59 protein-coding genes, 1 tRNA gene, 1 rRNA gene and 1 other annotated feature are annotated in these 57,671 nt (G+C 37.8%); of the genes, 1 reads left to right on the top strand and 60 read right to left on the bottom strand.

All coding sequences use genetic code 11. From position 1 onward, the window contains the following. Positions 1–15: 15 nt before the first annotated feature. The 49 genes from GKP30_RS19945 to GKP30_RS19705 form a co-directional block, all read right to left on the bottom strand. Positions 16–219, bottom strand: coding sequence for a helix-turn-helix domain-containing protein (locus tag GKP30_RS19945; protein ID WP_216831224.1), 204 nt, complete (start codon positions 217–219; stop codon positions 16–18). Beyond that, complete coding sequence (folK, locus tag GKP30_RS19940; RefSeq protein ID WP_216831223.1) at positions 171–698, bottom strand: 2-amino-4-hydroxy-6-hydroxymethyldihydropteridine diphosphokinase; 528 nt, start codon at positions 696–698, stop codon at positions 171–173. Before folK ends, GKP30_RS19945 begins: the two co-directional genes overlap by 49 nt. Then, entirely contained in the window at positions 691–1,059 is a 369-nt protein-coding gene (gene folB, locus GKP30_RS19935; RefSeq protein ID WP_216831222.1) for a dihydroneopterin aldolase, read from the bottom strand. The genes folK and folB overlap by 8 nt, the downstream gene beginning before the upstream one ends. A 1-nt stretch (position 1,060) precedes the next feature. After that, on the bottom strand, positions 1,061–1,888 hold the full coding sequence (folP, locus tag GKP30_RS19930) for a dihydropteroate synthase (RefSeq protein ID WP_216831221.1): 828 nt from the start codon (positions 1,886–1,888) through the stop codon (positions 1,061–1,063). 1 nt (position 1,889) lies between these two features. Then, complete coding sequence (pabC, locus tag GKP30_RS19925) at positions 1,890–2,762, bottom strand: aminodeoxychorismate lyase (RefSeq protein WP_216831220.1); 873 nt, start codon at positions 2,760–2,762, stop codon at positions 1,890–1,892. Next, entirely contained in the window at positions 2,747–3,343 is a 597-nt protein-coding gene (pabA, locus tag GKP30_RS19920; RefSeq protein WP_216831219.1) for an aminodeoxychorismate/anthranilate synthase component II, read from the bottom strand. The genes pabC and pabA overlap by 16 nt, the downstream gene beginning before the upstream one ends. 18 nt (positions 3,344–3,361) lie before the next feature. Next, positions 3,362–4,801 carry an anthranilate synthase component I family protein gene (locus tag GKP30_RS19915; protein WP_328703189.1) on the bottom strand — a complete coding sequence of 480 codons (1,440 nt, stop codon included), beginning with the start codon at positions 4,799–4,801 and terminating at the stop codon, positions 3,362–3,364. A gap of 175 nt (positions 4,802–4,976) precedes the next feature. Then, positions 4,977–5,900 (bottom strand): cysteine synthase A, encoded by a 924-nt coding sequence (gene cysK, locus GKP30_RS19910; RefSeq protein ID WP_216831217.1) that lies wholly within the window; start codon positions 5,898–5,900, stop codon positions 4,977–4,979. 110 nt (positions 5,901–6,010) lie between these two features. Next, complete coding sequence (gene hslO / locus GKP30_RS19905; protein ID WP_216831216.1) at positions 6,011–6,895, bottom strand: Hsp33 family molecular chaperone HslO; 885 nt, start codon at positions 6,893–6,895, stop codon at positions 6,011–6,013. Next, positions 6,888–7,673, bottom strand: coding sequence for a type III pantothenate kinase (locus GKP30_RS19900; RefSeq protein ID WP_216831215.1), 786 nt, complete (start codon positions 7,671–7,673; stop codon positions 6,888–6,890). The genes hslO and GKP30_RS19900 overlap by 8 nt, the downstream gene beginning before the upstream one ends. Before the next feature lie 104 nt (positions 7,674–7,777). Then, positions 7,778–9,802, bottom strand: coding sequence for an ATP-dependent zinc metalloprotease FtsH (ftsH, locus tag GKP30_RS19895; protein WP_216831214.1), 2,025 nt, complete (start codon positions 9,800–9,802; stop codon positions 7,778–7,780). 69 nt (positions 9,803–9,871) lie between these two features. Continuing rightward, a complete protein-coding gene (gene hpt / locus GKP30_RS19890) occupies positions 9,872–10,411 on the bottom strand; it encodes a hypoxanthine phosphoribosyltransferase (protein ID WP_236035242.1) in 540 nt (179 codons plus the stop codon). Positions 10,412–10,450: 39 nt separating this feature from the next. Then, entirely contained in the window at positions 10,451–11,857 is a 1,407-nt protein-coding gene (gene tilS / locus GKP30_RS19885; protein WP_216831213.1) for a tRNA lysidine(34) synthetase TilS, read from the bottom strand. Then, entirely contained in the window at positions 11,841–12,287 is a 447-nt protein-coding gene (locus GKP30_RS19880; RefSeq protein WP_216831212.1) for a threonine/serine exporter family protein, read from the bottom strand. Before GKP30_RS19880 ends, tilS begins: the two co-directional genes overlap by 17 nt. A gap of 15 nt (positions 12,288–12,302) precedes the next feature. Then, positions 12,303–13,061: a threonine/serine exporter family protein gene (locus tag GKP30_RS19875; protein WP_216831211.1), complete on the bottom strand. Its 759-nt coding sequence runs from the start codon at positions 13,059–13,061 to the stop codon at positions 12,303–12,305. Between the two features lie 194 nt (positions 13,062–13,255). Next, positions 13,256–14,218, bottom strand: coding sequence for a protein kinase domain-containing protein (locus GKP30_RS19870; RefSeq protein WP_216831230.1), 963 nt, complete (start codon positions 14,216–14,218; stop codon positions 13,256–13,258). Then, a complete protein-coding gene (locus GKP30_RS19865; RefSeq protein ID WP_216831210.1) occupies positions 14,190–14,930 on the bottom strand; it encodes a VWA domain-containing protein in 741 nt (246 codons plus the stop codon). The genes GKP30_RS19870 and GKP30_RS19865 overlap by 29 nt, the downstream gene beginning before the upstream one ends. Before the next feature lie 86 nt (positions 14,931–15,016). Next, positions 15,017–17,509, bottom strand: coding sequence for a stage II sporulation protein E (spoIIE, locus tag GKP30_RS19860; protein ID WP_216831209.1), 2,493 nt, complete (start codon positions 17,507–17,509; stop codon positions 15,017–15,019). A 539-nt stretch (positions 17,510–18,048) separates the two neighbouring features. Then, positions 18,049–18,125, bottom strand: a tRNA-Met gene (locus GKP30_RS19855). 136 nt (positions 18,126–18,261) lie between these two features. Beyond that, the gene (locus GKP30_RS19850; protein WP_216831208.1) at positions 18,262–18,729 is read right to left on the bottom strand and encodes a S1 domain-containing RNA-binding protein; all 468 of its coding nucleotides are present in this window, start codon (positions 18,727–18,729) and stop codon (positions 18,262–18,264) included. 134 nt (positions 18,730–18,863) lie between these two features. Continuing rightward, a complete protein-coding gene (locus GKP30_RS19845; RefSeq protein ID WP_216831207.1) occupies positions 18,864–19,244 on the bottom strand; it encodes an FtsB family cell division protein in 381 nt (126 codons plus the stop codon). After that, positions 19,244–19,846, bottom strand: coding sequence for a spore cortex biosynthesis protein YabQ (gene yabQ, locus GKP30_RS19840; protein ID WP_216831206.1), 603 nt, complete (start codon positions 19,844–19,846; stop codon positions 19,244–19,246). The genes GKP30_RS19845 and yabQ overlap by 1 nt, the downstream gene beginning before the upstream one ends. Then, the gene (yabP, locus tag GKP30_RS19835; protein ID WP_216831205.1) at positions 19,843–20,154 is read right to left on the bottom strand and encodes a sporulation protein YabP; all 312 of its coding nucleotides are present in this window, start codon (positions 20,152–20,154) and stop codon (positions 19,843–19,845) included. The genes yabQ and yabP overlap by 4 nt, the downstream gene beginning before the upstream one ends. Before the next feature lie 80 nt (positions 20,155–20,234). Continuing rightward, positions 20,235–20,501, bottom strand: a complete 267-nt coding sequence (locus tag GKP30_RS19830) for an RNA-binding S4 domain-containing protein (RefSeq protein ID WP_216831204.1) — start codon at positions 20,499–20,501, stop codon at positions 20,235–20,237. Between the two features lie 15 nt (positions 20,502–20,516). Continuing rightward, a complete protein-coding gene (gene yabN, locus GKP30_RS19825) occupies positions 20,517–21,980 on the bottom strand; it encodes a bifunctional methyltransferase/pyrophosphohydrolase YabN (protein WP_407928646.1) in 1,464 nt (487 codons plus the stop codon). After that, on the bottom strand, positions 21,977–23,575 hold the full coding sequence (locus tag GKP30_RS19820) for a putative polysaccharide biosynthesis protein (protein WP_216831203.1): 1,599 nt from the start codon (positions 23,573–23,575) through the stop codon (positions 21,977–21,979). Before GKP30_RS19820 ends, yabN begins: the two co-directional genes overlap by 4 nt. Positions 23,576–23,843: 268 nt before the next feature. Continuing rightward, entirely contained in the window at positions 23,844–24,383 is a 540-nt protein-coding gene (spoVT, locus tag GKP30_RS19815; protein ID WP_216831202.1) for a stage V sporulation protein T, read from the bottom strand. 211 nt (positions 24,384–24,594) lie between these two features. After that, positions 24,595–28,110 carry a transcription-repair coupling factor gene (gene mfd / locus GKP30_RS19810; RefSeq protein WP_216831201.1) on the bottom strand — a complete coding sequence of 1,172 codons (3,516 nt, stop codon included), beginning with the start codon at positions 28,108–28,110 and terminating at the stop codon, positions 24,595–24,597. Between the two features lie 251 nt (positions 28,111–28,361). Next, positions 28,362–28,592 (bottom strand): anti-sigma-F factor Fin family protein, encoded by a 231-nt coding sequence (locus tag GKP30_RS19805; protein WP_216831200.1) that lies wholly within the window; start codon positions 28,590–28,592, stop codon positions 28,362–28,364. A gap of 127 nt (positions 28,593–28,719) precedes the next feature. Next, positions 28,720–29,277 (bottom strand): aminoacyl-tRNA hydrolase, encoded by a 558-nt coding sequence (pth, locus tag GKP30_RS19800; protein ID WP_216831199.1) that lies wholly within the window; start codon positions 29,275–29,277, stop codon positions 28,720–28,722. Positions 29,278–29,352: 75 nt separating this feature from the next. Then, entirely contained in the window at positions 29,353–29,991 is a 639-nt protein-coding gene (locus GKP30_RS19795; RefSeq protein ID WP_216831198.1) for a 50S ribosomal protein L25/general stress protein Ctc, read from the bottom strand. A 110-nt stretch (positions 29,992–30,101) separates the two neighbouring features. Further along, positions 30,102–31,052: a ribose-phosphate diphosphokinase gene (locus tag GKP30_RS19790; RefSeq protein WP_236035241.1), complete on the bottom strand. Its 951-nt coding sequence runs from the start codon at positions 31,050–31,052 to the stop codon at positions 30,102–30,104. Positions 31,053–31,073: 21 nt separating this feature from the next. Further along, positions 31,074–32,456 (bottom strand): bifunctional UDP-N-acetylglucosamine diphosphorylase/glucosamine-1-phosphate N-acetyltransferase GlmU, encoded by a 1,383-nt coding sequence (gene glmU / locus GKP30_RS19785; protein WP_216831197.1) that lies wholly within the window; start codon positions 32,454–32,456, stop codon positions 31,074–31,076. Between the two features lie 327 nt (positions 32,457–32,783). Then, positions 32,784–33,074 carry a septation regulator SpoVG gene (spoVG, locus tag GKP30_RS19780; RefSeq protein WP_075388474.1) on the bottom strand — a complete coding sequence of 97 codons (291 nt, stop codon included), beginning with the start codon at positions 33,072–33,074 and terminating at the stop codon, positions 32,784–32,786. Positions 33,075–33,246: 172 nt separating this feature from the next. Further along, on the bottom strand, positions 33,247–34,128 hold the full coding sequence (locus tag GKP30_RS19775; protein ID WP_216831196.1) for an ABC transporter permease subunit: 882 nt from the start codon (positions 34,126–34,128) through the stop codon (positions 33,247–33,249). After that, a complete protein-coding gene (locus tag GKP30_RS19770; RefSeq protein ID WP_216831195.1) occupies positions 34,121–35,086 on the bottom strand; it encodes an ABC transporter permease subunit in 966 nt (321 codons plus the stop codon). The genes GKP30_RS19775 and GKP30_RS19770 overlap by 8 nt, the downstream gene beginning before the upstream one ends. 168 nt (positions 35,087–35,254) lie before the next feature. Continuing rightward, on the bottom strand, positions 35,255–35,629 hold the full coding sequence (locus GKP30_RS19765) for a RidA family protein (RefSeq protein WP_216831194.1): 375 nt from the start codon (positions 35,627–35,629) through the stop codon (positions 35,255–35,257). Then, entirely contained in the window at positions 35,626–36,477 is an 852-nt protein-coding gene (gene purR / locus GKP30_RS19760) for a pur operon repressor (RefSeq protein WP_216831193.1), read from the bottom strand. Before purR ends, GKP30_RS19765 begins: the two co-directional genes overlap by 4 nt. 40 nt (positions 36,478–36,517) lie before the next feature. Beyond that, a complete protein-coding gene (ispE, locus tag GKP30_RS19755) occupies positions 36,518–37,408 on the bottom strand; it encodes a 4-(cytidine 5'-diphospho)-2-C-methyl-D-erythritol kinase (protein ID WP_216831192.1) in 891 nt (296 codons plus the stop codon). 311 nt (positions 37,409–37,719) lie between these two features. Next, positions 37,720–37,902: a small, acid-soluble spore protein, alpha/beta type gene (locus GKP30_RS19750; RefSeq protein ID WP_216831191.1), complete on the bottom strand. Its 183-nt coding sequence runs from the start codon at positions 37,900–37,902 to the stop codon at positions 37,720–37,722. A 167-nt stretch (positions 37,903–38,069) separates the two neighbouring features. Then, positions 38,070–38,336, bottom strand: coding sequence for a biofilm formation stimulator Veg (gene veg, locus GKP30_RS19745; protein ID WP_216831190.1), 267 nt, complete (start codon positions 38,334–38,336; stop codon positions 38,070–38,072). 294 nt (positions 38,337–38,630) lie between these two features. Then, a complete protein-coding gene (yabG, locus tag GKP30_RS19740; protein ID WP_216831189.1) occupies positions 38,631–39,500 on the bottom strand; it encodes a sporulation peptidase YabG in 870 nt (289 codons plus the stop codon). A gap of 50 nt (positions 39,501–39,550) precedes the next feature. After that, entirely contained in the window at positions 39,551–40,426 is an 876-nt protein-coding gene (gene rsmA, locus GKP30_RS19735) for a 16S rRNA (adenine(1518)-N(6)/adenine(1519)-N(6))-dimethyltransferase RsmA (RefSeq protein WP_216831188.1), read from the bottom strand. Continuing rightward, positions 40,419–40,979: a ribonuclease M5 gene (rnmV, locus tag GKP30_RS19730; RefSeq protein WP_216831187.1), complete on the bottom strand. Its 561-nt coding sequence runs from the start codon at positions 40,977–40,979 to the stop codon at positions 40,419–40,421. The genes rsmA and rnmV overlap by 8 nt, the downstream gene beginning before the upstream one ends. A gap of 554 nt (positions 40,980–41,533) precedes the next feature. Then, positions 41,534–42,790: a G5 and 3D domain-containing protein gene (locus GKP30_RS19725; RefSeq protein ID WP_216831186.1), complete on the bottom strand. Its 1,257-nt coding sequence runs from the start codon at positions 42,788–42,790 to the stop codon at positions 41,534–41,536. A 231-nt stretch (positions 42,791–43,021) separates the two neighbouring features. Next, positions 43,022–43,789, bottom strand: a complete 768-nt coding sequence (locus tag GKP30_RS19720; protein ID WP_216831185.1) for a TatD family hydrolase — start codon at positions 43,787–43,789, stop codon at positions 43,022–43,024. Positions 43,790–43,919: 130 nt separating this feature from the next. Then, on the bottom strand, positions 43,920–45,908 hold the full coding sequence (gene metG / locus GKP30_RS19715; protein WP_216831184.1) for a methionine--tRNA ligase: 1,989 nt from the start codon (positions 45,906–45,908) through the stop codon (positions 43,920–43,922). A gap of 176 nt (positions 45,909–46,084) precedes the next feature. Next, positions 46,085–46,343 (bottom strand) — a binding site (T-box leader). Between the two features lie 84 nt (positions 46,344–46,427). Then, a complete protein-coding gene (locus GKP30_RS19710; protein WP_216831183.1) occupies positions 46,428–48,260 on the bottom strand; it encodes an ATP-binding protein in 1,833 nt (610 codons plus the stop codon). A 100-nt stretch (positions 48,261–48,360) separates the two neighbouring features. Then, on the bottom strand, positions 48,361–49,335 hold the full coding sequence (locus tag GKP30_RS19705) for a DNA double-strand break repair nuclease NurA (protein ID WP_216831182.1): 975 nt from the start codon (positions 49,333–49,335) through the stop codon (positions 48,361–48,363). A gap of 210 nt (positions 49,336–49,545) precedes the next feature. Here GKP30_RS19705 and GKP30_RS19700 point away from each other — a divergent pair, with 210 nt between their 5' ends. Beyond that, entirely contained in the window at positions 49,546–49,833 is a 288-nt protein-coding gene (locus GKP30_RS19700) for an AbrB/MazE/SpoVT family DNA-binding domain-containing protein (protein WP_216831181.1), read from the top strand. Positions 49,834–49,879: 46 nt separating this feature from the next. Here GKP30_RS19700 and rsmI read toward each other — a convergent pair whose 3' ends face one another. The 11 genes from rsmI to rrf all read right to left on the bottom strand — a co-directional run. Then, on the bottom strand, positions 49,880–50,746 hold the full coding sequence (gene rsmI / locus GKP30_RS19695) for a 16S rRNA (cytidine(1402)-2'-O)-methyltransferase (protein ID WP_216831180.1): 867 nt from the start codon (positions 50,744–50,746) through the stop codon (positions 49,880–49,882). Next, positions 50,724–51,002: a GIY-YIG nuclease family protein gene (locus GKP30_RS19690; protein ID WP_216831179.1), complete on the bottom strand. Its 279-nt coding sequence runs from the start codon at positions 51,000–51,002 to the stop codon at positions 50,724–50,726. Before GKP30_RS19690 ends, rsmI begins: the two co-directional genes overlap by 23 nt. After that, complete coding sequence (locus GKP30_RS19685) at positions 50,995–51,732, bottom strand: tRNA1(Val) (adenine(37)-N6)-methyltransferase (RefSeq protein WP_216831178.1); 738 nt, start codon at positions 51,730–51,732, stop codon at positions 50,995–50,997. Before GKP30_RS19685 ends, GKP30_RS19690 begins: the two co-directional genes overlap by 8 nt. Positions 51,733–51,929: 197 nt before the next feature. Then, positions 51,930–52,268 (bottom strand): DNA replication initiation control protein YabA, encoded by a 339-nt coding sequence (gene yabA, locus GKP30_RS19680; protein WP_216831177.1) that lies wholly within the window; start codon positions 52,266–52,268, stop codon positions 51,930–51,932. A gap of 12 nt (positions 52,269–52,280) precedes the next feature. Further along, positions 52,281–53,105: a PSP1 domain-containing protein gene (locus tag GKP30_RS19675; RefSeq protein ID WP_216831227.1), complete on the bottom strand. Its 825-nt coding sequence runs from the start codon at positions 53,103–53,105 to the stop codon at positions 52,281–52,283. 6 nt (positions 53,106–53,111) lie between these two features. After that, on the bottom strand, positions 53,112–54,098 hold the full coding sequence (gene holB / locus GKP30_RS19670; RefSeq protein WP_216831176.1) for a DNA polymerase III subunit delta': 987 nt from the start codon (positions 54,096–54,098) through the stop codon (positions 53,112–53,114). 21 nt (positions 54,099–54,119) lie between these two features. Further along, positions 54,120–54,449: a cyclic-di-AMP receptor gene (locus tag GKP30_RS19665; protein WP_216831175.1), complete on the bottom strand. Its 330-nt coding sequence runs from the start codon at positions 54,447–54,449 to the stop codon at positions 54,120–54,122. A gap of 12 nt (positions 54,450–54,461) precedes the next feature. Further along, on the bottom strand, positions 54,462–55,106 hold the full coding sequence (gene tmk / locus GKP30_RS19660; protein WP_216831174.1) for a dTMP kinase: 645 nt from the start codon (positions 55,104–55,106) through the stop codon (positions 54,462–54,464). Continuing rightward, positions 55,103–56,560, bottom strand: coding sequence for an aminotransferase class I/II-fold pyridoxal phosphate-dependent enzyme (locus tag GKP30_RS19655; RefSeq protein ID WP_216831173.1), 1,458 nt, complete (start codon positions 56,558–56,560; stop codon positions 55,103–55,105). Before GKP30_RS19655 ends, tmk begins: the two co-directional genes overlap by 4 nt. 208 nt (positions 56,561–56,768) lie before the next feature. Continuing rightward, positions 56,769–56,978: a sigma factor G inhibitor Gin gene (locus GKP30_RS19650; protein WP_328703188.1), complete on the bottom strand. Its 210-nt coding sequence runs from the start codon at positions 56,976–56,978 to the stop codon at positions 56,769–56,771. A gap of 621 nt (positions 56,979–57,599) precedes the next feature. Next, positions 57,600–57,671 (bottom strand): 5S ribosomal RNA (gene rrf / locus GKP30_RS24100); the annotation flags it as partial.

Raw genomic sequence — 57,671 nt, 5'->3', positions numbered from 1 at the left:
ATCATTTTAAATTATCTATTTTGCAATCAATTCATCTATACTAATTTGTAAAGCATCAGCAACTTTTTCTAGTAATTCTTCCGTTGGTACCCTCGTTCCTCTTTCGACTTCCCCTAATACTGAAATTGAAACGCCTATAGCGTGGGCAAATGATTCTTGGGTGTAACCTTTCAACTTTCGAAAAGCCCGTATTCTCCTACCCCATTGTTCGTTTTCCATAATCTAACACCTTCTTTATCTGTTAACCTTCTATAGATCTCCGAAACTGTTTCCTGCTCGTGAGGCAGCATCAATTGAGGGTTTAACTCCATTAACGGAATGATGACAAAACTTCTCTCACTCATTCTTGGGTGAGGAATAAGTAAATCATCCATCTTAATATTTTCTTGATTATAGAGTAAAATGTCAAGGTCTAAAGTTCTCGGACCCCAACGAACAGGGGTATTTTTTTTTGCCTTACTTTCTATTTTTTGGGTGATTTCTAATAGTTGTTCAGGCTTATATGTGGTTGAAACTTCAACAACCATATTAAGAAAATCCTGCTGATCTAAATATCCAACTGGGTCAGTTTCATATATGGAGGAAACACTCTTTATTTCGATTCCATTTTCATTGTTCAATGCTTTAAGGCCTAATAGAAGGTAATCTTCTCGAATACCCATGTTGGAACCTAATCCAATATATGCAATATTACTCACTACTTCGACTCCTTGTAATTTCTACTGCTACTGAATGATAATGACCATTAATTGGTGGGTCTGGCTTTATGACTTTTATCGTACATGACTCAACAATGGGGAAAGAATTAAGAATTTCCGAACAAATTCTTTCCGCGATCGTTTCAACTAATTTGTACGTTTGTTCTTCAACAATCTTTTTTGTGATTTTATACACTTCTGCATAATTAACAGTTTGAGTTAGATCATCCTTCATCCCTGCATTTTTTAAGTCCAACAGTAAAGTTGCATCAACCTTAAACCTTTGGCCTAGTTTGTTTTCTTCTGCGTATACACCATGATATCCATAAAATTGCATCTGATCGATAATAATTTTATCCATTTTATACACCTTTCCCTAACATCGCATCCATCATTTTTACCATTCGACTCATTTCTAAAACATCATGAACTCTAACAATTTGGCACCCTTTTGCAACACCGAGGCAAACTGTAGCCCCGGTTCCTTCTACACGCTCATCGACAGGGAGGTCTAAAGCCTTTGCAATAAAAGATTTTCGTGACGTTCCTAAGAGAACAGGGTAACCAAGATCTACAATTTCATCTAATCTTCTCATAACCTCAAGGTTGTTCTCGTATGTTTTAGCAAAGCCAATACCCGGATCTAAGATGATTTGATCGTCACTAACTCCAGCGCGATGGCATATATTGATACTTTCCTCTAGATCCCTCTTCATATCTTCTAGTAGGTTGGTGTAGTTTTTATTGGTACGATTATGCATAAGGATAATCGGTACATCATAAGACGCTGCAACTTCAGCCATCATAGGATCAGCCTTCGCTCCCCATACATCGTTAATTATCGAAGCCCCAGCTTCTATAGCTTGTCTAGCCACTTCACTTTTGTACGTATCAATGGAAATCGGAACATCGACCTCTTCAGCAATAGCAGAAATGATTGGAAGTACTCTTTTCAGTTCTTCACCTTGCTCAACCTTTTCTGCACCTGGTCTTGTTGACTCTCCACCAATATCAATAATTTTAGCCCCATCCTTTATCATTTCTTTTGCATGGTATAAAGCAGTTTCAACTTCATTAAACTGCCCGCCATCAGAAAATGAATCAGGGGTCGCATTTAAAATTCCCATTACAACAGTTTCATTTAAAAATTGAGAAGCCTTAACTTTAGTTGGTTTTATTTGAACTGACATATCAACTTAACTCCTTTTTATATAATTCGTTCCGACTGTTAAGTTGTTTTCTTAATATAGAATAATGTTTTTGTAACTTAGCACTTAAAGACGTAAGGCTATTGTAATTAGTCTTACCATCAACTTCAGAAAGGGATACGACTTCCTGGATTGAATTAGTGACAAAAGCTTCATCTGCCTTATACAGCTCCACACTTTCGTAATACCCTTCCTTACATTCAATCCCTAGTTGATGTAATAACGCCATAATAAACTGCCTGGTTACTCCATTTAGTATTCCCGTTTTAACCGTAGGTGTATAAACAATATTATCCTTTACCCAGAAAAGATTAGAGACAATTCCTTCTGCAAGAAAACCTTCTTTTGTCAGGAAAATTCCTTCTACATTTGGATCAGAGCCAATTTCCTTTTTGCCAATAATGTTATTTAAGTAATGGTGTGATTTTAGTCTTTCATTTCCTTCAGGGGTATTCCGTTCCGTTTTTAAAATAACACCACGTTTAACAGTCGACATCGATTCTGGTATTGGCTTTACATAGACGATCGTTGAAGGCTTTTCATAAGGGTCAATCTGTAGTCCTAATGGACCGACACCTGCAGAAACATTCCACCTAACATACGCATTCTGTAAATTGTTTTTTTCTATTAACGTGTTCAAAACACCTAGTATATCGTCCTTATTCCAATTCCATTGAACAGACAATTGTTCCAAACTTCTACTTAAGCGATGAAAATGGTCATCCACCAAGAATGGATGACCGTCATAAATACGAAACGTTTCAAAAACACCTAACCCATACATAAAGCCATGATCAAAAATAGAAATTTGTGCATCTTCTGGCTTCACATATTCACCATTTACATAGATGTACATGTTGAAGATCGTCCCTTATAACATTCAATAAAATTACGGAGTAGAAGTTTCCCTGCTTCAGTCATAATTGATTCTGGATGAAATTGAACACCCTCAATTGGAAGAGTTTTATGACGAAGGGCCATAATTTCTCCCTCACTCGTTTCTGCAGTAATTTCTAAACACTCTGGGAACGTTTCCCTCTCAACGATTAATGAATGGTATCTTGTCGCTGTAAACGGTGATTCTACTCCTTTGAAAATCGTCTTTTCATTATGAGTGATTTGTGACGTCTTTCCATGCATTAACCGTTCCGCTCGAATCACTTTTCCACCAAATACTTGCCCAATCGATTGATGACCTAAACAAACTCCAAAAATTGGTATTTTACCAGCAAAATATTCAATTGCTTCTAAACTAATTCCCGCTTCATTAGGACTACATGGTCCTGGGGAAATCATTAAGTAATCTGGATTCAGTTCCTCGATTTCTGCAAGGGTAATTTCATCGTTTCGTCTAACGACTAGTTCTTCGCCCATTTCCCCTAAATACTGCACTAAATTGTACGTAAATGAATCGTAGTTATCAATCATTAAAATCATTACTATTCCTCCTCAGCTCTACTTCACTTTTTCTTTACTAACCTCTTCTTCACTCAACTCTTTCGCACGCCATAGTGCGGTTGCTTTCTTTAATGATTCTTTATACTCATGTTGTGGATTTGAGTCAATAACAATTCCTGCTCCAGCCTGTACATAGGCCATTCTGTCTTTTGAAAGCAGTGTACGAATGACAATATTGAGTTCCATATCTCCATTATAACCGATCCATCCAATTGAACCGGTATAAATTCCTCTTCTCACAGGTTCTAACTCTTCAATGATCTCCATCGTTCTTACTTTAGGTGCCCCTGTAATCGTACCACCTGGGAACGTTGCGCGAATAATGTCATAAGCGTCTTTTCCTTTAGTAAGCTTTCCTTTCACATTAGAAACGATATGCATCACATGGGAGTACTTTTCAATGACCATTAATTCATCTACTTCAACTGTACCGAACTCACATACTCTTCCTAGATCATTTCGCTCTAGGTCGACAAGCATTATATGCTCGGCGCGTTCTTTCTCGTTTTCAATGAGCATTTTAGCATTTCTTTCGTCTTCTTCTTCTGTCTTTCCTCTCGATCTCGTTCCTGCAATCGGTCGTGTACTCACCTCATCACCTGCTTTTTTTACTAAAAGCTCTGGTGAACCACTAGTTAATTGAAAGTCAGGGGTATGAAAATAAGACATATAAGGAGAAGGATTTACTTCACGTAATTTTTCATATATATGGAGCGGCTCTGTCAATAAAGGTTTAGCCTGACGAACAGACAGGTTCACTTGAAAAACATCACCAGCCGCAATATACTCTTGAATTCTTTCAACAGCCTCTGCAAACTCTATTTCGGATAAAGAGGCACTCCACTGCTCTCCACCCTTTTCCTTTTTAGACTGCCATTTCCATTCATCGATCGGCTGTATCCATGCTGTTTTATAGTGTTCTATACGCTGTAAAGCATTTTCTCGCTCATTTTTAGTGCAATGCACGATTATTGTGAGTTCCTCGTTCTCGATGTCATAAACAAAAACATCGTCAAAAACTAAGAAGTACAGTTCTTCCATTCCTAAATCATCTTCTGCATCATTAGGAAGCTTCTCAATTTGCCTTACGAGATCATAGCTAATATATCCAATCGCACCACCCTGAAATGGAGTACCATCATGGCAATATGCGCGATGCTGCTTCTCCATCCATGCTCTCATATTTGTAAGGAGATCACCTGTTTGGGTAACCGTTTGTCCATTATGTTCAATAATTAATTCTTGACCTTTTCCTTTCAAAATGGCTATCGGATTTAATCCAATAATGTGGTATCGACCAGCTCTACCACTCTCTAATAAGACATGATATGGCTCCTCTTTTGAAAGCTGCTTATACTGATGAAACCAAACGCTTTCACTTAATGGGATTTTCGCTGTCAACACTTGCTGGTTGTTTATCGAATTGTCTTGAAGCAATACACTCACTCTCCTCATTAATGGCGAATGATTTCAAACCATTTTTCTTAACGTTTATTCTACAACAATTTCTAGTATACGAAAAGCCGAAGTCCTTACTTACAAACGTATGCAAATGTGAACTAGAAAAAAAGAGGCTGACTTATAGATGTCAGCCTCTAGCTCATACTCTGGTTTATTCATCAAATTGATATAGTGGTGTTGAAAGGTAACGCTCACCATTACTTGGAATAATAGCAACAACCTTTTTACCTGCACCTAATTTTTCTGCAACTTGTAGAGCTGCATAAATCGCTGCCCCAGAAGAAATACCACCTAAAATCCCTTCTTCACGGCCGGCGCGGCGTGCATATTCAAATGCTTGATCATTTGACACTTGAATAACCTCATCATAAACATTTGTGTTTAGAATAGAAGGTACAAACCCAGCACCAATTCCTTGGATTTTGTGAGGTCCTGGCTTACCTCCAGATAAAACTGGAGAGTCTGCTGGCTCGACTGCATAAATTTTAAGTTCAGGGAAGTTTTCTTTTAGCAACCCACCTGCACCTGTAATCGTTCCGCCTGTTCCGATACCTGAAATAAATGCATCAACACTACCTTCTACTTGCTCTAAAAGCTCACGGCCCGTAGTTTCACGATGGATTTCAGGGTTCGCTTCATTTTCGAATTGTTGTGGCATAAAGTGACCGTCTTCTTTTGATAGCTCTGTTGCTTTACGAATAGCACCACCCATTCCTTCTGGTCCAGGAGTAAGCACTAATTCTGCACCGTAAGCTCTTAAAAGGTTACGACGCTCCATACTCATCGTTTCTGGCATAACTAGCTTTGTTCTATAACCTTTAGCAGCTGCAACCATCGCCAACCCGATTCCTGTGTTTCCACTAGTCGGCTCAACAATGATATCATCTTTCTTTAATCGACCATCTCTCTCAGCAGCTTCAATCATCGCTAAAGCAATACGATCTTTTACACTGCTTCCAGGATTAAAGTATTCAAGCTTTAAATAAATATCTGCAGACCCTTCAGGTACGATTCTGTTTAATTTCACTAATGGCGTTTGACCAATTAATTCTGTAATTGAATTTGCTACACGCATATTTAACTTCCCCTTTCGTTAATACCGAGTAAATTCATTGGTTTTGTTAAGATTATAGTAGCAAATGATTTCCATTTAGTCAACGAATTTTTTTGATAATTTTAACTCTCTTACCGCTTGCCTGTTTCCTCTAATAATTTCTCTAATTCTTCCTTTGTGAATAGATATGTTTCATTACAGAAATTACAGCGTGTTTCGGCTTGGCCTTCTTCCTCAATCATTCCTTTAATCTCCTCTGCACCTAAGCTAATGATCGCAGTTTCAAATCTTTCCTTTGAACAAGTACAGGAGAATTTAACGTCCATATGATCAAGAATTTTTAAGTTATCTTTTCCGAGCAGTTCCTCTAAAATTTCTTCAGGACTTTTTCCCGCTTCAATTAATTTAGAAATTGGGGGAATTTCACTTAAGCGATTTTCAATAAAATTGATAACGTCATCTCCAGCTCCTGGCATCATTTGCAGAATAAATCCACCTGAAGCTAATATAGAATGGTCAGGGTTTACGAGCACCCCTACACCAACAGCTGACGGAATTTGTTCAGAGGTTACAAAATAATAAGTAAAATCCTCGCCTAATTCCCCAGAAATAAGCGGAATGCTACCTGTAAAATAATCTCTAAGTCCTAAATCCTTTACGACCGAAAGTTGGCCATTCGTTCCTACTGCCCGTGCAACATCTAATTTTCCTTGTTGATTTAAATCAAAGTGTACGTGAGGATTTTTTACGTAGCCTCTTGTTTCACCTTGAGCATTTGTATCGACGATGATATAGCCAATAGGACCGTCACCTTCGATTTTCACAGTAATTTTTGCATCACCTTTTAACATCGCACCCATCATTGTTGCTGCTGTCATTGCTCTTCCTAATGCAGCAGATGCAGTAGGCCAGGTGTCTTGTCTTTTAGCTGCTTCATCAATCATTGCGGTCGTTCGTGTCGCATAGGCTCTAACCTTTCCATCAAAGGCCAATGCGCGAACAAGATAATCACTCATACTCTTCTTCCTTCCTAGCGTTTTTCAAATAAATCATCTGTAAACCTTTTAGAGTTAAAAATGGATCTACAATATCTATCGTTCTAGATTCTTTACCTATAAGAGGTGCTAATCCACCTGTAGCAATTACTTTAGGTTCTACTGACGATTGCTCTTTCATTCTTCTTACGATTTCATCAACTTGTCCAATATATCCATAATATATTCCTGCTTGCATCGCATTTACTGTATTCTTTCCAACCACTGAAGGAGGCTTTGAGATTTCAATACGTGGAAGCTTAGAGGCTCTTGTATAAAGGGCTTCTGTCGATATACCGACTCCTGGCGCAATGGCACCACCCATATACTGTTTTTCCTCATTTATGTAGCAAAATGTTGTTGCTGTACCAAAATCAACGATAATTAAAGGGCTTCCATATAAATGAATAGCGGAAACTGCGTTGACGATTCGGTCAGCACCGACTTCACGAGGATTTTCATATTTAATATTAAGACCTGTTTTAATGCCTGGTCCAATAACAATAGGATCTAGCTCAAAATATTTCTTACACATTTTCTCTAATGCAAACATAATGGGTGGGACAACAGAGGAAATGATAATTCCATCAATTTCAGTTAAGCTAAGGTTTCTGTCCTGAAATAAACTTTTCACAAGCATGCCATACTCATCTTCCGTCTTATCACGACTTGTAGCAATACGCCAATGATGAATTAACTCATCACCGTCATACACTCCAAGAACAATATTCGTATTACCCACATCTACAACAAATATCATAATTGTTTCACCACATTTCACTTTAGTTTATGTATGTTTACTTTACCTCAATTTTATCATTTTAAAAAGAAAATAGGATGTCTAAAGACATCCTATTTTTCCTATTACTTATCGGTTTTATTTTCATCCTCTGATTTAGGCTTTTCTGACTGTTCGCTAGAAGGCTTTGTTTCATTATCCTCTCTCGCTTCAGGCTCACCTTTTTTAGAGGAGATATTTACTTTTACGTCACCATCTTGAGTTGTTTCAGATTTAATTTCTTGTTTGCGATACGCATCTGTATGATGGTTATCCGGAAGTTTCCCTTCGTTAACGAGCGATTTGATTTGCTCTGCGTCTAATGTTTCAAGCTCCATTAACGTTTCCGCTACAAGATCTAGCTTATCTTTATTATCAAGAAGGATCTGCTTACAACGCTCATAACATTCTTTAATAAAGCGTTGAACTTCGAGATCAATTTCATAAGCGATTTGGTCACTATAATTTTGTTCATTTTGAATATCGCGACCTAAGAACACTTGCCCACCAGAACTTTGCCCAAACTGCATCGGCCCAAGCTTTTCACTCATACCATATTCAGTTACCATCTTACGAGCAATACCTGTTGCACGTTGGAAGTCATTATGAGCTCCAGTACTCACTTCACCAAAAGTGATTTCCTCGGCAACACGTCCTCCAAGTAAGCCCATAATCTTATCTAGCAATTCTGGCTTCGTCATAAAGTAGCGATCTTCTTTAGGAAGCATTACGGCATAGCCACCTGCTTGACCACGAGGAACGATCGTTACTTTGTGAACCATATCTGCATTTTCAAGTTTCACACCAACGACTGTATGACCTGCTTCATGCCATGCCACAATCTTCTTCTCTTTTGCAGAGATTACACGGCTCTTCTTAGCTGGACCAGCAATTACACGGTCAATGGCCTCTTCGATATGGATCATATTTACTTTCTTCTTATCTTGACGCGCTGCAACAAGAGCCGCTTCATTCAGAAGGTTTTCTAAATCAGCACCCGAAAAACCAGGTGTACGAGCAGCAATTGCTTTTAGATCAACATCATCAGCAAGAGGTTTGTTACGCGCATGTACTTTTAATACTTCTTCACGTCCTTTAACGTCTGGGCGGCCGACTAGAATTTGTCGGTCAAAACGTCCTGGACGTAATAACGCAGGGTCTAAAATATCGGCACGGTTTGTCGCGGCGATAATGATAATACCTTCATTTGCACTGAAGCCGTCCATTTCAACGAGTAATTGGTTTAACGTTTGCTCACGCTCATCGTGACCGCCTCCAAGTCCCGCTCCACGCTGACGACCAACTGCATCAATCTCATCGATAAAAATGATACAAGGTGCATTTTTCTTAGCATTTTCAAATAGGTCACGTACACGTGATGCACCGACCCCAACAAACATTTCAACAAAGTCAGAACCACTGATTGAGAAGAATGGAACTCCCGCTTCACCAGCAACTGCTCGAGCAAGTAACGTTTTACCTGTACCTGGTGGTCCAACTAACAGAACCCCTTTAGGAATACGGGCCCCAATAGCAGAGAACTTACGAGGGTCTTTTAAGAATTCAACAACTTCTACAAGCTCTTGTTTTTCTTCATCTGCCCCAGCAACATCTTTAAATTTCGCTTTCTTCTTATCATCTTGAACCATCTTCGCCTTACTCTTACCAAAGTTCATGACACGGCTTCCGCCACCTTGAGCTTGGCTTAGTAAAAAGAAGAATAGGATAAAAATAATGATAAATGGAATAATTGACGTAAAAAAGGTAACCCAACCACTTGTCTCATCAGCAGGCTCCATCGTGAACGTTGGTCCAGCTACTCCACCTTCTTGAGCAGCAAACAGTCTCTCAACCGCCAGTTCAGCCCTAGGAATATATGTTTCGAAGAACTCTCCTTCTGCCATACCTGTAAGCTGTCCACGGACTAAATACACTTGGCGCTCAGGCTTCAAAGAAAGATTGGTAACCTCGCCATTTTGTAGATACTGATAAAACTCATCTACTGTCATTGGCTCCGTCTCGACTTGATCACCGCTAAAGACACTAACGATCCCAACGATGACTAAAAATATTAATAAATAGAATATCGTGTTACGAAAAATCCGATTCATTCCTGACCTCCTCCCACGTACAATCAAGCTTAAATTATAGTATCATATTTACCAACTTTTTCACAATCTTTACGTCCCATAAATTTTAGGCTTTAGTACGCCAATATACGGGAGGTTTCGATAACGCTCAGCAAAGTCTAAACCATAACCGACAACAAACGCATCGGGAACTGTAAATCCAGCAAGATCTGGCACCAAATCAACCTTCCTTCCGTCAGGTTTATCTAAAAGCGTCACAATCTTAACTGATTTTGCTTTTCGATAATGGAACAGCTTCACTAAATAACTTAACGTTAGTCCGCTATCTATAATATCTTCTACAATAAGAACGTCACGACCTTCTACTGAAGTATTTAAATCCTTAACAATTTTAACTTCACCAGAAGTAACCGTTCCAGCGCCGTAGCTTGATACATCCATAAAATCTAGCTCAATATGGGTATCGATTCTTTTCGTAAGATCTGCCATAAAAGGTAGTGCACCTTTTAATACACCGACAACAAGGGGAAACCTTCCTTCATATTCTTTAGTAAGTGCATCACCTAGCTCACGTACCTTCTTTTGTATTTCTTCTTCAGATATTAATACCTCTTGGATTTCATCTTTCATTATTCTGTTATACCCTCCTGTAACTGCTGCTGAAAAGAATTATACCCAGCCTTCACCATGAAATTCAAATGAAAGCACTAAATATTTTTGCGAAATTTCTGTGACAGCACCTTTTTTAGAATGTCCTAATACGGGAATCCATATCACTTCATTATTACCATCAATAACGAGTGGCCAAATCTTTCGTTTCGATTGCTCGATTTTATGATCAATAAAAATTCGACTAACTTTCTTGGATCCTTCCATCCCAACTAATTGGATACGGTCCCCATCCATTTTTGTTCTAACGGTAAGTGGGTAGGTAACTTGTTGGGCATCACATATGTACGTATATGGGCTTCGTTCTTCCCAAGCGAGGTTTGATACGAATTTTGCACTTATCATTCCCAACTTTGTGGATATACATCCTGGAACTTGCAACTTATATGAAAAAGTATAAGAATCAAGCTCAAGCTTATGAAAACTAAACCGACAGAGATTATAAATTCTTTCAATAGATAATCCTTGTGGAAAGTCTAATCGGCCAGATGGATGGTCGGAATTGATAAGTAGTTGAACCTGTTCGATATGTATGAATGATAGAAATGGGTAATTTTCCCCGTAAAGATATTTTAATATTAGATGAATCGCTCTTCTTTGTAAAGGGACGCGCAGACGTTTGAAACCTTCGACGGAAATCGTTATTTCACCTTCTGTTCTTTTCTCTATTACCTCTTCTAAATGTGTACGAGTTAATTCATCAAGATAGACCTGATCATCGTCTATTAATTCACTCATACGCTGAAAATGAACATGTGCTTTTGGATTTTCACTTTTAATAAAAGGTAAAACCTCTTTACGGAACCGATTTCGAACATACTTATCCGAAAAATTGCTTTCATCTATTCTTGGCTGTAACTTCTCCTCATTACAGTATTGTACGATTTCTGCTTTTGTTATTCCTAAAAATGGCCGAATTAACACTCCTGTTGCAAAACGTCTCGTTACAGGGATCCCAGACAGCCCTTCTGCGGTTGTCCCACGCACTTGATTCATTAGTATTGTTTCTATTTGATCATCACCGTGATGAGCTAAAGCAAGGTAGTCCGCACGATATTTATTCATTACCTGTTTAAAAACATCATATCGACATTTTCTTGCTGCCATTTGTACACTCATACCGAACCTTCTTTGAACTGCTTTCACATCTACACGATGACCTTCAAAGGAAATGTTACGTTCTAAACAAAATTGTTTAACGAACTTATAATCCAAAGCAGAAGTAACTTCTCTTAATTGATGATCTATGTGACAGGCAATGATCTTATAACCTTCTTTTTCACTTTCATCCCATAAATAATGTAACAAAGCCAGAGAATCAGGCCCTCCAGAAACACCTACAACAATCGTCGTATTCGGTTGTAGCAACTGATGTCGTTTAATAAACTGCTTAACGTCCTGTTTCATAACGTTGCCCAATTCCACCTTTCTTAAAAGAGAAAATCGCTAACGCAAAAACAAGTCCGCCTGCAATAGCACCTGCCTGAAGCATCGTACTAATTCCAAGCTCTAGCCCTAGTAAATAATCACTTTCAACAAAAGCCAACATTGTAAAATATGCTTTACTGCCAGGAACTAATGGAATAATTGCAGGAATACTAAAAGTTGTTGCTGGTATTCGAAACTTCTTGGCGAGAACTTGTGCAATAGTTGCACTCGTAAACGAAGCCAAGGCAGTAGCTAAAATAATAGAAATTCCGTATTCAGGAAGTGTACGGTATATAAACCATGAAAGACACCCGATTAAAGCTCCTATAAACAAAGCTCTTGTTGGAACGTTAAATAGAATTCCAAAACATATCGTTGCTGCATAAACAAAAAGTAATTCCAACCACATGATTAAATCCCCCAGTTATGTTAAAAATAAACCAATGGCTAGTGCCACTCCCGTTGCAATAGATAGTGCCGTCAAAACAGCCTCTGCTCCTCTACTTACCCCTGCAACGTAATCACCTGAAATTAAATCTCGCACCGAATTGGTCAGGGGGACCCCAGGTACAAGGGGCATTAATATTCCTATTATAATTTGGTCTAAGTTTGCACCAACCCCGAAATACACAAGGCCAATGGCAACACTACCTCCAATAAAAGCGGATAGGAACTCTGCAAAAAATTTTACCTTTAAATACTCCTGCAATTTAAACACACAAACACTCACAATAAACCCAGCAATAAAGGCAGGCAACATATCACGTAAACTGCCCCCAAATAAGTAAGAAAAACCAGCCCCAGCTACTCCTGAAGCAATATGTACGAGCCAAATTGGGTAGTTCATTGGCGCTTTAGCAATTTCGTTCAACTTTTCATAAGCTGTTTCTTCATCTATTTCACCTGTGACAAACTCTCTAGAAACTTGGTTCACTAATGAAACTTTATTTAAATCGTAAATACGATCATCGACCCTTATCATTTGCATTGTATCTCCTCTACCAATTTCATCAAAGGAGAGAAAAATGCCAGTCGTTGTAACAAAGCTATGGACATTAACAAACCCTGCTGCTTTCGCCATTCGTTCTAACGTTTCTTCGACTCGATACGTTTCTGCACCGTACGTTAGCATGATTTCTCCTGCTAACAAACACACATCCATCATACGATCTGCTCTAGACATGGGCACCCTCCACAACATACCTAAAATCCATCTTCTAGTACGTGTTCAAAAAGGAGGACAAAAAGAGCCGAGAAGTTCGAGGAAATACCCTCTTTCGACCGCCACTACAAATTATTAACTTCGACGTATTCACTAGTATAGCCGGAGTTCTATTTCGGACAGCTATTTTCTCGGACTTTTTGAATATCCTTCTTCTACATTAATTGTCCAAATAAGTATAGGATATATGCCAATATAATGAAAGAGATAACAAGAAAGATTTCTATCCAATAAGAAGGCTTCGTTGATTTTTTTTTGACTTTCCTCTGGGTTCTAGGTGGATGTGACGGCTTACTCTTTTGGTAATGTGTTGATTTTTTTTGAATAGCTGTCATTACGTCTTTTTTCATCATCTGGGCATCACCATACTTCCCTTGAAGTCCTTTTACCATCACATCACGATACGGTTTTAGCCCAGGTTTCATCTCAATCGCTTGTTTCAGTTGTTGTAATGATTGTTCTCCCTTTTTATCAAAGCGTTTAGGGTACGAACAATTAATCATGATCATAACAAGAGAGAATAAATCATAGCTAGGCTCTGCGACTCTAGAACCTAGTCCCCAATAACCCCGATCAAAAAACTCTGTATATTCTTTAATTGACCTTCCAAGTAATGTCGTTCCACCAACATCAAGCCAGCGAATTCGTGGAGTTGGACCCACAACGATCAAATTATCAGGTTTTAAGTCACCAAACGCCCATCCTGCCCGGTGGAGGCGATCTAAATCACCTAATAATTGAACCATTAAAATACCAATCCATTCTTCTCCTCGTTTAGACGTAAAAGTAATTAACTGTTCTCCCTTTAAATACTCCATTACATAAAATGGAAGCACTCCTTGGTTTGTTACTAGATCATCTACATCTAACAAAGAAGGTCCAAGTACCTGACCTTGGACCTTCGAAAAATGTTTTAAGACATTAACCTCAGATGTGATGGCCATGCTATCCACACCTATTTTTAAAGCAACTTCACCTTCTACGCATCTTGCTAAATAAACAGATCCAGTTGCACCAGACCCTAGTAATTTAACAATTTGGTATTTCTTTTTATGCCACTTTCCAATAACGGTTGTCCCTGGATTTAAGTTACATGCCTGAGTCTTCGAGTAATTCATCCTCGCCACTAGAGATCAAACTCCTTCTCGAGTTAGTTTTCTCAAACCTTTGTAGTGCAACTTGTAAAGCAGGCCCAGTTGGAGTAATACCACCTGATGACAACTTATGAAAAATACCAGTTAGAGAATCTAGTTTAGGCGTCCAGTCTAATAGACGGTCGATATCCTTTCTTTTCCCTGGGAACGAATAGAGCGAAAAGCGATTATCTCCCATACGAGAAGTAAGGCTTATAGATAAATCTGTTAACGCATCCTGTACCATTGGCAATTTGTTTTTCATACTAGCACTTGTATCTACTAGAATTAAGACATTTAAATCTATCGTTTCTCCTAACTCATCGACAACTTCCATGACTTGACCCCGTTTCTCTGGAGACAAGTCTTCCATTTCTTGTTCTTTTCCTAATATTTGTTGAAGCTCACGATTAACCACACCGTATAATGTTTGAGTCATCGCCTTTCGCGTTACCATTTGTACGGTCTTGGCTAATTGTTGTGCATATACGATTTGACTAACACCACCGCCTGCCATGGCAATGGACTCTATTTCTTGAACGCCTTGTTCATTCATTGGACTATTATCAACAACACCTATGACATTTACAGTGATACCTTGTTCTTTTGCTAAAGCAGCAATTGCGACAGGGTCTTCACCTTGGTTTGAACAACCATCTGTAATGAGCAAAATTTGGCGTAATGAACCTTTACCCAAGCATATCCCCTCCAATTTTCTGAATGTTACCATCATTCACCATTTGGAGGGGCTTTATACATGATAATATACGACTTACTCTAGGACTATTGAGCTCTTTTTTTCTCAATTTTTTTAGGTTTATATAATGGGATCGCTGCCCATTTCGGCATATTTCTCTTAACCTTAGCCACTACAATTGTCATATCATCCTCTATACTACCTTCATTACGAATAACTCTCTCTAAAATTATATCAGCTACTTCTTGAGGATCTTCAGATGATATTTCAGTAATGATTCGCTTCATCCACATTTCTTTATTTTCTACATGTTTCGGTGCGTCAAAAATTCCATCGCTCATCATAATTAATAAGTCTCCAGGTTTTAATTGCTCACTCACAACATCAACATCAAATTCTTGTATAATGCCCATTGGCAAGTTACTCGCTTCAATTTTTGTGACACTAGTTCCTCTTTTAATAAAACTAGGGATTGAACCAATCTTTAAAAACTTGACGTTTGCATCTTGTAAATCTATCATCGCTAGATCCAGCGTAGAAAAAATCTCATCCGTAGTTCGTAAAGATAAAACAGAATTCACTGATTTTATCGCAACGGTCTCCTCAATACCAGACTGTAAAACTTTCTGAAGTAGCTGTAGAGTTTCATTACTTTCTAAGTGAGCACGTTCTCCATTCCCCATACCATCACTAATGGCAATCGCATACTTTCCAGATCCTAATTCAATCGTAGAATAACTATCTCCAGAAACATAGGCACCACCTTTAGCTACCGTAGCGACCCCTGTCTCAACGACATATTTCTTGGCAGACCCAAACGAAACATGACTATAGCCATTTGGGTAAAAGCTTCGTTCTTCTTTTTTAATAATAATGGTCTCTCCTAAAATATCTGATAGCATTGGCGCAACAATCTTTTCACACTCACCATGCCCATTATCATTAGCAATACTCATTTCTATCTCAACATTTCCTTGTTCCAAATGAAAAATATCGATATGTCCAACTTCTAAACCTACACTTCTTAGCGCTTCAAGAATTTGCTCTTCTTGAATGTAATGCGCTTCTTTCTCTCTTTGAATCTCTTTAGCAAAGTCATTCATTACTCTAGAAACCCCGAGTAATTGGTCTGCTACTAACCTGCGACTTTCTAACACTTGCTTTTTCAGTTTTTGATTGGCGTGAAATTGGCCTAGCTCATGTTGAACCACTTGGGCAACTTTCTCATGTTTAACACAATACTTTTTCCAATCGGCTTTAAAAATTGGGTCTCTAATTTCCCCATTTTTTTCGATTTCGTTCATAATTTTATTCATAGACTCATATGTTTTATTAAAGTTATTCACCCAGCAACGATCTTTTTTGAAACAAGCCTGACAAGTTTTTTCGGTAACATTGCTTAGGAAATAATCAACCTCTTTTTCCACATCACCAACATCAACCGCTGTAGATGTAGACGAAAAGCTATTCGATAACGTTTGGAATAAATGAGAGAATTGTTCAACTCTACCAGCTGTAACGTCTCTAATTTTACGTAAATACTGCTGTTGTTCTTTAGAATGCTCGACTGTTCCTGGAATATAGCGCGCCAACTTGCTAATGAACGTCCTTGGCGTAAGAAGGAAAACAGCAATCGCTACCCCTGATTCCATCACAGTGATTAAAACCTGGTCAGAACCCTCACCATACAAGCCAATAAGTAAAGTACCAATTAATAAACCAATACTTACACCTATTTTTTTACCTTCTTTCAACAAACCACCTAAAAGCCCAGCAAATGCAAGTAAACTCATCTGGTAAAGACTCGCAACACTAGCCAAGCTTAGAATTAACCCTGTTACAACACCGACAGTTGAGCCAATTGCCGCTCCAGCAACAAAAGCAAACACTAATACTAAATAACGAGCTAATATATGTTCAACTGTTAAATCATAAATCATCCAACCGATCGTTCCCGTCATCACTGAAGCTAGTAAAATTATCAAACAAACAATCTCTTCATTCTTTAATGGTTGTTGACTTCGCTTCGCCGTTATAAGTGGTACACTTTGAAGAAAAATCATCGTTAGAATGAAGCTAAGACTGGCCTCTACTCCAGCTATCATCCAATCGTAGCTGGTTACACTGCCTTGCATAAAAAACGTCAGCGTGATACGGGCAGAAACACTCGCAAAAAACACAGTAAAAGGTAAGACCTTTGTTTTATTGTCATTAAATTTTTCGGCTACTTTTTGATAGACTAAAAATAATAACAGTGAGGTTAATACAAACCAACTGCTTTCAATTATATGTGTCATCGCTCCAGCAAAAACTGCAAGTGCTGCAATCCCTAGCTTGTCCCGTTTCAATACATAGATAGCAGCAACAAAAGGTAATACAAATGGTGTAATCTCCGACAGGATCATAGCACGTCCAAGTAGAAACCCAACGATAAAAATTAATAGTCCCCATTGATAGAAAAGTATATTCGTTCCCCTTTTGGCTTTCTCTGTTGCTGATGTAGTTAACGCCATTGCTTTGTCAGGAAACGCCCAACCACGAACGGGCTCAATAACTCCTTTTGTAACTCTACGTAACATTCGCAACACCCCACGGTTTATTTTCGTGGTTTCATTATAAACATATACTGGATTCAGTTTTTGTCAGAATAACAAGTCGAATGAAAAAAAGTCTTCGACTCCTTTCGTGTAAATGATTGCTCGATTTCCACTCTTACCCATAACTAAGAATAGATTGACAGCAAACTTAGCAAAAATTGCAAAAACAGTGACTTATGAACGATAGTTATGACGAAAGCTTTTTAGTATATACTCCTTTTTAAAAGGCGGATTTCTTAATCTTTGTTTCTATTGGACCTTTTTTTCACATAGCTTTGTTAACTTTGCGCTCATCGTTTGAAAATGTGAATTTAACACGCCTTTAAGCTCCTGCCAAAATCAACAATGACAATATGGTTGGTTAGCAGTCCATAATAACAAACTTCAACAACCTTTTTGAAACCCTTTCTAAAAGATTGCTACTACTGAACATTTTTTTAGAATATTTATAAGCTAAGAATTTACCATTTGAATCAAAAAAACTGCACCCAATAATGGATACAGTTTTATTTTAATATGTATGGTAGCGGCGGAGGGAGTCGAACCCACGACCTCACGGGTATGAACCGTACGCTCTAGCCAGCTGAGCTACACCGCCATATCAAATACCGCTATCTAGCGACAAAATTTATTATACATAAACAAAAGACGCTCGTCAACACTGTTTTTAAAATATATAAAGGCAAGCGAAATTACGCTTGCCTTTATATTTTTATTAAAAGCGGCAGCAAGACTTACCCACGTCTAGCGCCTCGACCACCTCGCTTCGACTCTGTTTGGCGTTTTAGCGTGGAGAGACGTTCTTCACTATCTTTTAAAAATCTGTTCATCTTATCTTCAAAGGACATTGTAGGACGCTGATTTCGCGCACCACTGTTTCCACCTTTACCGTAGTTTCCTCCAGATCGTGCTGGACGTGGTGGGCGGGATGGACGAGGAGCCCGATTGGTCATCTCCTCTTTAGGACGTTCCTGAGCTTTTCTAATAGAAAGACCGATCTTTCCATCTTGCTCAACATTAACAACCTTAACTAGAACCTCATCGCCTACTTTTAAGACTTCTTTAATGTCTTTTACATAATTGTCAGCGACCTCACTAATATGAACCAGACCAGTAGTACCTCCTGGCAGCTCCACAAATGCCCCAAAATGGGTAATACCCGTTACCTTACCTTGCAACTTGCTGCCTACTTCGATTGACATGTTAAAAATTGCTCCTCCTTAAAAAACAAATAAAATAATGTTTTAAGAGATGGTTCAAAAGGGTTTGACATTCAAAATGCCAGGCTTTCGAACACACTTATATTATAAATTATACTTGATGCGGAAAAAGAGTGTCAATCCGTTGATAATTTAGGTAATTTAAACAAAATTTCCCCGTCTTTTGATAAAAAGTAATCGCGCCTTGCAATTTCCGCAATATAATCGAGATCATTGTAATTTTCTATTTCTGTTTCTAGATGAATCTGTTCAAGTTGTAAAGCTTCTAGCTTTGCTTCTAGAGCTTTTTTCTCTTCCGTTTTTTCATCTAATAACTGCGCTTGTGTATGAATAGTCATAAAAGCAATAACACTAAGGGTGACTACAACAACAGCGAATGCTGTTAAACGACGAAATAGACCTCTTCGCTTACGAAGTCGCTCTTCCGAAACTTGTTCTTGCGCTCGGTTAAAGCTGGCATCCAATTCTCTGATTTTTCGTTTTCGTTCCGTAACCATTAATCATCCCCCTTGTTGCCTCGTGTACGTATATACTTCCATAAGGCAACCGCTTTTTTCACCCATTTACTCTTTTTTATACTATTCACAAGTCGATCTAATCTCGAAAGCTTGTATACTATTTTCCCTAGCCAACTAATTGGCTTAAAAATGATCTTCCCTACAAATGTTAAAATGGTTAATACTAGTGATATTACCATGATAACCAAGGAATATAAGAGTTTCAATAGCCATTTAATAGGATTGATAAAGATTGTAACGATAAGTGCACGGACAAAACGAAAAATAGCAATAGAAGAACGGATGCAAGTTTCTAAGAGTCTTAGATATAAGCGTTGGAAAACTGCTTGATAGGCAGCATAGCCACATAATAATGCGAGAAAGATGTAAAACCTCATCTCACCTTCGTTTACTTTAAGAAGAACATAAAAGATAAAAAGACCTTGGATTAACCAGAATAGAAAGTCATTTAAGACGGTTACCCATGACAATTTCGGCCGAGGCTGTCTAGCAAATCTTCTATAGGTATCAATAGAAGCCCCAAGCCAAGTGCCTGCAGCCACCATTGATAGCATTGTATAAAATTGAATCGTTAAGCTCACTTGAACAACTTCCCGAATAAGCCTTTTGATTTCCCACTCTGACTTTCATCAAGATACACAAGGTCAAAAATTTTACCTTCAATAGAGACCAAGCCTTGCTCGACATTAAGATTTTTCATGTGTAGATTTTGACCACGGATCGAAAGGAAGCCCATTTCTGTTTCTAACAAAAACTCTTCATTGTCAAAACTCTCAACCTGTCTTACCCCAGTGATATCTAGTTTTTTTCGACCACGTAGTGTTATATCATGTTCCTTCGTTTTTCTTGCATGCCCCATCGGTGTACCAAACTCATAATTTTGTTCCATAGTTACTCCTCCTCAACACCTCAATTTATTACAAATTTATGTTTAGAGGGTAAAGAATAGAACAAGCTGTTTACTTTTCCTTATTCAGCAGTTTCAACTTGTTGCTCTTTAGTGACTGTGTACATAGTACCCGCTTCTTCTTTTCTCGTTGTATCTTTAATCGCATCCACCTTAACGGTTACAAGCTTTTGTCCAAACCGAATGACTAACTCGTCACCTACACTAACATTTGTACCTGCTTTAGCGACTTGTCCATTTACAGTAATTCTTCCTTGGTCACACACTTCTTTAGCTAAAGTGCGGCGCTTAATCAATCTTGATACCTTTAAGAACTTATCCAACCTCATATGAAATTCCTCCTTTTATTGGTACTTTTCTTTACTTTTTTCCCAAATTTCATCCATCTTTTCTAACGTTACATCCGCAAATGTTAAACCTTCTTTTGTTAATTGTTCTTCAATCGCTTGGAATCGACTTGAAAACTTTTGATTCGTCATATGCAGTGCTTCTTCTGGGTTAATTTTATAATAACGTGCCAAATTAATCACAACAAAAAGAATGTCTCCAAACTCTTTCTTCATCTTTTCTTTGTTGTCAGTTTTTAGCTCTGAGAAAAATTCTCCTATTTCCTCTTGAAGCTTCATCCACATTGGTGCAGCATCATCCCAATCAAAGCCAACTTTTGCAGCTTTCTTCTGAATTTCAAATGCTTTCATTAAAGCTGGCATACTCTTAGGGATCCCATCTAATACAGACTTTTGTTGATCAGCCTTTTTTTCTTTCCGCTTAATCTCTTCCCAATTGGCTACGACCTCATCTGCATCTTTTGCTTTTTGGTTAGAGAAGACATGGGGATGCCTGCGGATCATCTTTTCTGTAATGGAATGAATTACATCATCGATGGAAAACCAACCATCATCTTCACCAATCTGTGCATGTAACATCACTTGAAGTAGGACATCGCCAAGTTCCTCAGCTAAATGATCATCATCTTCTTCATCGATTGCTTCTAACACTTCATAAGCTTCCTCAAGTAAAAAAGGTTTTAAAGATTGATGAGTTTGCTCTTGGTCCCAAGGACATCCTTCAGGTCCTCTCAAAGTAGCAATCACACCTCTTAATTTTTGAAAGTCTTTGTAAAGAATTTCGTCTTTTTCAACAGGGGGAACATAAACAGCTGTTAAGTTATTGAGCTCTGTGACATGATCGAGTTCATATAAAGGACAGGTAACTATTTTTTCCATTGATGTTCCTACTGCAGTTGCCACTTTCACCTCATAATCATCTGGGAGTAATTCCATTAATGTTAATTTAACTTCCGAGGCAATAAACGCATCATAAACTTGGCATATAATAATATGCTGGCGAATTTGCAAGTCCTCACGCTTCAGCTGTGTTCCATCTACAATTTGGCACCCATTAATAGGATCTATTTCCAATGCATTGAACATCGGATCTAAAAAGCTTTGCCCCCCTTGGATATCAACATGGATCCCACGCTCTCTTCCTTCTTTCAATAAAAGTTGAACCGTTTCTTCAGCAACTAATGGATGTCCAGGAACAGCATATGTAATTTCACTTTGTGAGCTTAATTCGGTAAACAGTAAATCTACAATCGAATGATACACATCCTCAAAGCGTTCGTGCTTCTCATATTCATCATCAAATGACTTAAACGTTAAGCCTTCACTCTTTAATTCTTCAACAACAGGGTGTCGCTCTGTTCTCAAAAAAAGCGGATCAGCTGTTTTGAGAACTTTATAGGTGCCTAGTGATAATTGTGCAAGTTCACCAGCTCCTAAGCCTATAACCGTAATTTTCTTCACGATAGATCTCTCCTTTGATTAATTACATTGTATAGTTTAGCAAAAAATGGTATTGCAGATACTTCTTTTTCTGAAAACACATTAAGCTTTATGATTAAATATAGTGCAGTGACAGCTCCTACAGACACACTCGATAACGCGATGACGCCGTCAACTGTTCGCGACAGCTCACCAGCAAATATCATATACTCTAACAGCATTCGCCACATGAGGGTTACTGCCCCCATAATAATTACTGTCATTATTACCCCTAGCAATTGCCGAACTTGCATAGGTACAGCACCATCCATTTTATAAATCATTATTATATTTAGACATGCAATGACCGCCAAGCAAAGCGTTGTCGAAATTGCCGCCCCTAACGTTCCAAGCGTAGGAATGAGTAGCACATTACCAATCCCTTTAGTTAACAGACCAATGAGTATATGCCTAGCTGCAACATGTCCTTTATCATAGCCTTGAAGTACAGCCGCTGTTGTCATAACGAGGGCTCCAAATAAAATCGCAAACGCCAGAACAAAGAGGACATCTGAACCTTCTCTATTTGTAAACAATAAGTGATTTGTCGGTGCAATGATGATCGCTAAACCGACGGATGCTAATATTCCAAATACTAAAGTTAAACGAAGGGTTAGTTCAGTTTTACGTTTTGCTTCTATGTTATCTTTTAGCTGCTTCGCTCTTGAAATCATTGGGACGATCGTCAATGCAAAAGAAGTCGCAATAATGGTTCCTAGCTGAATTAAAGGTTGCCCGCGATCAAAAATACCTTTTGAAGCTTTTGCAACCTCTGCATACACTCCACTTTCAATTAATAGGCGTAGAACTGTTAAACTGTCAATGAGTTGAATAAATACAATAACTAAGATGGTCAGCGAAAATAAAACACTGTTTTTTATGAACGGAAAGATATAGTTCTTTTTCACTTTCCCTAGTCGAAAAGAAATCCGTTTTCCTTTATTGTTTTTCCAGAAATAAAGTAGTAAACACATTGCACCCGCTAATGCTCCTAATACTGAACCGATAGCTGCTCCTAACCCAGCTCCATATGGTCCGTAGCCACCAATGATCATAACGTATGCTAAAACAAGAATGAACACGACGCGAACGCTTTGATCTGTCAGCTGCGAAACCGCAGTGGGCGTCATCCACCCCTGACCTTGGAAGTATCCTCGAAATACCGAAAGTATAGGGACGACAAAGTAAGTCAATGCCGTCACTCGTAAAGGACCCGTAAGTAACGGGTCACCCATCCACCTTGCAAGCGGCTCGGCTAAAATAAACAAAAACAAGCCAACTACTGTCGATATTAAGCTAAGTGAATAAAAGTATGTCGATAAAAGCTCCTGATCATTGTTTTTTTCTCGATTTGATAATTCTTTTGAGATAATGACTGGAAATCCATAAATGGCTAAAGTGAATGCAATCGCGTAAAAAGGATACACCTGTTGATACACATAAAAACCTATATCCCCTGCAATATTTTGATAAGGGATTCGATATACTGCACTCAAAACTTTTGTAATTAACGCTGCAAAAGTTAATATAAGTGCTCCTTGCCAAATCCTTTTTGTTTGGTCACGATTTGAGGACACAAACCTTCTCCTCCAGATTATAAAATTTTTTGGTTAAACCCATATGTATGTATTTCATTAATGGTCAATAAAACTAATCGCTATTATATCACAGTACATCAATAGCTGGTATTTGTCTCCATAACTAGGTTACAGCTCATCAGGGTTAATTTAGCGTATAAAAAAAGAAGAGGGAAAATCTCCCCCTTCTTTTTAAGCTTACGTTATTAAATAATTTTATTTCTTAATTACTTAGATGGCGTAAGCTTCCTGTCAGAGTTATTCATTCTTATTGTTCCATCTGTCTTGCTAAAAACCCAGCAGCCGTCTCTGCCAGCTTTTGCTCAACTTCACCTGAAAAAGTTTCTTCTTTATTAAACATGACCACTGCTCCAATTGGGTCGCCGTTCGCAATAATAGGTGCAACGACTAAGCCTTTCACATCTTCCTTGTGGTCACCTACAATGTTGAACTCTCCTGCAGAAGCTTCTACTCTAGATTTTCTTTCATCCATTGTGGCTTCTACAATTTCACCAATGCTTTTACTGTAGTATTCTTTCTTAGAACCTCCCGATACAGCTATATATGTATCACGGTCCGCGATAAGTACAGTATGACTTAAGCTGTCATAAAGAGCTTCTGCATACTCTTTTGCAAAGTCACCTAACTCTGAAATAGGTGAATATTTCTTTAAGATAACCTCACCGTCTCGATCAACGAAGATTTCCAACGGATCCCCTTCACGAATTCTCAACGTACGTCGGATTTCCTTTGGGATGACAACACGACCTAGATCATCAATGCGACGAACAATTCCAGTAGCTTTCATACCTAGATGCCTCACTTTCTAATGATGTAGTAGCATAGGAAATGGTTGTTAAAAAACCTCATTAATTTTTTTAACCTTTGAAAAACCATCCACTAATGTTGAATTCGTCTTGTCTTTATTATCTATTGCTTGGAAAAGAACTATTCACCAATTTTTCATATTTCTTGTCAATTTGCTATTTCCAATTTTTGGGAAAACTTAGAAGTACTAGTTATTTCTTTACAAGGTGTAGTTCACTAAGAAGTCTTTCACAAGTTGAAAGTAAATCCTTACTTGTCATTCCTCTTGTTTTAATAACGACTTTAATCTTATCACCAGAAGTACCTAATGAGACTGCTCTTCCAAGTTGATTTACTAACTCGAACAGCTTCGCACCATTAATTCGCTTACTTTCTTCCTCTGTCATCATTAGGGTACAACTATCTTTCGTTTGTGTGATTTCACTAACTTTCTCTTGCTTCGCATATAGCTTTATTTTCGTAATGCTCAATAGGTCAGCAACTTCTTCAGGGTAATCACCAAAACGGTCGATGAGCTCATCTTGTAAATCTGACAGGTCTTCCATATTTTCAACGGCTCGGAATTTTTTATACATTTCAATTTTCTGTTTTGAATCTTGAATGTATGTTTCGGGAATATAGGCATCAACCATCATATTAATTTCTACTGTAAATGGAGGTTCTTTCGGTTTGTCTCCCTTCCGTTCTTCAATGGCTTCTTTAAGCATTTGCGAATAGAGATCAAAACCGACGGATTCGATAAATCCGTGTTGCTGAGCACCTAATAAATTTCCAGCACCACGAATTGATAAATCACGCATGGCAATTTTAAATCCTGAACCAAGTTCTGTAAATTCTTTTATAGCCTGTAAACGTTTTTCGGCAACTTCAGTAAGTACTTTGTCACGTTGATACGTAAAATAAGCATAGGCCACTCGATTGGAACGACCGACACGGCCTCGGATTTGGTAAAGCTGTGACAAGCCCATTTTATCGGCATCATAAATAATTAATGTATTCACATTTGGAATGTCTACACCTGTTTCGATAATTGTTGTCGTAACTAAGACATCACTGTTTCCTTCAAGGAAGTCAATCATAATTGACTCTAGTTCCCGTTCATTCATTTGGCCATGCGCAAATGATACTTTTGCATCAGGTACAAGCATTGAAATTTGATCTGCCATTTTCGTTATATTTTCAACTCTATTGTACAAAAAGTAAACCTGTCCGCCTCTCGTTAACTCACGTTCAATTGCTTCCTTCACGAGAGAAGCGTTGTATTCAACAACATAGGTTTGAACTGGAAAACGGTTTTCTGGCGGTGTCTCAATTACCGATAAATCACGCACACCTAACATTGACATATGAAGCGTTCTCGGAATTGGCGTTGCTGTTAACGTTAAAACATCAACGTTCGATTTTAGTTGTTTAATCTTTTCTTTATGTGTTACTCCAAATCGTTGCTCTTCATCGACGATGAGTAACCCTAAATCTTTATACACAACATCCTTTGAAAGTAGTCGATGTGTACCAACCACTATATCAACTGTACCTGCTTTTAATCCTTTGATTGTTTCATTCTGCTCTTTTCTCGACCGGAAACGGCTTAAAACACCAATACCAATCGGAAACTCTGAGAAGCGCTCTCTAATCGTCTCATAGTGCTGTTGAGCTAAAATAGTGGTAGGCACAAGGACAGCTACTTGCTTTCCGTCCATAATGGCTTTAAATGCAGCACGTATCGCAACCTCTGTTTTACCGTAACCTACATCCCCACAAAGCAGTCGGTCCATCGGTCTTTGCCTTTCCATATCCTGTTTAATTTCTTCAATTGCACGAAGCTGATCTTCTGTTTCTTGATATGGAAATGAATTTTCGAACTCTTGTTGTTCGATCCCATCTCTTGTGAAAGGATGGCCAACACTTGCCTCTCGTTCTGCATAGAGTTTAATGAGATCATCTGCAATATCTTCTACTGAAGACTGTACTTTTCGTTTTACCTTTTTCCAGTCACTACCACCTAAAGCGTAAATTTTCGGTTCTTTTTCTTCACTGCCTACATATTTCTGGACTTGATCAATTTGTTCGACGGGAACATACAGCTTATCATTTCCCTTATACCTTAAGTGCAAGTAATCTTTATGTGTTCCATTGATCTCTAAAGTTTCAATCCCTAAATATTTACCAATACCATGGTTAGAGTGAACGACAAGGTCGCCAACTTGTAATTCAGAGTAGCTTTTAATACGTTCTGCGTTAGAAATTTTCTGTTTTCTTTGCGTCCGTTTTATTTTTTTCGTAAACACTTCTTCTTCGGTAATGACAACGAGTTTTTGCAGAGGTAGCTCAAAACCGCTATTTAAAGTCCCAGTTAAGATTTGTACCCTGCCCTGTAGTAGTGGACTTTTTTCCTCAACTAATTCAGCTTCAATTTTATAATCATCAAGAACGTGTTGAAGTCGCTTCGCACGATCTTTAGTTGCTGCGAGAAATAGGACCGTCCATTTTGACTTAAGCCAACGATCGCTTTCTGTTTTAAGTAAATGTAATTGTCCATGGAAGTTTTGCATTGCTTTACAATTAATATTAACGATATTTTTTGGGTTCGTTGAAGGAACGTGTTTTAAAAATAGAGATAAATAAATTAGTGGAAACTTACTCGTACTTAATAAGCCCTCAAACGATTTAGACATTTCTAAATCAGAAATGACCTCTCCTTGTTCTAAAAGAGCGGTTAACCATTCTGCTTCCTCTTTTTCTAAATTCATAGCCATTTCTTGTACACGACTAATTTCATCTATGATAATGACGCTATTTTTACTCGCATAATCGAGTATCGTAGCTTTTTCATCGTAGTACAAAGACATGTATTTGTTCATACTTTGAAAAGCAATCTTCTGCCTTAACTGACTCACTTCATACGATATATGTTGAGTAATTTTTTCTTTGACGGTCTTGTTTTTTATTTTCTTTAACGTTTGTGACAGACCTTCTTCAAGACGTTCTGCCCCTTTTATATAGTGCTCTTCATCAAGTATTAGTTCATTGGCAGGACCGATGGTGATTTCGTCAACCTGTCCTTGGGATCGTTGATCTTCAACACTAAAATAACGAAGCGAGTCTATTTCTGTATCAAAAAATTCAATACGAATAGGCTGCTCTTCAGTTAGGGGATAAATATCGACAATACCTCCACGAATGGAGAATTCCCCTGGTGAAGCAACCATATCTGTACGAGCATAACCAATCTTTATTAGTTTATGTAGCAGCTTTTCTAAATCAATATCTGTGCCAACCTTTAGCTGACATTGACTGTCTTTCCATAGTTGTGCTGGCGGTAACAAACGTCTAAACCCTGCCATCGGTACAATAACAATTCCATCGTAGCCATTAACTAGCTGATTTAATACTTCAATACGCTGTGCCCTCATTTCAGGGCTGGCAATGGCAATTTCAGAAGAAATCAATTCATTGACAGGATAAAGAAACACTTTGCTACTATTAACAAGTGCTGAAAGATCCTCGTATAATTTTTGCGCTTGAAACAAGTTATGAGTGATAACCAATTGCGGACTTTTAATATCCTGATAAAGTGCAGATAAGAATAGCGTTCGGGCAGAGCCTGTCAATCCTGTGATCAGTTGCTCTGACAGTCCTGCTTCAACACTCGTTGAAACCGCTTTAATCTCATCACTTTCTAAAATATATTGTTGTAAGCCAAACATGGATGTTCCCCCTATTACTTACGACCATCTATTAATAACATACTTATGTTATGGTTGTACCTATTCTTCAGTTCTTTTGTATTTTCTATGTAGGAATTGTATTTCCCTTTTTTATTTTACGTTTTCTTTTACTCTTTCTAAATTTAAACAGCTTATAGAACGCCGCGTGGACTTCCTTTGTTCTAGCAATAGAAAAATGCTTTGGCTTTACAACCAAAGCTGTAGAACATTGTTTGATTCCACGTTGATTATTATTGAATGAATGATTCTAATTGATGTAAATCTGGATTTCGATCTAAAGCTTCTTGGCAATCCTCACAGATCACTTTTACATGAACATTCCCATTACCGTCATAATTGATCATTTCTTTTCGTTCAAGATCATTTAAGTGGTCAAACCCTAATTGTGTTGATGATAGTGTTGTTGCTTCTATCTTACCTAAATTTAATTGACAATGTCGACATTGGTAATGAATAGCCATAGATTTTCCTCCTTGATGTATAACAATCTTATCCCCAGTTTGAAAGTAAGTAACCCCTACTTTTAAACACAGTCTTATTGCTAGTCTCTCCATATTGAGGTAATCTATTCAACACTATATATTACAACTAGTTATACTGATTCATTACATTAGGAAATTCATTTTTTAACCAATAGCGACAAGCCTCTGAAGCCTTTTTAATAGCTTGTTCGAGTGGTTCTTTCTCTTCTGGTCTAAATGTACCAAGCACATGATTAACTACGCTTACTCCTGGCTCTGGGCGTTCAACACCTATACGGATCCGCTTAAACTCACTCGTTCCTAAATGCGCATTTAATGATTTTATCCCATTATGACCTCCATGGCCACCTTTTTGCCTTAATCGAATTTGTCCTACTGGAAGATCCATGTCATCAAAAATGATGAGCACATCTTCAATGGCAATTTTATAATAATCCATGAGTGGACGTACACTTTCTCCTGATAAATTCATATATGTAAGTGGCTTAAGCAAAAATACTTTTTCACCATCAACTATGCCAGATCCATAAACACCTTTAAATTTGGATTCCTTAAGCTCAATTCCCATTAGCTCCGCACATTCATCTATTACCATAAAACCTGCATTATGCCTCGTTTGTTCATACTTTGCACCTGGGTTACCTAAACCAACAATTAGCTTCATTTCTCCAACTCCTCAACTTACTTTATATTAAGTTAGAAAAAGGTATAACCTCTACGCAGGCTATACCTTTTACTCTTACGCTTCTTCATTTCCTTCTGTTTGTGCTTCTTCACCTTCAACAAGTTCAGGCTCGCCTTCTTCTTCAACCTGTCCTGGCTCCTGTTCAGCCGCCTGAACAAGGACGGTTATTATCGTTTCTTCAGGGTCATTCGTAATCTCTACAGATTGTTGGCTTACAATATCTTTAACCTGAATTGAGTCACCAATATTTAAGTTAGAAATATCGACTGAAATCTCTGATGGAATTTCAGATGGTAAAGCCCGGATAGATAATTGATGAACTAAGTGGGATACCATACCTCCATCACTTACTCCAGGTGCTTCACCTACGAGTTGAACCCTTACTTCTGTATCGACTTCTGAACTCATATCGACCGCACAAAAATCGACATGGACAAGTTCATTTTTAAGTGGATCTACCTGCATATCATACACCATTACTTCATGCTTGTTCCCATTAACATCAAGTGAAATAATAGAATTGCGTCCCTCGTCTCTCACTAACTTGATAAAGTTAATTTGATCAACTGCAATTGGTTGGCTTTCTACCTTTTTCCCATATAGAATACCAGGTACTTGCCCGTCTTCTCTAAATTTTCTCGTTGTTGATTTTTTTAAGTCTGGACGTGTTTTCGCTTGAAGTGCTACTGCCATTCTAATCACCTCTACTTGTTTTTCATTACTATAAAAGTACTTCTATAAAAAGGTTTTCCCTTTTTGTAGTAATTCAAACAAATAAAGTGAAAGTAACCGTCTTTTACTTATTAATCAAACAATGTACTAACTGAAGTATTTTCGTGAACGCGAATAATTGCTTCTGCCATTAGTGGAGCAACAGACAATTCTGTAACTTTTTCAATTTTCTTTTCTTCCCCTAAAGGAATAGTGTTCGTTACAACTAGCTCGCAAATTTTTGAGTTTTGAATTCGCTCGATTGCAGGACCTGAAAGTACAGGGTGCGTACAGCACGCATACACATTTTTTGCCCCATGCTCAACAAGTGCATTTGCTGCTAATGTAATCGTACCTGCCGTATCAATAATATCATCGATAATAATGGCGGTTTTACCCTCAATATTACCAACAATATTCATTACTTCAGCAACGTTTGGCTTTGGTCTACGCTTATCAATAATCGCAATTGGTGCCTTTAAACGATCAGCTAGCTTACGTGCACGAATAACACCGCCATGGTCTGGTGATACAACAACAACGTCTTCTAACTCTTTACCTTTAAAATAATCTGATAAAATTGGCACACCCATTAATTGATCGACTGGAATATCAAAAAATCCTTGGATTTGCGTTGCATGCAAGTCAAGTGTTAACACTCTTGAAGCTCCTGCTGTTTCTAAAAGATTAGCGACAAGCTTTGCTGTAATTGGCTCACGTGAACGAGCTTTACGGTCTTGACGTGCATATCCGTAGTACGGTAGTACCACATTAATTGATTTCGCTGATGCACGTTTACAAGCATCAATCATAATAAGAAGTTCCATCATATGCTCGTTAGCTGGAGCACTTGTGGATTGAATTAAGAAAACATCTCCACCACGGATGCTTTCTTCTATGTTAATTTGTACTTCACCATCACTAAAACGAGTTACAGAGCTTTTCCCCATCGGAATACCTATATGCTCGACAATTTGATGAGCTAATTCTGGATTTGCATTTAGAGTAAATACCTTTAAACTTGGATCACCATATTTGGGCATTATTGTTTTACCTCCAACCACTTAGTCGTTCTTTTTTTTCTCTTTAATTTTTGTTACATAACCTTCTTTATTCACTTGCTTTGCACGAGCTATAGAAAGTGATTCACCTGGAACATCGTCTGTTATAGTTGAACCTGCAGCTACATAAGCATTTTTCCCTACAGTAACTGGGGCAATTAAGTTACTATTACAGCCGATAAAAGCACCATCTTCTACCTTAGTTAAATATTTGTTGACACCATCGTAATTTACAGTAATAGATCCACAACCTAAGTTAACGTCCGCTCCTATTTCTGCATCACCAATATAACTTAAATGAGAAGCTTTACTTCTTAGTCCCATCGTTGTTTTCTTTATCTCAACAAAGTTTCCTACTCTAACTTCATCTTGGATAGAAGATAATGGTCTAATATGAGCAAAAGGGCCAATTGATACATCATTGCCAATTGAACTTTGATGAACAACTGATTGCTTAACCGTTGTTCTATCACCTATTTCACTATCGACAATTTCTGATTGTGGTCCAATAACACAGTCGTTACCAATAGTCGTTTTTCCCATGATCATTGTTCCTGGGTATATAACTGTATCTTGCCCAATTTCAGCATCTGCAGAAATATAAGTATTCGAAGGGTCTACAATCGTAACTCCTTCTCTCATCCACTTTTTATTAATCCGTTCTTTCATTATTCTCTCTGATTCCGCTAATGCTACACGATCATTTACACCTAGCGTTTCTTCAAAGGAAGCTGTTTGATAAGCAGCAATATTTTCTCCTGCGTCTTTTAGGATCTCAATAACATCTGGAAGATAATATTCGCCTTGAACATTTTGATTTCCAACGTTTTGAAGCGCTTTAAATAACGCTTGGTTATCGAAACAGTACGTCCCTGTATTAATTTCTTGAATTGCTTTTACTTCATCAGAAGCATCTTTATGCTCAACAATTCGTTCCACAAGCCCATTTTGATTACGTACGATTCGTCCATATCCCGTCGGGTCATCTGCATGAGCGGTTAATACAGTTGCCATTGCATTTTCTTGTTCATGATAAGAAAGCAATGCTTCTATCGTCTCTGCTGTTACTAGAGGTGTGTCTCCACATAAAACAACAGTCACTCCTTCTTTTGTTGCTAATAGCTCTTCAGCTTGCAACACCGCGTGACCTGTTCCTAACTGTTCTGCCTGTATTGCGTAGGTAATATCATCACCTAATTGTGTTTTTACCTGCTCAGCACCATGGCCAACGATGACGACGATGTCGGAGAAATTAAGATGCTTGACTTGATCTACAACATGCTGTACCATTGGTTTTCCGCAAACAGGATGTAGAACTTTGTACAGCTTTGACTTCATTCGTGTTCCTTGTCCTGCGGCTAAAATGACCGCAAATCGATTGCTCATGTTTACCCTCCACAGTTTTATTCCATTAAGAATATATCTTAAATACGGTCTTATTTCAAGATAAACTAAGTGAATTAAAGTAAGTGAAGATATAGAGAAGGAAGGGTAAATACCAGTAATCGGTTCGTTTCGGACCACCTCAGTTGATCCATTAAATTTCACAGATTTGTCACTTATTCTCCTTCAAACTTAATGACTAGAATCAAAAGAGGCTGACCAACAAATGCGTCAACTCCACTAGCACAATACCTTTTAGCTATTTAGCTCAAAAGTATTGGCTTACAGTTGCTTGACATCTGAATAGTCAACCTCTATCTAAACCTATGTTTAGGCACCAGCTTCTTCGAATTCGACTCCCTCAGTTTCACCTGCTCGCTCATATTCAGCAAGAACAGCAGATTGAATTTTTTCGCGAGTTTGTGAAGAAATTGGATGAGCAATGTCTCGGAACTCACCATCTGGAGTTCTTTTACTTGGCATTGCAACAAATAGTCCATTATTGCCGTCAATTACACGAATATCGTGTACAACGAATTCGTTATCAATCGTAATTGAAGCAATTGCTCTCATACGTCCCTCCGTGTTGACACGGCGTAGTCTCACATCTGTCACTTCCATGAATGTCACCACCTTTTTTCAATGTAAATCAACATCTATTCATTTCGCCATTTCCTCTTGATTTCCTTTTTTTTTGTAAGAAAATTATAATATTTTTTGTATCTTACACATTTGTTCACAAAATGTTCAAATTTACATATGTGTTTTCAGTTTAAAACCCATGAGCTAAAGCTTACTTCTTTTCAAACCGTGAACGTAACCCTTCACCGAATAATTGAAGAGTAAAAATAGTAATTGTAATCATAAAAGCAGGCGCTAGAGGAATCCATATGTTGGAATGTAAAAATTTACGCGTATCTGCTAACATCGTTGGCCATATGTGCAGGTCATTTCTTACTAATATCCCAATCGCCTCATCGAGCACCCAGGTTTGCGCAAAGAACATGGACAGGAAACCTAGCTGCCCTAAGAGCAGCATTACCCTTGATGCATCTAAAAAGAACAGTACGATAAGTTGATTTCTAAGATGACGCCAATAATAGAAACGTAACACAGTCGACCATTTACTCCCGTTAATGACCGCCCCTTCCATGTAGGCAGATCGATCGATTTGGGCAACTTGAGTTTGCACAGCAGTAGCTGTTCGGCCACACTCAAGTAGAGCTAATGTAACTAGGATTAAAACAAACCTGTATTCAGATGCAATAATCATCGGTAAATTCATAAATAGTAAGGCAAAAAATAAAATAGGCACCATAGAGAAAAAACTATTTAAGCTAGATACAACTAAATGAAAAAAACCTTTGTTTTTTCTTGCTAATATTCCTAGAGGCACAGCAATTAAAAACCTAATTACTGTAATGGCTAACAAAACTAGTAACGTATCTCTGCCGCCTGTAATAATTAACGTCAATAGATCGACACCATAATGATCAGTTCCTAACCAATACATTTGAGATGGAGAAAAAGGTGCTACTTCAATCGTACCATCGTCATGTAATATATATTCTTTTACATCTTCTGGATCTTGTAAAAACGGAAAATAAGGCCCAATTATGGAAACAAATAATAGAATTAATAAAAGAAAGCTCGAAAAGATTAATTGTTTATTCACTACGATCTCCTCCTTTCCAAAGTGGAGACCTGTACATTAAGAGCTTACAAATTAATTGTATAAAGACGACTAATGTAATAAAAACGATAAGAAAAGCAACAACCAACTCTGGTTCATAATATTCATTACTAAAAGGAGTCCGATTGACCCCTCCCCCAATGGTTGCACTTGCAAAACCTAAAGCCTGATACAATCGATAGGCAGCCCCTGGAAAATAGAGTAGGTATTCTATAATTAATAGATTTGATAGAGCATATAATAACATTGTCGGAATATGAGGAAGAACTTGAATAATGCTATTTGCAAACTGATGTTTTCTAAGCACATAAAAATTAGTAAGTCCTTTACTTTTACCCGTTACTATATAAGGCTGACTCCTCTCTTTTTCTAATGCTGATGATACAATTCTGGCCATATACATAGTTGGAAAGAACGATAGTAACCAGCCCGCTAATAAAAAGTTATGTCCACTTTCGTACCCATACAAGCTAAAGTGAGGAAATCCTTTGCTGATCAACCACAACAGAAACACTTGTACAATAATAACTAAGAAGAAATCAGGTAATGACTGAAGCGTAAATGTCGTATGATGACCAAATATTCTCCACCTACTATTACTTGTCGAATAGTCAAAAAAACCTTTTATTATTCCTATGACTAAAGCAAATCCAAACGCAATAGCAAGAATGATTATACTTCGGCTACCAAATGTAATCACATCTGAAAATACTGACGAACCATAGCGAGTTTCTCCAAGCGTACCCTCTATAAAAACCATAGAAGTATAGGATTTTAAGTTATCAACATAGTTAGCTGCAGAGAATGTATAGGAAGGTTTAATCTCATACTCCGTAAATTCAAATCCAAGATCACGGGGAATAAAAACAAGTAGAATTATAATTACAATGGCAAATAGCCATCCTATAAACGATTTGATAAGTTCTTTTGCAAGAATCAAAATATTCACCCTTTCATCTTGATATTTTTTCGACAAAGGGTGACCAAGTTCCTTTATTTAAATAATAACCTCTTCACGTTCCTACACCCAACATAATAAAAAAAACTGACCCACGGCCAAGGATAATACACTTTATCCCTAACCAAGAGTCAGCCTCTTTGGTTTCTATTATTTCACTAAAGCAATTACTTCAATCTCTACTAAAACATCTTTTGGAAGCCTTGCTACTTCAACACAAGATCTTGCAGGCTTATGATTGCTAAAGTACTCACCATATACTTCATTTAACTGCGGGAAATCATCCATGTTTTTAATAAATACCGTTGCTTTTACAACCGTTTCTAATGATGCTCCTGCAGCTGCTAATACAGCTTTTAAGTTTTTAAACACTTGATGTGTTTGCTCTTGAACATTTCCTGTTACTAATTCACCTTCTGCAGTCAACGGAATTTGTCCTGAACTATAGAACATATTATTTACAATAATCCCTTGTGAATATGGCCCGATTGCTTGTGGCGCTTCATTTGTGTGTACTGTTTTCACGTTATGTCCTCCTTCATGCGCTCTTGTAATTTACTTAGATAATTACCTGGCTCTACTTTTATTTCTTTATCTCGAATGTTTACATCCGAAATTTTAGAAATCGAAATATAATCATCAACTAGACGTTCTTCTTCGCCTTCAGACTCAACAAGAACACCAATCCCAACTACATTTGCTTGGAACTCTGCTAGTAAGTCGACCATTCCTCGTACAGTCCCACCAGCTTTCATAAAATCATCGATAATGAGAACGTTTGATCCAGGGGAAAGACTTCTACGTGCAAGCGACATCGTCTGAATTCGCTTCGTTGATCCTGAAACGTAATTAATACTCACCATCGATCCTTCTGTTACCCGATGATCTCTACGAACAATACTAACTGGAACATCTAAATGACTTCCTACTGCATAAGCTAACGGAATTCCCTTTGTTGCTACTGTCATAACTGCATCAATTTTAACATTGGCATACACAGCAGCAAACAATCTTCCTATATTATTCATAATCCTTGGCTGTCCTAATACATCCATCATGTACAAATATCCGCCAGGTAAAAGCCGATCTGCTTTAGATAGCAGTTCATTTAATTCTGCTGTATATTCCTCGGCTTGTTCTACTGTTACCATTGGCATATACTTCACGCCACCACTTGCGCCTGGTATCGTGAGTAAAGAACCAATTCCTTGCTCTTCAAATATCTCTTTTACAATTCCTAGATCTTCACTGATCGATGATTTTGCAGATTGATACCGTTCCGAAAAGTGAGTTAATGAAATCAGTTTATGTGGATTTTGTAACAAATAGTTAGTCATATCGACTAATCTACCACTTCTTCTTAGCTTTTTCATTGCACCCTCCAACCAAAATCCGAATATTTATATATAAATACTACACTTTTGTACGGTTTTTATCAAGGTGTTGTTGACTAATTAAACGAACGGCGTAAACATTGCTACAAAATCCTCGAAGTCCATTATATATTCGATTTAATCGTGATTCCTTTTGTACAAGTCCAAAAACGGTTGGCCCACTGCCACTCATTAGTACACCATCAGCACCAAATCGCTCCATTTGTGCCTTTATATGCTTCACTTCAGGATACGCTTTAAAAGTAACATCCTCTAAAACGTTATGTAGTTGCGAACAAATTCCCCTAAAGTCTTTTTCTTCAATCGCCTTTAACATAGCTTGAGTATCTGGATGAGTAATTTGGTCGACTTTCAGTTTCCCGTAAACTTCTGCAGTTGATACTCCTATTGGAGGTTTCGCCAATACAACCCAACAAGGTGGCGGCGAAGGAATTCTCTTAATAATTTCCCCTCTACCTGTAGCTAAAGCTGTTCCTCCATAAACACAAAAGGCAACATCCGAACCGATTTGCGTACCGATAGCAGCAAGATCATCAAGAGAGAGGTTTAATTGCCACAATTCATTAAGTCCTCTTAACGTTGCTGCAGCATCGCTACTACCACCTGCAAGTCCAGCTGCAACAGGTATACGCTTTGTTATATAAATTGAAACACCTTTGTTGATGTGATAACGTTCTTTTAGGATTTTAGCTGCTTGATAGGCAAGATTTCGCTCATCATTTGGAACATACCCTTCGGATACATCGACAATTATTTGATCTTCCTCTAAATGAATCAGGTCGATCCGATCTGCCAAATCGACAGTTGTCATGATCATTTCTACTTCGTGGTAGCCGTCTTCTCTTTTCCTAAGAACATCTAATGATAAATTAATTTTAGCAGGTGCTTTCACCGATATTTTTAACTCCACCTAATCCACCTTCTACCTGACCGAATTCCAAACACTTACGTTATTTTACCATTTTCAATTACTAAATGACAAATGCTGCATGATATTTATAAAATACTTGTTCTTTGTCGAATTATTGATGCCCCCTGCGTCTGCTTATAGACTAAAAAAAGTAGATTAATCTAACAAAATGACGCCCTGTGTGTCCATTAAATTGTCTCTGCATTAATGATAAAGCACCAATCCATTTTGGTGGCATATAAGGGGTATAAGCCTGACAACTATCCTTAAACACAAATAAAACCGAAGCAAAAAGCTTCGGCTGCTCCCATCTAATCCTGCTGTTTAGCTGCTAATTGTTGTTCAGCGATTTCAACCGCTCTTTTTACCATATTCCCTGCATCTCGAGCACGAATACCGCCCCATCCTTCTTTTTGGACGACATCGTAGAAGCCAAGTTCCTTCGCTAGCTCTTCTTTAAAGCGTTCGGACATTACTCCTCGTCTTCTGCTCATGGTAAAACAACTCCTTTGTTTTATGGATTAGATGGTGAGACCTTTCTATTATGAGTTTTTTTGAGCATAAATATGAAATGAACTCCTATGTATAACTACTTGTAAAAAATAAATATAGCTTTCCGTATATTCGGAAAGCTAATTTATATAATATGACGTATATACGGTTATACTTGTACAGAATGACTTTTTTCTTCTTCTTCAAAAACCGTAAGTTCTACTGTCTCTGTTAAGATATCTGCATAACTATACGATACTCGTTCAAAAGCATTTTGCTGTTCATCGAGTTTAATAATAAATACAGATGGATATGTTTCCTCTAAAAAGCCTGTCCGTTCGATGGTCTTTCTTCTACCACCATTCGCCTTAATCGCAATCCGTTTTCCAACATTTTCATCCAGTTCACGTTTAATATCCAGCAACGTTTTCGCCATTTAAACACCCCACCTCACTATACAATAGTATACACGATCCAACATTTTTTGTCAAATAAATTTAAAATTATATCAATTAGACAAGAATTTTGTCAATGATATTTATTTGACATGACCATCTTTTTTTAAAATCTTATTTAATACAATCGTATTATTCCTCATTTTTCTAAATATATGTATGATTTTTCAAATTGAATAAACGAAAAGTGCCCCGCCCTCTAATGCAGCTAAGTTGCCAAGAAGTTCGCGGCAACTCAAAACTATTTTTGAGGTACGCAGACACCATTCGATATCTTACTGTTCTTCTTCGTAATCAGATATAGGCATGCCTCTTCTCATAAATCCTTTTGTTTCAATCCCACCAAGTCCACGTTCCCCAGTGATCGTATTTTTTAGTACATCCCATACGTTTACTTGGTCCATAAAAGGAGTTAAACTTATTTTTGCAACAATATAAACTGGATCTAACGCATGTATATTAATACGTTCAGGAGAACTAGCATAATTGGCTCCTGCTTTTATTAGCGTTTCAAAGTGAGATTGACAGGCTCCAGCAAAAATGACGAGATCATCAAGGCTAGGAGTTCTCTTACGTGCTGTTCTAACCGTTTCAGCAAAATACTTTGAATGTCGATATCCTTTTATATCTTTTTGATTACCTCTTGCTTTTAGTAAAGCGTCATGACCCGTTACAACTAAAATATCAGGTTGTACCATTTCTAAGAGAGAATCAATTTGAAGAGGCATTTCTTTTTCAACGACATGCACTCCATATACAGGTACTCCAAGCCTTTCATAAAGCTCCATACATTTTCTAAGGTACATCGAGTCTCCATCAATGTGGAGAACTCGGCCTCGAATTTCAAAATAAGATGGTTCAGTACTGTATCCTGATGTCGCTTCATAATCGCCACGTTTCTTAATGACTCGACTATCCTGACGAAACAGATAATAGCAACTATCTTCTTTTTCTTTTTCTAGTTTTCTTCTCTCTCTGTGCTCTTCCTCTGTAATAGCTACCAAGTCTTCAATTGGTGCATCTGCCACAAGGCGCACATCTTCTCCATATAGTTCAGCAACATTATCGTTTATAGAAGAAATCCGGAATAATATATCACATTGATATGATTTCCGGCCTACAATTTGGCCTACTTTCAGCTTCATAAAAACTCCTCCTCAACAATTAGGCTATGTGAGAAGGAGTGAAAGGGTGCTTAACTATTTAGTATTCGTTTCATTTCATTACTTATTTTCGCAAATTCTTCAATGGACAGCGTCTCTCCTCTTCGTTTAGGGTCAACCTCTGCTGCCGTAAGTACTCGTTCTATTTGTTCTTTATAGTCTTTTCCAAAATGATGGCTTAAATTATTAAATAATGTTTTTCGACGTTGAGCAAAGCTCGCTCTTATGACTTCAAAAAAGAAGCTTTCATCATCCACCTGAACTGGAGGTTCGTTCCGAATAGTTAATCTTAAAACCGCCGATTCAACGTTTGGCTGCGGCACGAAAACAGTCTTTGGTACAGTAAAAACCGTTTCCGCTTCAGCATAATATTGTGCAGCAATCGATAGAGAGCCATAATCTTTAGAACCGGGCTTCGCTGCAATTCGCTCTGCCACTTCCTTTTGAATCATTACGACAATCCGTTTAATTGGCAGCTTTTCCTCTAATAACTTCATCAAAATAGGTGTTGTCACATAATACGGGAGATTAGCGACAACCATAATATCTTGCCCTTCTTTAAATTCTTCACCGATTACTTGTTTTACATCTGCTTTTAAAACATCCGAATGGATAACCTTTATATTATCGTACGGGGACAACGTATCTTTAAGCACTGGGAGGAGCCGTTGGTCAATTTCAAACGTAACCACTTTGTCAGCACGCTTAGCTAACTGTTCTGTCAAAGCTCCAATTCCTGGTCCTATTTCAATCGCACCAACTTGATCTGTTACCCCTGCTGCATTCAAAATCCGATTTAGTATATTTAAATCAATTAGAAAGTTTTGACCTAAACTCTTCTTAAAAGAAAATTTATATTTTTCTAAAATGGCTCTCGTTCGAATGGGTGTTGCAATATCTTTAATCATTGTTTTCCTCCTCAAGCACCTGTTGTAACGCTTGCGAAAATTCTTCTTTTGTTATTTGAAATACATGAAGCCGCTTATGTAACTGCTTTCCATTAGCATAACCAATCTTAAGTACAGTTCCTATTCGTTCTCTGCGATCACGAGATTGGCTTCCACCAATTAATCCACCATCAATTAAATCCTGCCACGTTATTTCTTCTTGTGGATTTTCAAACTCTTGCTTTACATTAGCCAAAGCTAGACGTATAGCTTCAGGCGATGCATTTTCAACCCCTAAATCGTTCCCACTCTTTGAAATTGCATCATTTTTTGGTAAAAAAGCATGCTTACAACCAGGGACCCGTTGACTCACTATATGCCTTATACGTTCTCCAGGATAATCGGGATCAGTTAATATAATGACACCTCTGCGGACTTGTGCCAGTTGAATACGGTGTATCACTGCCTCACCAATAGCTGAACCGTTAGTTTCAATTGTGTCCGCATTTACAGCCCGTTGAATGGCAACTGTGTCATCTCTCCCTTCAACGACAATTACTTCTTTAATTTTCATAAAAAATCCTCCGAAAAAATGAAACTTTATATAGTATAGAACGTCTAATAAGTAAAGACAAATATTAAAGAGCTATTTCATACGGTTTGAGCGCATATAATGCTAATTGTAGCGGTCTGTTTTTGGTGTCTAGGCTGGCCCTCCAGCGCTTGTCGCCGATATGCAGACGCCTTCCGCTTTTCTTATTGTCTAGCTGCAGCTCCCAGCGTCTTGTGGACTTCGCTCTCCTCCTTACGATAAGTCAACATCGGCTCACTGACGGTCGCCGTGTATCCTTTATCTCATACGGAGAGACTCCAGTCCCTTCGACGCTAAACGGTCGCCTTCCGCTTTTCTTATTGTCTAGCTGCAGGCGTCATCGGCTCGAGGTCGCTTCGGTCCCTCCAACGTGTCCAAAAACCAGGACACTTTTGGCTGGCCCTCCAGCGCTTGTCGCCGATATGCAGACGCCTTCCGCTTTTCTTATTATTTATCTTTATTTGGTTATCTATTTATTGATGGGGGAAATGGCATACAGAAAAAGCACAGAGAGTGTTCTCCCTGCGCTAAGTCATTTAATCTAGTATCGTTATTTTTACAGTACGATTACCCCAACGATATGCTTCGTTTTTAGTAGGTACATGAACGTCTATTTTATTACCACGGATTGCACCGCCCGTGTCACCTGCAATTGCTGTACCATATCCTTCAACGTGAACTCTAGAGCCTAAAGGAATAACGTTAGGATCTACGGCAATAACCTTCATGTTACGATTATTTTTTAGATTGATGCCAGTTGCTGTGATTCCACTACAACCATTACAGTTTGCTGTATAAGCTGTAGCAGTTACTGTCATTGTTTTCCCACTTGGGCTTGTTGAACTTGAATTACTTGTTGAACCTGAATTAGTAGAAGTTTGCTTAGGAGCAGGACTGCTACTACGAGAGACTGTCGGCGTTGGTTCGCGTGTCCCGACTGCAACCACTCGGTCTGTACTCTCCCTTGTCGTTTCAGTCTTAACCAATTCTCTAGACACTTCCTCGCCATCTTCTAAAATAACCTCATAGTGCTTTTCAACGAGACCATTTTTTCCAGACTCAACAACTTTCTCATTTCCTTTTTGTAAAGAACTATCGTTCTTTGTTACTGTAGCGAACGCTACAGTCTCTTCCACTACATCGGTGACTTTTTCTACTCTGACTACCTTAATTTCTTCTTCACTATTAAGTATTTCATCTAAAGCTGGCTCTACTCGATCCAGCTCACCTAGGGTGATCGATTCTCTTTCTAAAAAGTCAGCGACAGTAGTCGAAGTTGTCCATACTTCATGTTCTTCCCCGTCACTTTTGACTCTTACCATAAAAGCAGATTCATACGTAACATTCATCTCAGGTTGAATTTCTGTATCTAAGCTAGGACTGATTTTATCATGTTCTTTTACTGTAATTTTTAATTCCGCAACTAAATCTTCTACACTATCTGCAGTTGTCCAAACCTGCTCTTCGTCACCATTGATAACTACGTTAACCTCATTAGCTATCTTCCAGCTTATGGACATATTTCCTGTAATTTTTTCATTAATTGCTGGTTTTAACTCATCAAATTCACCGACTTGTAGTCCGAGTTCTTCCATGACCTCAGCTACTGTATTTGCATGAGTTCGTATTGACACTTCTTCACCGTCTGTAGTTACCGTTACATTTGCTTTCGTTGTTTCATAGATTGCAAAGCTCATTGTTCCGATAACTAGGACAAAACTTAGTATGGAGATCGTTAGCTTTTTCCCAAAATTTAGGTTAGAAAAAAGCGAGCTTATCCTACTGGGTTCCATGTTTAATCTTCCCCCTTCTCAAGGTACGAATTATAAACATTTCACCTCCTTTTGTCAACTAGTAGATTGTCTGCTTGTTTCCTTCATAGCATCTATTATCCACAAAACTACCGATGTTGGAAACAAAAATTTATCGACAAGTTCAATGTATGCAAGCCCGCTTCAGTGTAGAACTAATACGAACAAATTCAAATTGGGACAAGCTCCATAAAGATTCGACAAAATCCTTTGTCATATTATGTTAAATAATTTTTTTGCATTATTCATCGTTTGCTCAGCTAATTGCTCAAGCGTTAATTCCTTTAACTCTGCAATTTGTGTTGCAACAAGTTGGACATATGCAGGCTCATTACGTTTTCCTCGGTACGGATGCGGAGCTAAATAAGGACAGTCTGTTTCAATTAACAATCGATCTAAAGGCACTTCTATTGCTACCTCTTTTGGTTTTTTAGCATTTTTAAATGTGACAGGTCCTCCAAATGAAATGTGGAAGTTCATGTCTAAACAAGCCCTAGCAATTTCCACGCTTCCGCTAAAACAATGCATGATCCCACCAACCTCGGCAGCTCCTTCCTCGTTTAAAATATCTACAATATCTTGACTCGCTTCACGATTATGTATAATGATTGGCAGCTTTACCTTTTTGGCTAAACGAATTTGCTTACGGAATACTTCCTTTTGTATTTCTTTGGGTGATTTGTCCCAATGATAATCGAGCCCCATCTCACCTAATGCAACAACTTTCGGATGGGCTGCAAGTTCTTCTAGCCATGCTAAATGATCTTCGGTCATATCAATCGCATCTACAGGATGCCATCCTACCGCTGCATAAATATTCTCATACTCCTCGGCAATTTCTAAAGCACCTTTTATCGTTTTTTCATCAAAACCGACGACTACCATATGAGTTACCCCAGCTTGGTGGGCACGCTTAATCACCTCTGCTCGATCTTCTTCAAACTGATCAGCATTTAAATGGACATGTGTATCAAATAACATTTTTTTCATCCTCTCGTTGGTTCACTTGCTATTCTAAGATAATTATCACAAAATAATTCAAAATAGAGTAAAAAGGAAAAGAGTAAGCCAATCATGTAAAGCTTACCCCTAACCCTAAGTATATCTTTTTTTATTTTACTTTTGCACCATTTGGCATCGATTGATCAACAGAAGCAAGCGTAAGTTGGTCACCTTCAGAAGCTGCTAAGATCATACCTTTAGACATTTCGCCACGAAGTTTAATTGGTTTTAAATTCGTTACACAAATGACTTTACGGCCAACTAAATCTTCTGGAGAATAGTATTTTGCGATACCAGAAACAACTTGTCTTTGTTCATAGCCAAGATCGAGTTGAATCTTTAATAGTTTATCCGCCTTTTTCACAGGTTCTGCTTTTAGAACTTCTGCTACTCGGAGGTCCACTTTCATAAAATCATCAATGGTAATCTCTTCAGACTCTTCAACTTCAACTTTATTTGTATCAGCTTTTGGCTCCTCTTTTACCGTTGAACCCCCCATCAATTCAACAATATGTTTTACTTCTTCTTCAACTTCTAGACGAGGGAAAATTGGTTCACCTTTTGATACAGTCGTTCCTTTTTTAATTTGTCCAAAAGATTGAAGCGAATTCCATGTTGTTACATCCTCATTTAGACCTAGTTGCTGCCAAATCTTTTTAGGTGTTTCCGTCATAAATGGTTGAACGAGGATTGAAATATAACGTAAAGATTCAGCTAAATGATACATCACTGCACCAAGCTTTTCTTTCTCATCTTCATTCTTCGCTAAAACCCAAGGCTGTGTTTCATCAATGTATTTATTTGTTCGACTAACTAACTGCCAAATCGCTGATAGCGCTACTGAAAACTCCATGTCTTCCATTGCATGTTCAACTTTTTCTACAGTAGCATCGACTAGTTCAACTAAGCTTACATCAAATGGTGTTCCATCTTTTACATAAGCAGGGAGCTCACCATCAAAGTACTTATTAATCATAGCAACCGTACGATTTAATAAGTTTCCAAGATCGTTTGCTAAATCATAATTTACTCTTTCGACGAAGCTTTCAGGTGTAAACACTCCATCAGAACCAAATGGTACTTCACGAAGCAAGTAGTATCTAAGCGCATCTAAGCCGTAACGGTCAATAAGCGGTACTGGGTCAACAACATTACCTTTAGACTTAGACATTTTGCCATCTTTCATTAATAACCAACCGTGGCCAAATACTTTCTTAGGTAATGGTAAATCAAGTGCCATTAACATAATCGGCCAGTAAATTGTATGGAAACGGACGATTTCTTTCCCAACAAGATGTACATCAGCTGGCCAATATTTATTATACTTCTCCTCATTGGCACTGCCATAACCTAAAGCTGTAATATAGTTTGACAATGCATCGATCCAAACATATACAACATGTTTTGGGTTACTTGGAATTTTTACTCCCCATTCAAACGATGTACGAGAAACGGCTAGATCTTCTAACCCTGGTTTAATAAAATTATTGATCATTTCATTTTTTCGTGACTCTGGCTGGATAAACTGTGGGTTCTCTTCATAAAACTTCAACAAACGATCTGCGTACTTACTCATACGGAAAAAGTATGATTGTTCGCGAACTTTCTCTACAGGATGGCCACTATCTGGACTTTTCCCACCCACTACTTTTCCATCTTCTATGATTGGATCAACTAGTTGATGCTCTGTATAAAACGTTTCATCTGGAATGGAATACCAGCCTTCGTACTCGTCTAAATAAATATCACCTTGAGCAAGTAGTTGTTCGAAAATCTTTGCTACTACTTCTTTATGTCGGTCTTCAGTCGTGCGAATAAAGTCATCGTATGAAATATCAAGCTTATTCCACAGGTCTTGAATGCCACGAACAATCTCATCAACAAATTGCTGTGGTGTAACTCCTTTTTCTGCAGCTTTTCTTTCAATTTTTTGTCCATGTTCATCTGTACCTGTAAGATACATGACATCGTAGCCACGTAAACGCTTATAACGTGCCATTGCATCTCCAGCTACTGTAGTGTATGCGTGACCAATATGTAGCTTATCACTTGGATAATAAATCGGTGTTGTAATATAAAATGTTTTATTCTCACTCATTAAAAACTTCCTCCACTCATTGTTAATTTTGTTCATTTTTGTTTAATCATCTACAGAAAAACTTTACAATTTAACACTTGTGTTCTTCCTTCACTCAAACTAAAATGGACCTGTAAAGCAGTTAACCTTTAATCATACTGAGAAAGGAGCTGAACATATAAAAAAGCCCTCATCCGGTAAGGGACGAGAGCTAACTCACGTGGTACCACCCTATTTCCCCATTCTTTCACAAGAATAGGCTCAATAAGTCGTTTGACTTCTCTAGTAACGCTAGAGTACGTTGCCCCCTTATTAGATATTCTAACTCGAAAGCAATTCCTCACTGGACCATCTTCTAATAGGGACTATACTGGTTTCCAGCTACCCCAGCTCTCTGTCATTAGCAAACCTGCTAAAATAGTCTAACTATTATACTCATCCGTTCATTGGAAATGATATTATTTTATCCACTATATTAAGTAGCCTTTATAAGTTCTTCCACATCTCACCAAAAAATATACCGAATCTCTATGACTAATGTCAAGGTCGATCATAAATGGTCGCAAATGGATTTTTTACTTTTTTGAGTTTCTCTTTCTGTGCTAATTGTTCTAACTCTCCTTTTAAGCGTGCGACATCCCAGCTTTTCCCGAGTGCTTTATTAATTTCTTCTATATGTCGCATTAATGCAGTCTCTGATAATGGAAGCAGCGGTTCAATAGCTTTTAATACCTCTTCATCTCCTTGATCGTTTATAGCCTTTAACTCATCAAACGGGTTTAAGACATGTGGACTCGTCGTGTCAGCTAAGCGAACTCGAATGGCTATCGTTCTCCCAAAAATCGCCGAAGAAACAAATACATCTCCCGAACGTAAATAAGGTAGTCTTTTTCCTTCTTCTTGTGTTAAGTCGGTTTCCTCTTTGATCGTTTGTATATCTGTGCCACGAACAGTACGAAATACGAACTTTGAATTTAGTTGTGCAGTAATTGTTTCATCTAATAGAGTTGGCCGTTGTGTGGCAAATATAAGAAAAACACCATATTTACGACCTTCTTGAGCAATTTCTTTTAAAACTCCTTTTGCAGGTGCTTCATAGCCTTTAGGAGCAAAATTATGAGCCTCATCGGTTACGATTATAAAAGGTGGGAAAAAGGTACCTTGTTCATTTTGGAGCTTTGCATCTTTGTAGCTTCTCCGCTTCATATAAAGCGCCCCGATAACATAACTTGAAAATACTTGTAGTAACCAAACAGATCCTTGAATGACTACTAATTTTCCACTGTTTAGTCCTTGTTCTATCGCCCGTATATTATGCTGAAACAGGCCTGCTTGATAGAGACGATTTAAACGCCATTGAATTCCTTTAACAGAAGGAAGCGGCAAACTCCCAAATTGATTTAAAAGCTTTTGATACGTATCATATTGCTCCAGCTGCTCACGAGATAATCCATTCCCATCATAAATAAATGCTTCAACTTTCTGTTTACCTAACTCTAAGGCATCAATAAGATTCGAAATACGATCACTAAATGATTGATAGCTATCCTTTCGTTTATGTACACTTTGAATCACATTCACCATCGATTCTGATAAAGAACCTGCCGCCTCCAGTAAACGTTCAATATCCCTCGTCGTTAATGAACTAAAATCGACCCCAACATCTTTCCCAATTTGAACGGAAAGAAACTGATTACGGTAATCCTTTCCTTCCATACCATCAGCTAAATAACTGAAGTTCATCTCAAAATGTGGATCAAAAACAATAGTAGGAATAGATTGCTTCATAATTTCCTCTAGCATCACCCGTAAGCCAAACGATTTTCCAGAACCAGACCCACCAAAAACACCAATATGAGGATATTGCTGCATTGCTTTTATATCGAAAATAAACGGTACTCCATTTTGATCACGTTTAACTTCCTGTTCTTGAATTTTCATTAGTTGCTTTAATTCAGAAGGGAGCGTACCCATAAGATGATCTGTACTGCGAATTTCCCCTAAGACTAGCCCTTCGGAAGGCTGTACCTTCACTAAAAAATGCTTGACCTCCGAAAACTCCGGAGCGCGAACAGAAGCACCTGTTTGTATCGGTTGTGTAGCTTCTTCAAATAATCTTACCTTAGAAAGATTAATCTCATCTGCACCGATATCGTACCCAAGCTGTTCTAATGTCTTTAATACTTGTCCATCTACTATTCCTTTATCAAATCCCATTGGAATGAAACGGTTATACGAAAAAGTTTCAACAACTTCACCCATCGGATTGCCAAGAATAGCATCTTCAATTAGTAAAATTTCGTTAATTCTAAATTTATATTCCTTTGAGACGACATATATTTCATGTTGAGTAGTTATACCGACGACTTGCATTTACCTCTCTCCCCTATTATAAAATGATTTACTATAACTAAGTCCTTAAAGTTAGTAACTACCTCGAGCAGTTAGTTTAGGACTTAGTCGACAAGAAGAATTAATATAATCTATTCGTCCGTTTTGGAGAGAATAGGCGTTGCTTGAGCTCTGGGTCAATATATTGCTCCACTAATGCCTCTATTAATTTATCCGTAATTCTGACATCGCGATCAACCATATCTAGAAACAGTGGTATCCCTCTACCTTCACTCGGTGTAATCGAATAAATAAAATCACAGATTCGTTCCATCTCTTCCTGTTGCTCTATTAAAACATCGACACCAATGACAGCAGGATCAGTTGATGGTCGGAGCCATGCGGTAAGTACCTGTGGTTTATGCTGAGCATTTTCCATAAACAACATTTCACCTTGCTCTAATACACCAAAAAGTAAATCGCGATCGTACACTAATTGCTGTCCTTGCGCTTCATCATATTCTAACTCTAGTACTTGGTATAAGAAACTAGTTCCCACTTCCTCGGTTACACCAACAATAAGAACATTTTCTCTTAGAGCCTTCTCCCTAACTTCTTGCCAAAGCTCTGGGGCATCGATTGCATAATGTGTAAGTGAACCGTCCATTAGAATGAGTTTTATCGTTCCTTCGTCAATCATTGTTTTGGCCACTAATAGCTCTAGTTGAGCCATCCTTTTCGAACGAATTCTTTTTTGATTTTCCACTTCATTATCTTTAGCTTCTTCCAATTCTTCTAGTAAAGGAGTATAAATATCAAACTCCCATTTCTCTATTCCATTTAGTGTTCGTGCTAATGCTTGAAAGAAATAAATTACATGAGGGTGTTCACCTTTTGTTTGATTGACTGACCCGTCGACCGCTGCCACTTGTAAATTCCCCAACCAATTCGACAAAATGCTAATATCGTTTCGAGGTAGATGTCGAAAATGACCACTTTTGTCGAATAAACTTTGTCGAATTGTCGAATTTAATCTGTGCTTTTTTCCATATTTCAATCGTAATTCACTATCTACTTTTGTCATTTTTTCTATAAAATGTCTTGGAACTTCTAGCAACTATTTTCACCCCTATCCTAAAAATCCTTGTTTAAACAACAATCCAAACTAATAAATAGAAAAAATTACTAATAATATACTTAATTTTGTAAGAAAAATGAATTGACTTGTTTTGGAAACACTGGTATTCTTGGTGTATAAAGAATTTTGTCGAAAAATGACATCAATAAAACAAGATATAAATCAAATCCTCGGGAGGAGAAAAAGAACATGAAATCTACAGGTATTGTTCGTAAAGTTGATGAGTTAGGACGGGTAGTAATTCCAATCGAACTTCGTCGTACACTAGATATAGCTGAAAAAGATGCACTTGAAATTTATGTTGATAACGATCGTATTATTTTAAAGAAGTATAAACCAAACATGACTTGCCAAATTACTGGTGAAGTTTCTGATGACAATCTTTCTATTGCTGATGGAAAAATTATCTTAAGCCCACAAGGTGCTAAAGCTATCATTGATGAGCTTTCAACTTACTTAGAAAAAACTGGTAAATAATTAATATATAAAACATGGCTCTGCAGTTGCAGAGCCTTTTCTTTTTTTATTGATGGAACTCTGCATATACCTCACGCTTAGGCAATTGTCTTTCTTTTGCTACTTCTTTAATTGCCTCTTTACTAGTCATCTGCTGATTCATATAATGCTCTATATGTTCATTGATTGAAAGGTTGGCCCACCATAAATCTTCTGGTAAGGTTACCTCACTTGTTCCATCAACAACGATACAAAACTCTCCTCTTACTTGAGAAGATTGACACCATTCTATAACCTCAGACAGGGTTCCGCGAATAAACTCTTCGTATCTTTTAGTTAATTCACGGCAAACCGCAATTTTCCTATCACCGAAGTGTTCTAACATATGTTTTAACATTTCTTCTAAACGATGCGGTGACTCATAGAAAATAATAGGGACTTGTACATTCTTTAACTGCTCTAATTCTTTTTTTCGCTCTTTTTTTTGCCGATTTAAAAAGCCATAATAATAAAAATTCTGTGTGTTGAGGCCTGATGCTATTAATGCGGTTATAGCTGCATTCGCTCCAGGCAAAGGAATAACAGGAATTCCTTCATCGATACATTCAACGACTAATTCATAACCTGGGTCTGATATAGCTGGTGTGCCTGCATCGCTTACCAACGCAATGCTTCGCCCTTCTTTTAATGCTTGAAGTAATTTCTCCCCGCTTCCACGTTTGTTATGGTCGTGATAACTTACAAGCTTTGTATCGATTTCAAAGTGAAGACATAGCTTTTTCGTCTGCCTTGTATCTTCAGCTGCAATCATATCGACTTCTTTTAATATTTTTATCGCCCGAAATGTCATGTCTTCTAAATTACCAATCGGAGTCGGCACTAAATACAAATTTCCTACATCTTCTCTTTCCTCAAAGCTCTTTTGCTGCCACATCCTTTATCTTCCCTTCTTGTATTAAACACTCTTTTGCACTTTTTGAAAGCTGTTTAATGGCATACTCTGATTGCATCGCCTCTTGCTTTGTCGTATAGGATTGACAGAGTTCTAAAACAAATGGACCTTTTCCACGTGTGTACTTTGCCCCTTTACCAGATTCATGCATTTGCAGCCTTCGCTCCACATTATTGGTATAACCCGTATAAAGTGAACCATCTTGACATCTAATCATATATACATAATGATTACCCATAGTATATGGCTCGAAACTCCTTTGTATATGTTTTTTCATCCTCATACACAACGATAGTCGGCAAACACTTTACTCCAGGTTTGCCATCTTTGATTCCTTCCACAAGAACGATGTTTGCCTCTTTATTTTTTTTAGGCTGAACAAACTGAATCCTTTTTGGCTCTATTCGGTACTTCCTCATACTTTCAAAGATATCAGTTAGCCGTTCTGGTCGATGAACTAAAGCAACCTTCCCTTTTTGTCTGACTAACTTCGCACAAGTTTTAACGACATCGTCTAACGTACAATAAATTTCATGACGCGCAATTTGCAGATGAGGATTTACATTTTGCTCGGATAACTCTTTTTTCTCAAAGTAAGGGGGATTACATGTCACCACATCGTACTGTTGTCCTAAAATCTCTTTTGGTAGAGCATTAATATCTGCATGAATAAATTCGATTTGGTCAGAGCGTTTATTTAGTTCATTACTACGAATTGCCATATCATACAAGCGTTCTTGAATTTCCACTCCAGTAATCGTTGCTTTACTTCTTGTACTTAGCATGAATGGAATTACTCCGTTACCAGTACATAAATCAATCATCTTTCCCTTTTGAATAGGGACATATGTAAACTTTGCCAATAGGACAGCATCGATAGAAAATGAAAATACATCATCAGCCTGTATAATCTGCAACGCTCGATTCGGTAAGTAATCCACTCTCTCATTTTTATGTATTGTAACCATTGCGTCCTCCAAGTTTCTTTACGTTAGTCATATTGTACACTAACACTTAAACACACATAAATATGTCCAAAAAAAAGAGGGCTGACTCGTACATAACCGCCAAACTCCTCTGCTGCCAAAATAGCCCTTAAAATTACAGGCTCTATTGTAACATAAGGAATACAGACACTTACGAGTCACCCTACTAATGTAATCGATTATTTTTGATTAAAAAATGATAAACAAAAGAGACAATCATCTTTACGGATACTACCGTAATCGGTACTACATATATGGAACCCTTCTTGATACAATCTAGCTAAATTATCGTACCCTTCACCTACTGGTTTCTTCTTTGTAGGGCCTCTTTGTTCAATAGCAGCTTCTTCTACCGTTTCATCGAGGCGTTTTCTTAAGTTTTCATTCTCCAATTTTAAATAATGGTTTTCCTCAATGAGCAGAGCAAGCTGTTCCTTTAGACCGCGGAGTTCGTCGTGTAAACCACCTATACGCTCTTCAATAGAGCTAACTTGTGAGAATATCTCCTTTTTATCCACGTTCCCACCTCATTACTCTATGACTTGAGTCGAAACCGTTTCTTGAAAAAGCTCTTCAAGTGTGTATTCAACAATGCGCTGTTGTTCAAATAACTCTACTTGAATGATACGTTCAAGAATGTTGAGGCCTACTACTCTACCTCGTCCATTTGGTGTTTTGATCTCTTTTCCAATATCAGGTAAAGATTGTTTGACAGACTCATAATGGTCATTTTCATATTTCAAACAACACATGAGGCGACCACATAACCCTGAAATTTTCGCTGGGTTTAAAGAGAGGTTTTGATCCTTAGCCATTTTAATTGAAACAGGTTCAAAATCACCTAAAAACGATGAACAGCATAGAACTCGTCCACATGGACCAATCCCACCAAGCATTTTCGCTTCATCTCGAACACCAATTTGGCGCAATTCAATTCGTGTTCTAAATATTGCTGCTAAGTCTTTAACAAGCTCTCGAAAATCAATTCTTCCATCAGCTGTAAAGTAAAATAGGACTTTATTTCGATCAAACGTATATTCTACATCAACTAATTTCATATCTAGTTGATGTTCTATTATCTTTTCTTGGCAAACACTGAAAGCTTTCTTCGCTGCTTCTTTATTTTCATGCACAATTAGCTTGTCCTTATCATCAGCAATACGAAGAACTTGCTTTAGTGGAAGGACGACATCGTTATCATCAACTTCCTTCTTTTCAATGACTACCCTACCATATTCAACCCCTCTTGATGTTTCGACAATTACCCATTCTCCTTTGGGTAACTCGAATTCACCAGGGGAAAAGTAATAAATTTTACCCGCCTTTTTAAAGCGAACACCTACGACATGATGCACTATCAACTATCCCTCCTGTAATCTGAGCATAAGCCTCTCCATTAATAATTGTGGATTTACATTCGAACTCAGATGTCTCTTTGCATCAAAAATAGCCGACATTTGTCTGGAAATTTTCTCTTGTGAGCTATATAGTGCTTGGTTATTAAGCCGTTCCAGTTGATCCGTAAAAATGAGATCATCTGTCTCTCCAAGCTGTGTGTATAATAAATCTCTATACCATAAGAGCAATAAATCGATTCCTAACCCAAGCTCATCTTTCCCTTTAAAATGTGTAAGCCACTTATCTTGTAAAGTAAAGAACATTTGCTGTGGGCGAGAATAGATCTCTTCCGTTAATTGTAACACTACAGAACGTGCTTGTACAATCCAGTCTTCCTGACAAAGTTGGCGTGCATCTTCTAAATTGGAGGTTATTTCCGTCAGGACCTTACCTATTGCAGGTGAAACGCCCTCTTTAACTAAGACCATTTCCATCTCTTTATTTGAAAGAGGTGAAAATGACAAAATTTGACTCCTCGATATAATCGTATTCAACATCTGATGTAAGTGCTCAGTAAGAAGCACTGCAATAGTAGGTGCTTCAGGTTCCTCTAGAAACTTTAGCAAACTATTAGCAGCACTTGGTGTCATCTTCTCAGCATGTTTAATGATATAAAACTTTTGCTTTGACTCCATTCCACGATAGGAGAATTCTGTTCTTAGTAACTCTACTTGCTGTTTCTTGATCGATTGCCCATCTGGCTCAATAATATGAACATCTGGATGATTTCTAGATAAAATTCGTTTGCAATCCGCACATTCATTACATGGCTCAGCCGTTGTTCTGACTTTACAAAAATAACTTTTTCCGAGCTGTAAGGCAACTTCCATTTTTCCCGTTCCCCTGCTACCCTCAAAAACATAGGCATGGGTTAAGCGATCATTATTAATACTATTTGTTAAGATTTGGACAACCTTATGTTGAGTTTTATTTAACTGGTCCCATGTCATTGATTCCCAACACCTTTTATTTTAAAATTGCTCGAACTGTTCGACAGGTAAAACAAACACGGTTGCTCCCCCAATTTGCACCTCAACTGGATAAGGAACATACGAGTCAGCATTTCCCCCCATTGGGGAAATAGGGGCTACCAATTGTTCTCTACTTTTACAGTTATCTTTGATGATTTGTAGAACATCATCAACATTTTCATCCTCTGTTCCGATTAAAAAAGTTGTATTTCCTGCTTTTAAAAAGCCACCCGTACTTGCTAGCTTCGTTGCTCTATAATCTGTCTTCACCAATGCTTCCGATAAACGATTGCTATCCTTATCTTGCACAACGGCTATAATTAACTTCACATGATTACCCCCTTAACGGTTATCTATTGTTTCTAAATGCTGTTCAATCAGAAGAAGTGCTCTAGAATATACACTTTCAAAATCGTCGTTCGCATCTACTATTCGAATACGGTCTTTATACAGTTTTGTCAATTGATCGTATCCTTCTAACACTTTTTTATGAAAAGTTTCATTTTCTTGATCTAAACGATTTACTTCTCTACCTTTATCTTTAGCAATCCTAGCTAAACCAATTTCAGGATCGACACGGAAATACAGTGTTAAATTAGGCCAATATTCATCAATGGCAAACTCATTAATCATGAGGATATTTTCTATACCGATTCCTCTAGCAAACCCTTGATATGCTAAGCTACTATCAATAAATCGATCACATAGGACAATCTTTCCCTCTTGTAGGGCTGGAACGATTTTCTCCATCAGATGTTGACGTCTAGCAGCAGCATAAAGTAACGCTTCCGTTCTACCATCCATTTCCGTATGTTCTTCATTTAAAATTACCGAACGAATTTCTTCTGATATTTTTATGCCACCTGGCTCTCTTGTCATGACAACCTGATGTCCTTTTTTTATCAATTCGTCGTAGATCTTCTTCAGTGCAGTCGTTTTTCCAGCACCTTCTCCACCCTCTGCTGTAATAAATATTCCCTTTCTCATTCTCTTGCCTCTTTTCTCTCATCAGTAATAAAAACTTTAAGGCCTGTTTCTTTTAAATTTGCATGGCCCTGAAATCGAGTTCCTGCATCTATTAATTTTATAATCATTTCAATATTTTCTTGTGTAATTGTTTCCCCTGGAATTAGTAAAGGCACGCCCGGTGGGTAAGGAATAATTGGCTCTGCTACCCTTCGACCAACTGCTTCTTCTAAACCTATAAAAGTAGTATTTGATCTATCCAACTCATCTACTGTTAGCTTAACTATCGATCGCCGAGACAGCTCTCTCTTCTTACTAGTTCTCTTAATCGTCCGATATGGTTTTAAGACTCTTTGAATGACCGAAGCTATATATTCTCCTTCTTTAAACGGTGCCAAAGGTAAAACTAGTAGTAAATACTCTTCATTGGCTAACTCTACAAAAATCCCCTGTTCTTCTAACAAACTTTGTATTTGAATTCCTGTTAATTCACAGTTCGTACGCAAAGTTATTTTCAATGGATCGATAGTGAGAGAAGTTGTTTCACTTAACTCAATCACACTAATTTGAGGAACCTTTTTTAAAAGACTTTTAAACTCCTCACTACTTTCTAGAATAGTTGCCACTTCTTCTTGGCTAAGGTTAGCAACATAATGTCTCGCAAGGTCTAAAGAAGCCATAACTGGATAGGAAGGACTACTTGACTGTAAAATTTGCAAATAGTATTTTATTTTTTCATTAGAAATTAATCGACTATTAACATGTAAGTAGGATCCCATCGTCATTGCTGGTAACGTCTTATGAGCCGATTGAACAACAATATCGGCACCTTGTGTAATAGCTGAAGAAGGGAATCCCTCTCCAACTCCAAAGTGTGCACCATGCGCTTCATCAACAAGCACTGGTATTTCATTTTGGTGAGCAATTTTTATTACATCTTTTAAATCCCGTGTAATACCATAGTAACTTGGGTTTGTTAAGAAAATAGCCTTTGCCTCTGGAAATTCCTGCAGCGCCTTAATGACTGTGTTCAATCCTACGCCTGTTGATAATCCCGTTTTTTTATCATATTCAGATGGGAGATAAATGGGCTTTGCTTGTGCTAATTGTATGCCGTTAATGACTGACTTGTGACTATCCCGCTGCACAAGAATGGCATCATCTTTTTGACAAACCGATAGTAGCATGGCTAAATTCCCAACCGTTGAACCACCTACTAGAAAAAAAGAAGCTTGTGTTCTATAAACATCTGCCAGCAGCTGCTGTGCTTCTTCAATTACAGTTTGGGCATCATGGAGGTCATCTAAATGGTTCAATTCAGTAGCATCTAACTTTAAAACAGACTCAAACGATTTTCTAGCAAAGTCGGGAAAAACACTTCCCCACTTATGACCTGGAACGTGCAATGAGTGAGGCTCCCTACTAATATGATCAACTAGCTTTGAAAAAAGTGGTGTCTTTTGTTGATTCGCCATAAGCATTCCTTTAATACAATATATTTGGTTTCTATTATAAAGCATTTCGTGAAAACATGCTTGTCACTATTTATAATCGAACGAATATATACTAAAAGGCTGACTCATACGTGTCTTCGCTCCCAACGTATACGATATTTAGGAGCCTAAAAATGGCACCTAAATATGTAACTTGAGATGTTTGACACAATTATTGAGTCAGCCTCTATTAATTAACCGTAGGTATTCTTACTTTTCTCATTTTCTTTAGGTAGTAATGATAGTACATATCGTCTGGATCTGTTAAGACGATTTGCCTTTCACAATCTTCGCAAATAAACTGTTCAACCAAGTGAATTCCTTCACTTTTCTCCTGGTCGCATATCACACATTGCTTATGACCTTTATTCGTTACCTTTACATCTTCGATAACAATCACCCCCATTATGAATTAATGGACAAGTTGATTGAAAACTATACATTTTTGAAAAAATTCTTTTTATTCTTGTGAGTAATACCTAGCCATTTCTTAACTATATGTTCTCCTTAACTTCTTTGTGTCTGTCTTAAAACGGAAAGTACGATTTTTTATGATTTCAAGCAAGCTTCTAAAGCAATAAAAATCAGTTATAAAAGAGGAGAAATTGAAGCTAATATGATGCTTTGATGAATGACTGCTTATCTCATTTTACAAAAATCTAATATATCGGCGTAACCGTATTTTTGAGATTTTAAAACACATATAAAAAAGCACAACCTCTTTAGATTGTGCTTTATGCCTAGCGACGTCCATTTAAACATTTCTTTCCTACGGGGACGTTTTCCAGGTCGCCACTTCTTCGATGATCCTTCATGTAGTTCTACGTAAAAAAAGGTTTCCTCTCACAGGGAGACTTGATGTTATTCCCTCGTTACTTTTTCACGATATTCTATCGGCTTTTCCTTCGAAGTTGGTGTCTCTAGTTGGTGTCTCTTACGAGCCAAAAGCTCTTCACCGCCTGTAGATTACTCAGTTTTTTGCATTAAAAAAGCACAATCCATTCAGAATTGTGCTTTTTGTGCCTAGCGACGTCCTACTCTCACAGGGGGAAGCCCCCAACTACCATCGGCGCTGAAGAGCTTAACTTCCGTG

It is taken from the genome of Alkalihalobacterium elongatum (assembly GCF_019024285.1).
Lineage (GTDB): Bacteria > Bacillota > Bacilli > Bacillales > Bacillaceae_F > Alkalihalobacterium > Alkalihalobacterium elongatum.
Note: the sequence above shows the minus strand (reverse complement) of the source record. Positions and strands in the feature narration are given on the sequence as shown.

What these genes read in the sequence shown, in the direction of transcription:
- purR (WP_216831193.1), bottom strand. Translation starts at nt 36,477, where the DNA reads ATGAAAAAGCTAAGAAGAAGTGGTAGATTAGTCGATATGACTAACTAT.
- GKP30_RS19710 (WP_216831183.1), bottom strand. Translation starts at nt 48,260, where the DNA reads ATGCAAGTCGTCGGTATAACTACTCAACATGAAATATATGTCGTCTCA.
- pabC (WP_216831220.1), bottom strand. Translation starts at nt 2,762, where the DNA reads ATGTACATCTATGTAAATGGTGAATATGTGAAGCCAGAAGATGCACAA.
- GKP30_RS19790 (WP_236035241.1), bottom strand. Translation starts at nt 31,052, where the DNA reads ATGCCCAAATATGGTGATCCAAGTTTAAAGGTATTTACTCTAAATGCA.
- GKP30_RS19700 (WP_216831181.1), top strand. Translation starts at nt 49,546, where the DNA reads ATGAAATCTACAGGTATTGTTCGTAAAGTTGATGAGTTAGGACGGGTA.
- GKP30_RS19845 (WP_216831207.1), bottom strand. Translation starts at nt 19,244, where the DNA reads ATGGTTACGGAACGAAAACGAAAAATCAGAGAATTGGATGCCAGCTTT.
- rsmA (WP_216831188.1), bottom strand. Translation starts at nt 40,426, where the DNA reads ATGATTAAAGATATTGCAACACCCATTCGAACGAGAGCCATTTTAGAA.
- tmk (WP_216831174.1), bottom strand. Translation starts at nt 55,106, where the DNA reads ATGAGAAAGGGAATATTTATTACAGCAGAGGGTGGAGAAGGTGCTGGA.
- GKP30_RS19685 (WP_216831178.1), bottom strand. Translation starts at nt 51,732, where the DNA reads ATGGTTACAATACATAAAAATGAGAGAGTGGATTACTTACCGAATCGA.
- GKP30_RS19690 (WP_216831179.1), bottom strand. Translation starts at nt 51,002, where the DNA reads ATGGGTAATCATTATGTATATATGATTAGATGTCAAGATGGTTCACTT.
- folB (WP_216831222.1), bottom strand. Translation starts at nt 1,059, where the DNA reads ATGGATAAAATTATTATCGATCAGATGCAATTTTATGGATATCATGGT.
- cysK (WP_216831217.1), bottom strand. Translation starts at nt 5,900, where the DNA reads ATGCGTGTAGCAAATTCAATTACAGAATTAATTGGTCAAACGCCATTA.
- spoVG (WP_075388474.1), bottom strand. Translation starts at nt 33,074, where the DNA reads ATGGAAGTGACAGATGTGAGACTACGCCGTGTCAACACGGAGGGACGT.
- mfd (WP_216831201.1), bottom strand. Translation starts at nt 28,110, where the DNA reads ATGTTTGGCTTACAACAATATATTTTAGAAAGTGATGAGATTAAAGCG.
- pth (WP_216831199.1), bottom strand. Translation starts at nt 29,277, where the DNA reads ATGAAGCTAATTGTTGGTTTAGGTAACCCAGGTGCAAAGTATGAACAA.
- GKP30_RS19870 (WP_216831230.1), bottom strand. Translation starts at nt 14,218, where the DNA reads ATGAATTACTCGAAGACTCAGGCATGTAACTTAAATCCAGGGACAACC.
- glmU (WP_216831197.1), bottom strand. Translation starts at nt 32,456, where the DNA reads ATGAGCAATCGATTTGCGGTCATTTTAGCCGCAGGACAAGGAACACGA.
- hslO (WP_216831216.1), bottom strand. Translation starts at nt 6,895, where the DNA reads ATGAGTGATTATCTTGTTCGCGCATTGGCCTTTGATGGAAAGGTTAGA.
- rsmI (WP_216831180.1), bottom strand. Translation starts at nt 50,746, where the DNA reads ATGTGGCAGCAAAAGAGCTTTGAGGAAAGAGAAGATGTAGGAAATTTG.
- hpt (WP_236035242.1), bottom strand. Translation starts at nt 10,411, where the DNA reads ATGAAAGATGAAATCCAAGAGGTATTAATATCTGAAGAAGAAATACAA.
- metG (WP_216831184.1), bottom strand. Translation starts at nt 45,908, where the DNA reads ATGAGTGAGAATAAAACATTTTATATTACAACACCGATTTATTATCCA.
- yabG (WP_216831189.1), bottom strand. Translation starts at nt 39,500, where the DNA reads ATGAAGCTGAAAGTAGGCCAAATTGTAGGCCGGAAATCATATCAATGT.
- GKP30_RS19850 (WP_216831208.1), bottom strand. Translation starts at nt 18,729, where the DNA reads ATGTCAATCGAAGTAGGCAGCAAGTTGCAAGGTAAGGTAACGGGTATT.
- folP (WP_216831221.1), bottom strand. Translation starts at nt 1,888, where the DNA reads ATGTCAGTTCAAATAAAACCAACTAAAGTTAAGGCTTCTCAATTTTTA.
- ftsH (WP_216831214.1), bottom strand. Translation starts at nt 9,802, where the DNA reads ATGAATCGGATTTTTCGTAACACGATATTCTATTTATTAATATTTTTA.
- GKP30_RS19875 (WP_216831211.1), bottom strand. Translation starts at nt 13,061, where the DNA reads ATGTCTAGAGCAGATCGTATGATGGATGTGTGTTTGTTAGCAGGAGAA.
- GKP30_RS19830 (WP_216831204.1), bottom strand. Translation starts at nt 20,501, where the DNA reads ATGAGGTTGGATAAGTTCTTAAAGGTATCAAGATTGATTAAGCGCCGC.
- spoIIE (WP_216831209.1), bottom strand. Translation starts at nt 17,509, where the DNA reads ATGTTACGTAGAGTTACAAAAGGAGTTATTGAGCCCGTTCGTGGTTGG.
- pabA (WP_216831219.1), bottom strand. Translation starts at nt 3,343, where the DNA reads ATGATTTTAATGATTGATAACTACGATTCATTTACGTACAATTTAGTG.
- GKP30_RS19750 (WP_216831191.1), bottom strand. Translation starts at nt 37,902, where the DNA reads ATGAGCAGAAGACGAGGAGTAATGTCCGAACGCTTTAAAGAAGAGCTA.
- GKP30_RS19880 (WP_216831212.1), bottom strand. Translation starts at nt 12,287, where the DNA reads ATGTGGTTGGAATTACTTTTTGTTTATGCAGCAACGATATGTTTTGGA.
- GKP30_RS19725 (WP_216831186.1), bottom strand. Translation starts at nt 42,790, where the DNA reads ATGGAACCCAGTAGGATAAGCTCGCTTTTTTCTAACCTAAATTTTGGG.
- GKP30_RS19945 (WP_216831224.1), bottom strand. Translation starts at nt 219, where the DNA reads ATGGAAAACGAACAATGGGGTAGGAGAATACGGGCTTTTCGAAAGTTG.
- GKP30_RS19795 (WP_216831198.1), bottom strand. Translation starts at nt 29,991, where the DNA reads ATGGCAGTAGCACTTCAAGCGAAAACACGTCCAGACTTAAAAAAATCA.
- holB (WP_216831176.1), bottom strand. Translation starts at nt 54,098, where the DNA reads ATGACATGGGACCAGTTAAATAAAACTCAACATAAGGTTGTCCAAATC.
- spoVT (WP_216831202.1), bottom strand. Translation starts at nt 24,383, where the DNA reads ATGAAAGCTACTGGAATTGTTCGTCGCATTGATGATCTAGGTCGTGTT.
- GKP30_RS19655 (WP_216831173.1), bottom strand. Translation starts at nt 56,560, where the DNA reads ATGGCGAATCAACAAAAGACACCACTTTTTTCAAAGCTAGTTGATCAT.
- GKP30_RS19900 (WP_216831215.1), bottom strand. Translation starts at nt 7,673, where the DNA reads ATGATATTTGTTGTAGATGTGGGTAATACGAATATTGTTCTTGGAGTG.
- veg (WP_216831190.1), bottom strand. Translation starts at nt 38,336, where the DNA reads ATGGCGAAAACGTTGCTGGATATTAAACGTGAACTGGATGAAAATGTT.
- GKP30_RS19720 (WP_216831185.1), bottom strand. Translation starts at nt 43,789, where the DNA reads ATGTTATTTGATACACATGTCCATTTAAATGCTGATCAGTTTGAAGAA.
- tilS (WP_216831213.1), bottom strand. Translation starts at nt 11,857, where the DNA reads ATGAAACAGGACGTTAAGCAGTTTATTAAACGACATCAGTTGCTACAA.
- rnmV (WP_216831187.1), bottom strand. Translation starts at nt 40,979, where the DNA reads ATGAAAATTAAAGAAGTAATTGTCGTTGAAGGGAGAGATGACACAGTT.
- yabP (WP_216831205.1), bottom strand. Translation starts at nt 20,154, where the DNA reads ATGGAACAAAATTATGAGTTTGGTACACCGATGGGGCATGCAAGAAAA.
- GKP30_RS19805 (WP_216831200.1), bottom strand. Translation starts at nt 28,592, where the DNA reads ATGGCTATTCATTACCAATGTCGACATTGTCAATTAAATTTAGGTAAG.